Annotated in this window: 51 protein-coding genes, 2 tRNA genes and 1 rRNA gene; 1 reads left to right on the top strand and 53 read right to left on the bottom strand. The window is 40.1% G+C overall.

The features are described 5' to 3' along the window. The 45 genes from LD028_RS06775 to metG all read right to left on the bottom strand — a co-directional run. Window positions 1-66: ribosomal RNA gene (locus LD028_RS06775) — 16S ribosomal RNA — on the bottom strand; the annotation flags it as partial. 266 nt (window positions 67-332) lie between these two features. After that, the gene (gene lysS, locus LD028_RS06770; RefSeq protein WP_237811352.1) at window positions 333-1817 is read right to left on the bottom strand and encodes a lysine--tRNA ligase; all 1485 of its coding nucleotides are present in this window, start codon (window positions 1815-1817) and stop codon (window positions 333-335) included. Window positions 1818-1883: 66 nt separating this feature from the next. Further along, complete coding sequence (gene dusB, locus LD028_RS06765; protein WP_004888612.1) at window positions 1884-2885, bottom strand: tRNA dihydrouridine synthase DusB; 1002 nt, start codon at window positions 2883-2885, stop codon at window positions 1884-1886. Further along, complete coding sequence (gene folK, locus LD028_RS06760) at window positions 2885-3415, bottom strand: 2-amino-4-hydroxy-6-hydroxymethyldihydropteridine diphosphokinase (protein ID WP_237811351.1); 531 nt, start codon at window positions 3413-3415, stop codon at window positions 2885-2887. The genes dusB and folK overlap by 1 nt, the downstream gene beginning before the upstream one ends. Before the next feature lie 3 nt (window positions 3416-3418). Continuing rightward, complete coding sequence (folB, locus tag LD028_RS06755; RefSeq protein WP_006323680.1) at window positions 3419-3781, bottom strand: dihydroneopterin aldolase; 363 nt, start codon at window positions 3779-3781, stop codon at window positions 3419-3421. Continuing rightward, window positions 3771-4604 (bottom strand): dihydropteroate synthase, encoded by an 834-nt coding sequence (gene folP, locus LD028_RS06750; protein WP_237811355.1) that lies wholly within the window; start codon window positions 4602-4604, stop codon window positions 3771-3773. The genes folB and folP overlap by 11 nt, the downstream gene beginning before the upstream one ends. After that, on the bottom strand, window positions 4604-5473 hold the full coding sequence (gene pabC, locus LD028_RS06745; RefSeq protein ID WP_006323678.1) for an aminodeoxychorismate lyase: 870 nt from the start codon (window positions 5471-5473) through the stop codon (window positions 4604-4606). The genes folP and pabC overlap by 1 nt, the downstream gene beginning before the upstream one ends. Window positions 5474-5479: 6 nt before the next feature. Then, window positions 5480-6055, bottom strand: coding sequence for an aminodeoxychorismate/anthranilate synthase component II (pabA, locus tag LD028_RS06740; protein WP_006323677.1), 576 nt, complete (start codon window positions 6053-6055; stop codon window positions 5480-5482). Between the two features lie 5 nt (window positions 6056-6060). Then, entirely contained in the window at window positions 6061-7461 is a 1401-nt protein-coding gene (gene trpE, locus LD028_RS06735; protein ID WP_237811354.1) for an anthranilate synthase component I, read from the bottom strand. Window positions 7462-7581: 120 nt separating this feature from the next. Next, window positions 7582-8508, bottom strand: coding sequence for a cysteine synthase A (gene cysK, locus LD028_RS06730; protein ID WP_004888597.1), 927 nt, complete (start codon window positions 8506-8508; stop codon window positions 7582-7584). A gap of 69 nt (window positions 8509-8577) precedes the next feature. Beyond that, complete coding sequence (hslO, locus tag LD028_RS06725) at window positions 8578-9468, bottom strand: Hsp33 family molecular chaperone HslO (RefSeq protein WP_035021107.1); 891 nt, start codon at window positions 9466-9468, stop codon at window positions 8578-8580. Between the two features lie 5 nt (window positions 9469-9473). Then, window positions 9474-10247 (bottom strand): type III pantothenate kinase, encoded by a 774-nt coding sequence (locus tag LD028_RS06720; protein WP_006323673.1) that lies wholly within the window; start codon window positions 10245-10247, stop codon window positions 9474-9476. A 100-nt stretch (window positions 10248-10347) separates the two neighbouring features. Then, a complete protein-coding gene (gene ftsH / locus LD028_RS06715) occupies window positions 10348-12231 on the bottom strand; it encodes an ATP-dependent zinc metalloprotease FtsH (protein ID WP_237811350.1) in 1884 nt (627 codons plus the stop codon). A gap of 86 nt (window positions 12232-12317) precedes the next feature. Continuing rightward, a complete protein-coding gene (gene hpt / locus LD028_RS06710; RefSeq protein WP_006323671.1) occupies window positions 12318-12863 on the bottom strand; it encodes a hypoxanthine phosphoribosyltransferase in 546 nt (181 codons plus the stop codon). Window positions 12864-12884: 21 nt separating this feature from the next. Beyond that, window positions 12885-14267, bottom strand: a complete 1383-nt coding sequence (gene tilS / locus LD028_RS06705; protein WP_237811349.1) for a tRNA lysidine(34) synthetase TilS — start codon at window positions 14265-14267, stop codon at window positions 12885-12887. Window positions 14268-14348: 81 nt separating this feature from the next. Further along, window positions 14349-15302: a serine/threonine protein kinase gene (locus LD028_RS06700; RefSeq protein ID WP_237811353.1), complete on the bottom strand. Its 954-nt coding sequence runs from the start codon at window positions 15300-15302 to the stop codon at window positions 14349-14351. Further along, window positions 15265-16008 carry a vWA domain-containing protein gene (locus LD028_RS06695; RefSeq protein WP_237811348.1) on the bottom strand — a complete coding sequence of 248 codons (744 nt, stop codon included), beginning with the start codon at window positions 16006-16008 and terminating at the stop codon, window positions 15265-15267. Before LD028_RS06695 ends, LD028_RS06700 begins: the two co-directional genes overlap by 38 nt. A 67-nt stretch (window positions 16009-16075) precedes the next feature. After that, complete coding sequence (spoIIE, locus tag LD028_RS06690; RefSeq protein ID WP_237811347.1) at window positions 16076-18541, bottom strand: stage II sporulation protein E; 2466 nt, start codon at window positions 18539-18541, stop codon at window positions 16076-16078. 179 nt (window positions 18542-18720) lie between these two features. Next, a tRNA-Glu gene (locus tag LD028_RS06685) sits at window positions 18721-18792 on the bottom strand. Window positions 18793-18803: 11 nt separating this feature from the next. After that, window positions 18804-18880: transfer RNA gene (locus LD028_RS06680), tRNA-Met, on the bottom strand. Between the two features lie 134 nt (window positions 18881-19014). Next, window positions 19015-19407 (bottom strand): S1 domain-containing RNA-binding protein, encoded by a 393-nt coding sequence (locus LD028_RS06675; RefSeq protein ID WP_006323664.1) that lies wholly within the window; start codon window positions 19405-19407, stop codon window positions 19015-19017. A 94-nt stretch (window positions 19408-19501) separates the two neighbouring features. Beyond that, window positions 19502-19873: an FtsB family cell division protein gene (locus LD028_RS06670; protein ID WP_004888569.1), complete on the bottom strand. Its 372-nt coding sequence runs from the start codon at window positions 19871-19873 to the stop codon at window positions 19502-19504. A gap of 22 nt (window positions 19874-19895) precedes the next feature. Next, window positions 19896-20504 (bottom strand): spore cortex biosynthesis protein YabQ, encoded by a 609-nt coding sequence (gene yabQ, locus LD028_RS06665; RefSeq protein WP_237811346.1) that lies wholly within the window; start codon window positions 20502-20504, stop codon window positions 19896-19898. Then, window positions 20501-20794, bottom strand: a complete 294-nt coding sequence (gene yabP / locus LD028_RS06660; RefSeq protein WP_004888559.1) for a sporulation protein YabP — start codon at window positions 20792-20794, stop codon at window positions 20501-20503. The genes yabQ and yabP overlap by 4 nt, the downstream gene beginning before the upstream one ends. 66 nt (window positions 20795-20860) lie before the next feature. Beyond that, on the bottom strand, window positions 20861-21118 hold the full coding sequence (locus tag LD028_RS06655) for an RNA-binding S4 domain-containing protein (protein WP_021095778.1): 258 nt from the start codon (window positions 21116-21118) through the stop codon (window positions 20861-20863). Window position 21119: 1 nt separating this feature from the next. Then, a complete protein-coding gene (gene yabN, locus LD028_RS06650) occupies window positions 21120-22571 on the bottom strand; it encodes a bifunctional methyltransferase/pyrophosphohydrolase YabN (protein WP_237811345.1) in 1452 nt (483 codons plus the stop codon). 2 nt (window positions 22572-22573) lie between these two features. Beyond that, entirely contained in the window at window positions 22574-24130 is a 1557-nt protein-coding gene (locus LD028_RS06645; protein ID WP_237811344.1) for a putative polysaccharide biosynthesis protein, read from the bottom strand. Between the two features lie 56 nt (window positions 24131-24186). Continuing rightward, window positions 24187-24723, bottom strand: coding sequence for a stage V sporulation protein T (gene spoVT / locus LD028_RS06640; RefSeq protein WP_006323657.1), 537 nt, complete (start codon window positions 24721-24723; stop codon window positions 24187-24189). Window positions 24724-24917: 194 nt separating this feature from the next. Beyond that, window positions 24918-28430 (bottom strand): transcription-repair coupling factor, encoded by a 3513-nt coding sequence (gene mfd / locus LD028_RS06635; RefSeq protein WP_237811343.1) that lies wholly within the window; start codon window positions 28428-28430, stop codon window positions 24918-24920. A gap of 57 nt (window positions 28431-28487) precedes the next feature. Next, the gene (fin, locus tag LD028_RS06630) at window positions 28488-28718 is read right to left on the bottom strand and encodes an anti-sigma-F factor Fin (protein WP_237811342.1); all 231 of its coding nucleotides are present in this window, start codon (window positions 28716-28718) and stop codon (window positions 28488-28490) included. Between the two features lie 66 nt (window positions 28719-28784). Further along, entirely contained in the window at window positions 28785-29348 is a 564-nt protein-coding gene (pth, locus tag LD028_RS06625) for an aminoacyl-tRNA hydrolase (RefSeq protein ID WP_006323728.1), read from the bottom strand. Window positions 29349-29404: 56 nt separating this feature from the next. Next, window positions 29405-30031 carry a 50S ribosomal protein L25/general stress protein Ctc gene (locus LD028_RS06620; RefSeq protein WP_006323729.1) on the bottom strand — a complete coding sequence of 209 codons (627 nt, stop codon included), beginning with the start codon at window positions 30029-30031 and terminating at the stop codon, window positions 29405-29407. Between the two features lie 56 nt (window positions 30032-30087). Then, on the bottom strand, window positions 30088-31038 hold the full coding sequence (locus tag LD028_RS06615) for a ribose-phosphate diphosphokinase (protein WP_035021116.1): 951 nt from the start codon (window positions 31036-31038) through the stop codon (window positions 30088-30090). A 17-nt stretch (window positions 31039-31055) separates the two neighbouring features. Beyond that, entirely contained in the window at window positions 31056-32432 is a 1377-nt protein-coding gene (gene glmU / locus LD028_RS06610) for a bifunctional UDP-N-acetylglucosamine diphosphorylase/glucosamine-1-phosphate N-acetyltransferase GlmU (protein ID WP_004888534.1), read from the bottom strand. A 184-nt stretch (window positions 32433-32616) separates the two neighbouring features. Next, a complete protein-coding gene (gene spoVG, locus LD028_RS06605; RefSeq protein ID WP_003398210.1) occupies window positions 32617-32907 on the bottom strand; it encodes a septation regulator SpoVG in 291 nt (96 codons plus the stop codon). An 89-nt stretch (window positions 32908-32996) separates the two neighbouring features. Further along, window positions 32997-33377, bottom strand: a complete 381-nt coding sequence (locus LD028_RS06600) for a RidA family protein (protein WP_004888532.1) — start codon at window positions 33375-33377, stop codon at window positions 32997-32999. Window positions 33378-33410: 33 nt separating this feature from the next. Beyond that, complete coding sequence (gene purR, locus LD028_RS06595) at window positions 33411-34235, bottom strand: pur operon repressor (protein WP_004888529.1); 825 nt, start codon at window positions 34233-34235, stop codon at window positions 33411-33413. A gap of 15 nt (window positions 34236-34250) precedes the next feature. Next, a complete protein-coding gene (ispE, locus tag LD028_RS06590) occupies window positions 34251-35117 on the bottom strand; it encodes a 4-(cytidine 5'-diphospho)-2-C-methyl-D-erythritol kinase (protein ID WP_237811341.1) in 867 nt (288 codons plus the stop codon). Between the two features lie 127 nt (window positions 35118-35244). Continuing rightward, entirely contained in the window at window positions 35245-35514 is a 270-nt protein-coding gene (gene veg / locus LD028_RS06585) for a biofilm formation stimulator Veg (protein WP_004888526.1), read from the bottom strand. Window positions 35515-35720: 206 nt separating this feature from the next. Continuing rightward, window positions 35721-36599, bottom strand: a complete 879-nt coding sequence (gene yabG, locus LD028_RS06580; RefSeq protein WP_035019058.1) for a sporulation peptidase YabG — start codon at window positions 36597-36599, stop codon at window positions 35721-35723. Window positions 36600-36681: 82 nt separating this feature from the next. Further along, a complete protein-coding gene (gene rsmA, locus LD028_RS06575) occupies window positions 36682-37560 on the bottom strand; it encodes a 16S rRNA (adenine(1518)-N(6)/adenine(1519)-N(6))-dimethyltransferase RsmA (RefSeq protein WP_237811340.1) in 879 nt (292 codons plus the stop codon). Next, window positions 37553-38125: a ribonuclease M5 gene (rnmV, locus tag LD028_RS06570; RefSeq protein WP_077428171.1), complete on the bottom strand. Its 573-nt coding sequence runs from the start codon at window positions 38123-38125 to the stop codon at window positions 37553-37555. Before rnmV ends, rsmA begins: the two co-directional genes overlap by 8 nt. Before the next feature lie 60 nt (window positions 38126-38185). Next, window positions 38186-39379, bottom strand: coding sequence for a resuscitation-promoting factor (locus tag LD028_RS06565; protein ID WP_237811339.1), 1194 nt, complete (start codon window positions 39377-39379; stop codon window positions 38186-38188). A 204-nt stretch (window positions 39380-39583) separates the two neighbouring features. Then, on the bottom strand, window positions 39584-40351 hold the full coding sequence (locus LD028_RS06560; protein WP_237811338.1) for a TatD family hydrolase: 768 nt from the start codon (window positions 40349-40351) through the stop codon (window positions 39584-39586). 116 nt (window positions 40352-40467) lie between these two features. Beyond that, on the bottom strand, window positions 40468-42417 hold the full coding sequence (metG, locus tag LD028_RS06555) for a methionine--tRNA ligase (protein ID WP_237811337.1): 1950 nt from the start codon (window positions 42415-42417) through the stop codon (window positions 40468-40470). Window positions 42418-42910: 493 nt separating this feature from the next. Between metG and LD028_RS06550 the strand changes: the two genes are divergently transcribed. Next, window positions 42911-43195: a transition state genes transcriptional regulator AbrB gene (locus LD028_RS06550; RefSeq protein ID WP_003398198.1), complete on the top strand. Its 285-nt coding sequence runs from the start codon at window positions 42911-42913 to the stop codon at window positions 43193-43195. 36 nt (window positions 43196-43231) lie between these two features. On the opposite strand, the gene rsmI is transcribed toward LD028_RS06550, so the two are convergent. The 8 genes from rsmI to LD028_RS06510 form a co-directional block, all read right to left on the bottom strand. Next, a complete protein-coding gene (gene rsmI, locus LD028_RS06545) occupies window positions 43232-44098 on the bottom strand; it encodes a 16S rRNA (cytidine(1402)-2'-O)-methyltransferase (protein ID WP_237811336.1) in 867 nt (288 codons plus the stop codon). A 6-nt stretch (window positions 44099-44104) separates the two neighbouring features. Next, on the bottom strand, window positions 44105-44839 hold the full coding sequence (locus LD028_RS06540) for a tRNA1(Val) (adenine(37)-N6)-methyltransferase (protein ID WP_006323757.1): 735 nt from the start codon (window positions 44837-44839) through the stop codon (window positions 44105-44107). Between the two features lie 54 nt (window positions 44840-44893). Beyond that, window positions 44894-45241, bottom strand: coding sequence for a DNA replication initiation control protein YabA (gene yabA / locus LD028_RS06535; RefSeq protein ID WP_004888509.1), 348 nt, complete (start codon window positions 45239-45241; stop codon window positions 44894-44896). Window positions 45242-45256: 15 nt separating this feature from the next. Next, window positions 45257-46084 carry a PSP1 domain-containing protein gene (locus tag LD028_RS06530; protein ID WP_237811335.1) on the bottom strand — a complete coding sequence of 276 codons (828 nt, stop codon included), beginning with the start codon at window positions 46082-46084 and terminating at the stop codon, window positions 45257-45259. After that, entirely contained in the window at window positions 46077-47075 is a 999-nt protein-coding gene (holB, locus tag LD028_RS06525; RefSeq protein WP_237811334.1) for a DNA polymerase III subunit delta', read from the bottom strand. The genes LD028_RS06530 and holB overlap by 8 nt, the downstream gene beginning before the upstream one ends. Before the next feature lie 10 nt (window positions 47076-47085). After that, the gene (tmk, locus tag LD028_RS06520; protein ID WP_004888504.1) at window positions 47086-47715 is read right to left on the bottom strand and encodes a dTMP kinase; all 630 of its coding nucleotides are present in this window, start codon (window positions 47713-47715) and stop codon (window positions 47086-47088) included. 1 nt (window position 47716) lies between these two features. After that, a complete protein-coding gene (locus tag LD028_RS06515) occupies window positions 47717-49141 on the bottom strand; it encodes an aminotransferase class I/II-fold pyridoxal phosphate-dependent enzyme (protein ID WP_237811333.1) in 1425 nt (474 codons plus the stop codon). A gap of 81 nt (window positions 49142-49222) precedes the next feature. Further along, window positions 49223-49405 carry a sigma factor G inhibitor Gin gene (locus tag LD028_RS06510; protein WP_035021128.1) on the bottom strand — a complete coding sequence of 61 codons (183 nt, stop codon included), beginning with the start codon at window positions 49403-49405 and terminating at the stop codon, window positions 49223-49225. Window positions 49406-49585: the final 180 nt, after the last annotated feature.

The following is a 49585-nucleotide window of genomic DNA, read 5'->3' as shown; positions in this document are numbered from 1 at the left end:
CTCGACTTGCATGTATTAGGCACGCCGCCAGCGTTCGTCCTGAGCCAGGATCAAACTCTCCATAGAAAGTTTATATCTCTAGCTTCTTTACGCTTTTCGCTTCGTTCAGTTTTCAAGGAACATCTCTTTGTCGCTGTTTGAGCGACTTTTTTAATATATCATTTACTGTTTTCTTTGTCAACAACTTTTTATCTTTCTTTTTTACGTGTTACTTTCAACACGGACGTTTAGTAATATATCATATTCGCTCATCCTTAAGCAAGATGTTTTTTTGTTTTTTTAAGAAAAACTGAGTGAGGAAAAGTACCTCACCCAGTTAAGCTTCCCTGCAATTATTTATGACGCATTTGAGGGAATAACAATACATCGCGGATCGATGGAGAGTTCGTTAACAACATAACAAGACGATCAATGCCAATTCCTAACCCACCCGTTGGTGGCATCCCGTATTCTAATGCTTCGATAAAATCTTCGTCCATTTCATGCGCTTCGTCGTTTCCTTGTTCTTTTTCTCTTAACTGCGCTTCAAATCGTTCACGTTGATCGATTGGGTCATTTAATTCTGTGAATGCATTTGCATGCTCACGTGCAACGATAAATAGTTCAAATCGATCTGTGAAACGAGGATCTTCTGGATTTTTTTTCGCTAAAGGCGAAATCTCAACTGGGTGCCCATAAATAAATGTTGGCTGAATAAGATGTTGTTCTACTTTTTGTTCGAAAAATTCATTTACGATATGACCAAATGTCATATGTGGGGCTACTTCTACTCCGTGTTCTTTCGCCAATTGACGCGCTTCTTCGTCGCTCATGTGCTTCCAGAAGTCAACGCCCACATACTCTTTAATCGCATCAACCATATGAAGTCGTTTCCATGATGGCGTCAAATCTACTTCATGTTCTCCATATTGGATTTTTGTTGTTCCAAGCACTTCTTGAGCAATATGCGCAATCATATCTTCTGTTAATTTCATAATATCAGTGTAATCAGCATAAGCCTCGTAAAGTTCAAGCATCGTAAACTCTGGATTATGACGTGTTGAAATGCCTTCGTTTCGGAATACACGACCGATTTCATATACTTTCTCTAATCCACCTACAATTAAACGTTTTAAATGTAATTCGATCGCAATACGCATATACAATGTCATATCTAAAGCGTTATGGTGCGTAATAAATGGACGAGCAGCAGCTCCTCCGGCAATTGAGTGCATCATCGGCGTCTCTACTTCTAAATACCCTTTTTGATCTAAATAGCGACGCATTGATTGAATAATTAAACTGCGTGTAATAAACGTTTTTTTACTTTCTGGATTCATAATTAAATCGAGATAACGTTGGCGGTAGCGTTGCTCAATATCTTTGAGCCCGTGATATTTCTCAGGGAGCGGGCGCAACGATTTCGTCAACATTTCATACGAGTGTACCTTGATAGACAATTCTCCCACTTTTGTTTTGAATACTGTTCCTTTTACACCGACAATATCTCCTAAATCTGACGTATCGAAAATTTCATACTGCTCTTCACCAACATCGTCTTTGCGCACATAAATTTGAATTTGTCCCGTCAAATCTTGAATATGCGCAAATCCCGCTTTCCCTTTCCCGCGCTTCGTCATAATGCGACCAGCGATAGAAACATGAATTTGCTTTTCTTCCAATTCTTCTTTTGATAAATGACCGTATAATGTAAACAATTCTTCTGCTTGATGTGTACGCTCGAATCGTTTTCCAAATGGATCGATCCCTTTTTCACGCAACTTATGTAACTTTTCACGACGAACTAATAGCTGATCATTTAATTCTTCATGCGACATAACGAATTCACTCCAATAACTGTTTATTTTTTAAGAAATACTGCCAGCATGAGCTGACAGTATGTTTTATGATTCTATGACAACATGTTGTTCTTTTGCTTCAACTTCTTCTACAAAACTCATAAGCAACGTCACGAGTTCATCACGCGTCTGACATTCATTTATCGCATTGCGAACTTTGGCATTTCCACGAATACCTTTTAAATACCAGGCGGCATGTTTACGCATCTCTTTTACAGCGATATATTCATTTTTCAAAGCGATTAAACGATCCAAATGCAAAATACACACTTCGATTTTTTCACGTACAGACGGTTCCGGAATAAGTTCACCCGTTTCCAAATAACGAACGGTACGATAAATCATCCATGGATTACCGAGGGCAGCGCGCCCAATCATGACGCCATCGACGCCTGTTTGTTCTAACATTCGTTTAGCATCTTGAGGGGTCTGGACATCACCGTTACCGATAACGGGGATACGAACCGCTTCTTTCACTTGCTTAATGACGTTCCAATCCGCTTTTCCTTCATACATTTGTACGCGCGTTCGGCCATGAACAGCAACCGCTTGTCCACCTGCCCGTTCTACCGCCTGAGCGTTTTCGACAGCATAAATATGATTTTCATCCCAACCGATTCGCATTTTTACTGTGACAGGCTTCTCCACCGCATCGACGACTGCGGCTACCATGTCGTAAATTTTATTTGGATCTAACAACCACTTTGCTCCCGCGTCACACTTCGTAATTTTTGGAACAGGGCATCCCATGTTAATATCGATAATATCGGCGTTCGTATGTTGATCTACATATTTAGCGGCTTGTACAAGCGTCTCTTTTTCCCCGCCAAAAATTTGCAAGCTCAATGGTTTTTCACGCTCGTCAATATAAAGCATGCCCATTGTTTTTGGGTTATTAAATAAAATCGCTTTATCGCTAACCATCTCTGCACAAACAAGTCCTGCACCAAACTCCTTTACAGTTAGACGAAATGCTGAATTACATACCCCTGCCATCGGTGCAAGTACAACAGGGTTATTAATTTGTACATTTCCGATTTTAAACATCAAATCCCCTCCTTTCCTAATAATTGTTCTTCCACTACTTCGCGGCTTTTCCATATACGAACACCCTTGTCCGATAACTGCTCCACATACGAACGTAAAGGACGTTGAACAGATGGAATAATTAAAGATTCATCTATTTCAAACAACGGGATTAATACAAACGCCCGTTCAAACATACGCGGATGCGGAATAATAAGTTGTTCTGTCTCAATATTTTCATGATTATATAGCAAAATGTCAAGGTCTAACGTCCGCGGTCCCCAATGAACTTCCCGCTTGCGACCGAACTTTTTTTCAATGTCCATCGTAGCTGCTAACAAAGCAAATGGAGATAGCGATGTAGCGATCTTTACAACCATATTTAAAAAACAAGCTTGTTCGACATATCCAACTGGATCTGTTTCGTAAATCGAAGATGTCGCTAAAACAGAAATATGTGTATGATCACGTAATGCAATCACCGCTTTACACAAATATTCGAAACGGTCACCAATATTCGAACCTAATGCAATATAAGAAGTATTTTCCATTTATTAACGCCCTCTCGTAATTTCAACCGCCACATACGCATAGTGACCTTTAATCGGCGGATTTGGTTTCGTCACTTTGACAGTACACGATGACACCGTTGTATACGCACATAAAATTTGTTCAGCGATGCGTTCCGCTACTGCCTCAATCAACTTAAACGGCTTTCCTTCGACGATGCTTTGACATATGTCATATATATGTGCATAGTTAACCGTTTCACTTAAATCGTCGGTTACACCAGCTTTTCTTAAATTTGTTTCAATGATGACATCGACATAAAAACGTTGACCGAGCTTATTTTCTTCGGGAAATACCCCGTGATACCCATAAAACTCCATTTGTTGCACATAAATTTTATCGCGCATACTCTCCTCCCTTCCCAAGCATCGCATCCATCATTTTAGCCATTCTAGCCATCGGTAAAACATCGTGTACCCGAACGATATGTGCTCCTTTTACAATGCCGAGGCAAACCGTTGCTCCCGTTCCTTCTACTCGTTCATGAACGGGTAAATCAAGCACATGCCCGATAAATGATTTTCGCGATGTTCCTAACAAGATCGGATACCCGAGAACTGAAAATTCATCCAACCGACGCATCACTTCCAAATTATGCTCTACTGTTTTAGCAAACCCGATCCCCGGATCGATAATAATTTGTTCGTCTTTCACACCAGCTTGTTTGACTATATCAATACTTTCTTTTAAATCGTTCATCATATCCGAAATGAGATCTTTATAATGGCGATCGTAACGATTATGCATTAATACAATAGGTACACCATAGTAAGCGGCTACTTGAGCCATATTGGAATCTGCCTTTGCCCCCCAAACGTCGTTAATTATTGTCGCGCCCGCTTCAATGGCTTGCTTAGCTACTTCTGCTTTATACGTATCAATCGAAATGGGTACATTCACCGCTTTAGCAACCGCTTCTACAATCGGGATGACGCGACGCAACTCTTCTTCAAGTGATACTTTTTCAGCTCCAGGGCGGGTGGATTCTCCCCCAATATCAATGATATGTGCTCCTTCGGCGACAAGTTGCTTCGCACGCTCAACAGCCTGCTCTACATGATTATATTTTCCTCCATCAGAAAAGGAGTCAGGAGTGGCATTTAAAATGCCCATAATAACCGTATTCTTTCGCAAGTCTAACTTATATGTTCCACAATATATAACATCCATCAATGAACGTACCCGTCCTTTCTTTCATACCTTGTCCATAAATGTGTCGTAAAAAAGGCGTACGCACGTTGGAGACGGCTCGTCATTTCCCCACATTTCCCGGGATATACATCGTTATCTAGTCGACAAACCGGCACGATTTCTTGAATGGAATTTGTTAGAAATATTTCATCTGCTTCTTTGAGTTGTTGTAGAGAGTAAAATCCTTCTTTCACACGAACACCCCACGAGCGCAACAAATCGATCACAAACAATCGCGTTATACCGTTTAAAATACCGGTTTCTACTGAAGGAGTATACACGATGCCGTCTTTTACCCAAAAGACGTTAGAAACAATTCCTTCTGCGACAAATCCTTCTTTCGTAAGAAAAATGCCTTCTACATTTGGATGGTGACCAACTTCTTGTTTACCTAAAATATTGTTTAAATAGTGATGAGATTTTAAACGAACCGATCCTTCCGGTGTATTTCGCCTCACTTGTAATGTTTGACATACTTTTTCTTCTGAAAACGTCGGAATCGGCTTCATATACATAATAATGGTCGGATTTGTATACGGTTCTACTTGCAGTCCAACATCTCCGATTCCAGCAGATATATTTAAGCGTACATACGCATCTCGATAACCGTTTGCCTTTAACAATTGAGAAAGAATATGCAAAACATCATCTCGAGTGATAGAACATGAAATGTTGAGCATATCGAGTCCGTTATGAAGACGAGCTAAATGATCATCAAGCAAAAACGGATGTCCATCATATACGCGAAACGTTTCAAATAAACCGAGTCCATACATAAACCCGTGGTCAAACGCGGAAATGCGTGCCTCTTCCTTTTTTACGATTTGCCCATTGATATAAATAAACATGCAACATCACTTTCGTTTGTATAATGTAATAAAATTTTTAAGCATGTCTAAACCATATTCCGTCATGATCGACTCAGGATGAAATTGAACCCCCTCAATCGGCAGCGTTTTATGGCGAATGGCCATAATTTCTCCTTCATCTGTCCACGCAGAGATATCAAAACAATCGGGCAATGTTTCCCTTTTTACAATTAATGAGTGATAACGCGTGGCTGTAAAGGGATTGGGAATTTGAGTAAAAATCGTCTTGCCATCATGAAAAATCGACGATGTTTTGCCATGCATTAAACGTTCTGCCTGAACAACTTCCCCACCAAACACTTGGGCAATCGACTGATGACCAAGACATACACCAAAAATCGGGATTTTCCCTGCGAAATATTCAATGGCTGCCATGCTAATACCCGCTTCATTCGGACTGCAAGGACCAGGTGAAATCATTAAAAAGTGGGGGTGAAGTTGTTCAATTTGAGCAATCGTTACCTCATCGTTTCGTTTAACAATTAATTCTTCCCCTAATTGCCCTAAATATTGAACGAGGTTATACGTAAATGAATCATAGTTATCAATCATTAAAATCATTTGGCTCACCTCATGCTTAATTGTACATACTCTTCTTCACTCAGCTCTTTTGCTTTCCATAACGCAAATGCTTTCTTTAAACATTCTTTATACTCATGTTCCGGTTGTGAATCAATGACAATCCCTGCCCCTGCTTGCACATACGCAAGACCATCTTTTGCAATCATTGTCCGAATTGCAATGTTCAACTCCATATCGCCATCAAATCCGATCCACCCGATTGAACCTGTGTAAATGCCACGTCGAACAGGCTCTAGCTCTTCAATTATTTCCATCGTTCGTACTTTTGGTGCCCCTGTGATTGTTCCACCTGGAAAAACGGCTGATATAACATCGAACGCATCTTTTCCCGCCGCGAGCTGACCAGAAACATGGGAGACAAGATGCATGACATGAGAATATTTTTCAATGACCATAAACTCATCCACTTTTACCGTTCCATATGCACATACACGTCCAAGGTCATTCCGCTCTAGATCGACGAGCATTAAATGTTCGGCTCGTTCTTTTTCATTTGCTAATAATGATTGGGCAATTTGATCATCTTCTTGAATCGTTTTGCCACGTGAGCGTGTTCCTGCAATCGGACGCGTACTTACATACTTTCCTTTCTTTTTCACAAGTAGCTCCGGAGAACCGCTTACGATTTGAAATTCAGGGAAATGCATATACGCCATATACGGTGATGGATTTAATGTGCGCAATTTTTCATAAATCGTAAACGGGTGTGTAAGTAGCCGTTTCGATTGTCGTACAGACAAGTTCACTTGAAAGACATCGCCTTGCGCAATATACGTGCGAACCTTTTCGACAGCTTCCATAAACTGTTCTTCACTCATTGACACCGCTTCTTCTTTTTCGTAGTTCGGAATAAACGGGCGGGAAACGTCGGAAAAATCAGTTGTCCATAGTTGTTCGTATCGCTCGAGACGTTCGTTCGCTTGTTGCTCTTCTCCTTCTACATAATGAGTAATGAGATAAAGAAAAGATGCATGATGATCATATACGAACACATCATCAAATACTAAAAAATATAAATCAGGCATATTTAAGTCATCACATGCAACCGAAGGAAGCTTTTCAATATAGCGAACACAATCGTAACTGATATAGCCGATTGCTCCACCTTGAAAATCTGGCCCTTCTTCTAATTTTTCTATTTCCCACTGACGGAACCATTTCTTTAGTGATTGCAATATATTCCCTTCAAACGTTTCTGTACGATGCTTCTGCCAAACTGTCAATTTATCATCTTTACCAATAACGACTGCAAATGGTTGTAAACCGATTATGCTATATCGGCCGTCTCGCCCACTTTCAAGCAAAACATGGTGCAACTGTTTTCGCGATAATGCTTTATATTGCGAAAACCAATCACGTTGTGCGTATGTGATCTTTTTGATCATTGTTCGTCGCCTTTGTTTGTTCAAAGATGTCCCCCCTCTTCATCAATCCATACGCTTATTGTACAACGAACATGTAGAAACAATCACGAAAAAAAATTCGGCAAGAATGTTCTTGCCGAATTATTCCTCAAACTGATATAATGGCGTGCTTAAATAACGTTCACCGTTACTCGGGATAATAGCTAATACTTTTTTTCCTTTTCCTAATTTTTTCGCTACTTGCAACGCGACATGAATGGCTGCACCTGACGAAATTCCTCCTAAAATCCCTTCTTGACGAGCAGCTAGACGAGCAGCTGCAAACGCTTCTTCTGTCTTTACAGTAACGACTTCATCATAAATGGATGTATTTAAAATATCAGGAACGAAGCCGGCTCCAATTCCTTGAATTTTATGTGGACCTGGTTTTCCGCCGGAAAGCACTGGAGAGTCTGCTGGTTCAACAGCATAAATTTTAATGTTTGGATACGCTTGACGCAACACTTCTCCTGCTCCTGTAATCGTTCCACCTGTTCCAATTCCGGCCACAAATGCATCGAGTTGATCGCCCATTTGCTCAACAATTTCTTTTCCTGTTGTTAAACGATGTACTTCTGGGTTCGCTTCGTTTTTAAATTGCTGTGGCATAAAATAGCCGTGCTCTTGTGCGAGCTGCTCTGCTTTTTGAATCGCGCCTCGCATTCCTTCACTTCCTGGCGTTAAAACAAGCTCTGCGCCGTAAGCACGAAGTAAGTTGCGGCGCTCTAAACTCATCGTTTCAGGCATAACGAAAATGGCTTTATATCCTTTTGCAGCAGCAACCATCGCTAAACCAATTCCCGTATTTCCGCTTGTCGGTTCAATGATCGTGTCACCAGGCTGAATTTTCCCTGCTTTCTCGGCAGCTTCAATCATCGCTAGCGCAATACGATCTTTCACGCTGCTTCCTGGGTTCATAAACTCTAGCTTTAAATATACATCTGCGCTATCGTGATCAACAATGCGGTTTAATTTAACTACCGGTGTTTGACCAATTAACTCTGTAATAGATTGTACTACACGTGCCATTTCATCCACCTCTAATCCCGAGTATTTTTATCGAATTTGTAACCAATTTATCAGTTATTTTCGAAATTGTCAATCATTTTGTTTTGCTAATTTTTTTAATTCCTCAAGATCTTCGGCTGAAAATATATACGTTTCATTACAAAAATGACAAGATGCTTCCGCTTTTCCTTCTTCATCAATCATTTGCTGAATTTCTTCCACCCCTAAGCTAATAATCGCATCTGCTACCCGCTCACGTGAACAACGACAAACGAATGATACAGGCATCGTTTCAAGAATTTTTACATTTTGTTCTCCGCCGAGCAGCGCATGTAAAATTTGTTCTGGTGTTAAACCACTTTCAATCATTTTTGAAATCGGTGGAATGGTAGTTAAATTTTTTTCAATGTCTGCAATGGTTTGTTCTTCTGTACCCGGCATCAGTTGCAAAATAAAACCACCAGCCGCCAATATCGTATAATCCGGATTGACTAGCACACCAACTCCAACGGATGATGGCGTCTGTTCAGAGGAAACGAAATAGTATGTAAAATCCTCACCAAGCTCCCCAGATACGAGCGGAACTTGTCCTGTAAAATAATCGCGTAATCCTAAGTCTTTCACAACAGTTAATGTTCCATTCGTTCCAACAGCTCTAGCAACATCGAGCTTTCCGTTTGCATTCAGTTCAAAGTGAACATGCGGATTGGATACATAACCACGTACATGTCCTTTGGCGTTACTATCAACGAGAATATGACCAATAGGGCCACCGCCTTCAATTTTAATTGTAATTTGACTATCTCCTTTTAACATCGCTCCCATCATCACGCCCGCTGTCATCGCACGACCTAGTGCTGCGGATGCTGTTGGCCACGTTTGATGTCTTCGCTGCGCCTCCCGTACTGTTTCTGTTGTGCGCACCGCATACGCTCGCACTTGACCATCGTATGCTAGCGCTTTTACTAAATAATCTGCCATCGTTGTCACTCGCCTTTCTTGTTTCGTTCATATAACAATTGTAATCCTTTTAATGTTAAAAACGGATCAACAATATCAATGATATTCGATTCATGGGCAATTAAAGATGCTAACCCACCTGTTGCAATGACTTTTGGAGGAACGGCACTTTTTTCTTTCATTCGTGACACAATGCCCTCCACTTGTCCGACATATCCGTATAAAATTCCTGCTTGCATCGCACTTACCGTATTTTTTCCAATAATGTCATCCGGACGAGCAATTTCAATACGCGGAAGTTTAGCTGCTCGAGAGTAAAGCGCTTCCGTGGAAATTGTAATCCCTGGGGCAATAGCCCCTCCCATATATTGCTTATGCTCATTAATATAGCAGTATGTTGTCGCTGTACCGAAATCGACAATAATAAGCGGTGCGCCGTACAAGTGGATGCCTGCCACAGCGTTGACAATCCGGTCCGCTCCGACTTCTTTTGGGTTGTCATACTTAATATTCAGCCCCGTTTTAATGCCCGGACCTACAATGAGCGGTTTAATATGAAAATATTTTGTACACATGCGCTCTAATGCAAACATAATTGGTGGAACAACGGAAGAAATAATAATGCCGTCAATGTCAGAAAAACGCAATCCGACATCTTGTAATAACATTTTTACGATCATTCCGTATTCATCTTCTGTTTTGCTTCGGCTCGTTTCAATGCGCCAATGGAACTTGAGCTCATCCCCATCATACACACCTAATACCGTATTCGTGTTTCCGACGTCTAATACAAAAATCATCACTCATCCCCGCTTTTTTCACAATTTGTTCCTTCTTCATCATATCATAATCGTTTAACCCGACGGTAAAAAAAGATGCCTCTTATAAAAAGAGACACCTTTATTCTTCTTTTTTCGTTTGAATATTTACTTTTACTTCTTCTTGTTTATTGTCATTGCGGTTTGGTAACGTACCATGTTCGAACAAATGTTTAATTTGCTCTGCATCAAGTGTTTCCACTTCAAGCAACGTATTGGCAATCAGATCCAACTTGTCGCGGTTTTCCGTTAGTAAGCGTTTCGCTTTTTCGTAACATTCTTTAATAATGCGTTGCATCTCAAGGTCAATTTCATATGCGATTTGGTCGCTATAATTTTGCTCATTATGCAAATCACGACCTAAGAACACTTGACCATGAGACTGACCAAACTGCATTGGTCCGAGCTTATCGCTCATTCCAAACTCCGTAACCATGCGACGAGCAATGCTTGTTGCGCGCTGGAAGTCATTATGCGCTCCTGTACTTACTTCGCCAAATACGATTTCCTCAGCCACACGTCCGCCAAGAAGCCCTGTAATTTTATCAAGCAACTCTGGTTTCGTCATAAAATAACGGTCTTCTTTCGGTAACATGACTGCATATCCACCAGCTTGGCCACGTGGCACAATCGTTACTTTGTGCACCATTTCCGCATCCGCAAGCACCATGCCAATGACTGTATGACCTGCTTCGTGATAAGCAACAATTTTTCGCTCTTTTTCAGAAATGACGCGACTTTTCTTAGCAGGACCAGCAATGACACGATCCGTTGCTTCATCAATATCGCTCATATCAATTTTTTTCTTGTTCTGTCGAGCAGCAACAAGGGCAGCCTCATTTAATAAGTTTTCTAAATCAGCACCAGAAAAACCAGGCGTACGCATCGCAATCGCCTTTAAATCAACTGACTCATCGAGCGGTTTGTTGCGTGCATGCACACGAAGAACAGCTTCACGTCCTTTCACATCTGGACGGTCAACCGTAATTTGACGATCGAAACGACCAGGACGTAAAAGGGCAGGGTCTAAAATGTCCGGACGGTTTGTCGCAGCGATAATAATAATTCCTTCATTTCCGCTGAATCCATCCATTTCAACGAGCAATTGGTTTAATGTTTGCTCCCGTTCATCGTGACCTCCACCTAAACCAGCACCACGTTGACGTCCCACTGCATCAATTTCATCAATAAAAATAATACAAGGGGCGTTTTTCTTCGCTGTTTCAAACAAATCGCGTACACGCGAAGCACCAACACCGACAAACATTTCAACGAAATCTGAACCACTAATAGAGAAAAACGGTACACCAGCTTCTCCAGCAACCGCTCTCGCTAATAACGTTTTTCCTGTTCCAGGTGGTCCGACGAGAAGAACACCTTTTGGAATGCGAGCTCCGAGTTCCACAAACTTACGAGGATCTTTTAAAAACTCGACAATTTCAACAAGTTCTTGCTTTTCTTCATCCGCACCGGCAACGTCTTTAAAACGAACACGCTTCTTATCTTCGTTATACAGTTTCGCACGGCTTTTGCCAAAATTCATAACTCGGCTGCCGCCGCCTTGCGCTTGATTTAGTAAAAAGAAGAACAAAATAAAAATGATGATAAACGGAATAATGGACGTAAAAAACGTCACCCATCCGCTCGTTTCATCCGCAGGCAACACTTCTACTTTCGCCTGTTGTGCGGCTTCGTCAATACGTTGAAGGATTTGCGGACTGTTCGCTACGTACGTCGTAAAAAATTGTCCTTCAGCATACGTTTTTAATTGTCCACGAATTTCATAAACGCCCCGCTCTGGCTTCAACGAGACATACTTTACATCACCATTTTCTAAATGGGTAACGAACGCATCGTACGTCATTCGCTCCGCCCGTTGATTGCCGCCATTTAAAAAGCTTACAACACCAATGACGACGAGAAAAATAAGTAAGTAAAAGATTGTATTACGGAAAATGCGGTTCATCTCCTACCTCCTCCCACACTTAAAACACGCTATAGTCAATAGTATCATAGAAAAACGTTCCAAAACAAACGATGTGCATGAAAAAATTATTTACTGTATACTTCTGGTTTTAACACACCGATGTACGGAAGATTTCGGTATTTCTCACAATAGTCTAACCCATAGCCGACAACGAATTCATCTGGAACGATGAAACCGACATAATCAGCTTCAATATTTGCTTTTCGACCAGACGGTTTATCAAGCAAAGTCACGATTTTAATCGATTTTGCTTTGCGATAACGGAATAAATCTGCTAAATAGCTTAACGTTAAACCGCTATCAATAATATCTTCGATGATAAGCACATCGCGGCCTTCAACTGATGTGTTCAAGTCTTTCAAAATTTTCACTTCTCCAGATGATACGGTCGCATTTCCATAGCTCGATACATCCATAAAATCGATTTCCAAATATGTATCAATATGCTTAATTAAATCTGCCATAAACGGCATCGCGCCTTTTAGTACACCAACCAAAAGCGGAAAGCGTCCTTCATATTCTTTCGTCAATAATGCACCTAACTCTTTTACTTTTTGTTGAATTTGTTCTTCCGTAATTAAAATTTTTTCCATATCTTGATGCATGCCCATATTCTTTCCTCCTACTATCATTCATTGCTTTTTATAGTGTAATACAATATAGCGATTTTTTGTAATATTTGTTGCTGTGTAAACAGATTTTTTTACACCAGGAATCCATATGATGTTCCCGCTCGCATCTTCGACGACTGGCCATTGCGCCCGTTCGTTCGCTGGAATTTTTTCATCAATAAAAATACGAGATATTTTTTTCGCATGTTCCATTCCTTTGACTTTCATGCGATCTCCACACTTTCTTGTTCGCACACGAAGAGGCAACATTAATTGATCAGCCTCAATGACTATATGATCATCGTCTTCAATGAAAGGATAGCGATCAACAAACTGACTGATAAGTTGACATCCGTTTGGTAATACGAGTGTATCGGGAACATGGAAAAGAAACTCATATTCGCTCGTCTGTCTCTGCTGAAACGTAAATATACATACCTCGTATTGACGAATAACTTTTAATCCGTTCGGAAAATGAAGCATACCTGAAGGATGTTGCCGTTTTAAAAATTGTAACGCTTGGTTGATATGTATAGAAGACAATGACGATGGGACGTTCCCATAAAGATAGTTTAATATTAGTTGAATCCCTCGTCTTTGTAAAGGTTTTGGCATGCGTATGAACGGAGGAATATCGACACGAATCCCTTCTTCTTGTTGATGAACAACGCGTTTCAACTCCTCTTTTGTCAGTTGCTCTAAAAATGCTTCATCTTCGCTCATCATCTCACTAAACTGTTGAATATGCTCATGAACGCGAATATTTTCCCGCTTGAAAAAAGGCAAAACGAAATGACGGAAACGGTTGCGCGTGTAATCATCCTTTTCGTTGCTCGGATCGTGCCGAGCATGCAATCCATTTTGTCGACAATACTGTTCAATTTGCCTTCGATCGATGCATAAAAACGGTCGAACGATATAGCCACTGCCAAACGGGCGCTTTACGGGTATCCCTGCGTATCCTCTTGTCGTACTTCCGCGTACTAATCGCATAAGCACCGTTTCAATTTGGTCATCGCCGTGGTGAGCTAAAGCGACACAATGTGCGTGATGTTTGTACATAACTTGCTCAAAAAAGGTGTATCGACAATCACGGGCTGCTTCTTGCACACCTTTTCCTGTTCGTTCCATATATGCAGGAACGTCTAATTGTGTCGCCTCACATATAATACTATGTTGTTCGCAAAAATGTTTCACAAAATGCATATCTTCTTCTGATTGTTTTCCCCGCAACATATGATCGACATGTGCAGCAACAAGTTGAATATCGTAACGCTCTCTTTCACTCCATAAGAAATGAAGCAACGCTAACGAGTCCGGACCGCCTGACACGCCAACAACAACAGTTGTACCACGCTCAAGCAATTGATGCTTTTCGATAAACTCATGCACAACTTCTAGCATATTCTCCCTCTCGGTTAGTAGTGTCGTTTTTTACAATCGTATCACATTTTATTGCCCGTACTCAAAACGAATGCGGAAAAATTAAAGAATTTGAACATACAAATAAACAACATACATAAATAAAAGGCACACAAACAAAAGCATCGTCTCTAATACATGAAATTTTTTCTTCCTTTTTACACGCACCGTTCTCTCTTCGCGCTTTTCTTTCTTTACAGACGGTTGTTGCATACATTGTAGCAAATCTTTCCTCATTTCATGAGCGCTAGTGTACTTTCCATCCAGTGCACACCATAATATTTTCGCATATTTTTTCAAATAGGGATGAGAGGAGATCATAAGACGTAGCTGCTCTCGGCCATTTTCCTTTCTTTCAAATCGTTTTGGATAGCACATATTAATCATAATCATCGCCACCGCAAATAAATCATACGACGGCTCGGCTTTTCTTGTTCCCATACCCCAATAGCCACGATCAAAAAACTCTGTAAACTCTTTAATGGCTCGCCCACGAATCGTTGTTCCACCTACATCAATTAATCGTACTTTCGGGATCGTCCCAGAAACAATTAAATTGTCTGGTTTTAAATCACCAAACACCCACCCTTTTTCGTGCAACTTATGCAAATCACCTAACAACTGCAATATAATGACGATGATCCAATCTTTCCCCCGTTTCTGGATAAAAGTTAACAAATCATCCCCTTCAATATATTCCATCACATAAAATGAATAAATTCTTTTTTCTTGCGGATGAAACCAATCATCTACGTCTAATAAACAAGGTCCGAGAGCAACTCCCTGGACCTCTGAAAATCGTTTCAATACATTTACTTCTGACATCATCGCTGTTGCTTGATTGCTTATTTTTAGCGCCACAAACGTCCGTCCTTCTCTAGCCAAATAAACAACCCCATTTGCCCCCTTACCGAGTTGCTTTATCATTTCATAACGACGTTTATGCCACTTCCCTTGTATAACTGTTCCCGTTGGAATGTTACATAGATTGTTCGATGTATACATCGTCATCACCATCATGCGTAAACAAACTTTTTAATGAGCGTCTTTTTTGGAATTGTTGTAGCGCCTCGCGAATAGCTGGACCGGTCGGTGTAATTCCCCCGGATGTTAGTTTTGGAAACACACTTGAAATGGACTCCATTTTCGGCGTCCAATCTAGAATGCGATCTACCTCTCCTTTTTTCCCGGGAAATACAAAAACAGAAAACTCATTATTTCCCAAACGAGCATTCAAACTGATCGATAAGTCTAATAACGCTTCTTTTACCGTTTGCAACTTTGTCTTCATACTTCCACTCGTGTCTACTAATATTAAAACTTGCAAGTTAACAGTTTCCCCTAACTCCTCAACAACTTCCATCACTTCCCCCCTTTTTTCTGGCGGAAGCTGTTCAATGGAAGCCTGGGATCCTAAAATTTGTTTTAACTCCCGATTAATGACGCCTTGCAACGTCTGTGTCATCGCTTTTCTTGTGACCATTTGTACCGTTTGTGATAACTGTTTAGCGTATACGACTTGACTAATTCCTCCACCCGATTGTGCGATTCCTTCAATTTCCCGTAATCCTTGCTCATCAATGATGTCTTGATCAAGAACACCAATTACATTAACCGTAACCCCTTGTTCTTTCGCTAATGCCGCCATAGCAATTGGATCTTCACCATGATTAGAACAACCGTCTGTGATCAATAAAATTTGACGCAACGTTCCTTTTCGCATACGTTTTATCCCCTCCGAAAAAAGTAGTATACTCCCATCATCGACGTTCAGAGGGGATTTTATACCTTTATTTCATATATTGATATGCCGGGATGACCGCCCATTTCGGTGTATTATGTTTAATTCGTGCCACGACAATTGTCATATCATCTTCAATTTCCCCACCGTTGACACGAATGACTTCTTCTAAAAGCAATTCAGATACTTCTTGCGGATCATTCGTTTTTAATTCTTTAATTTTTCGTTTCATCCATACATCATGATTTTCAACGTGCGAAACCCCGTCAAAAATGCCGTCACTCATCATAATGAGTAAATCTCCTGCCTTTAATTGCTCTTCAATCATTTCAAACTCTACCCCAGTAATAATTCCTATCGGCAAATTGCTCGATTCGATTTTCATCACGTTGTTTCCACGTTTAATAAAGCTTGGAGATGAACCAACTTTTAAAAATTTTGTTGTTGCATTTTGCAAATCAACAATGGCTAAATCGAGCGTTGAAAAAATTTCTTCTGTCGTTCGCAATGCCAAAATAGAGTTGATCGATTTAATCGCAATTCGTTCCTCAATTCCCGATTGTAAAATTTTTTGTAATAGTTTGAGTGTTTCTTTACTTTCATAATGCGCCCGTTCCCCATTTCCCATCCCATCACTAATAGCTAACGCATATTTTCCACCACCAATTTCCATCATCGCATAGCTGTCACCTGAAATAAATCCGCCCCCCTTTGCAACGTACGCAACGCCTGTATCAATAACAAACGCTTTTGAAGAACTGAAAGCAACCCGACAGTCCCCGCTCGGATAGACAGAGCAATCTTCTTTTTTCACAATAATCGTCTCACCTAAAATATCAGACAGCATTGGTGCAATCAGTTTTTCACATTCGCCCCTTCCGTCGCAATATGGAACAACCATCTCAATATCAACACTTCCTTTGTCTAAACTATAAATTTCAACATCGTTCACATCGACACCGAACTGTTGAAGGGCGTGCAAAATTTGTTCTTCTTGCACATAATAATTTTCACGCTCTTTTTGAATTTCTTTCGCAAAATCTTCCATCACTTGTGATACACCTAATAACTGTTCTGCCACAAGCCTTCTACTTTCTTTCATTTGCTGCTTTAATTTTTTATTCGCTTTATAAAACGACACATCTTTCTCGATGATTTGAACAACTTTATTTGCTTTCACACAATGTTTATTCCATTCTCGCAACAATTTTGCATTCGTTATTTGATCATTTTCGCTTGCCTCTTGCATAATTTTTTTCATGTAGTCATATGTTTTATCGAAGTGGTTAATCCAACATTGGTCTTTCTTAAAACACGTTTGGCACGTTTTAGCAGCTACATCACTTAAAAAGTAATCAATTTCACGTTCTTCCTCCTCTTCGTGCGTAAGTACACCATAGGAAGAGAAGCTTTTTGATAACGCTTGAAACACATGAGAAAATTGTTCCACTCGCTGAGCGGTAACATCGCGGATTTTTCGCACATATTGTTGTTGCTCATTCGTATGTTCAATCGTCCCTGGCACATATTTCGCCATTTTACTCGTCAACGATTGTGGAGTCATCAAAAAAAGCAAAACCGCTAATAGCGACTCCACGATATTCGGGACAATGTCTGCGATCCCTTGACTATAAAGGGCAATTAACAATGTTGCGACAACAAGACCAAGAGAAACACCTAGCTTTTTCCCTTCCTTCAAAAGCCCTCCAAGCAACCCAGCAAAAGCAAGCAAGCTCATTTGATATAAATTTGAGACGCTCGCTAAGCTTAAAATAAGTCCTGTAACAACGCCGACTGTTGAACCAACGGTAGCGCCGGCTACAAAAGCAAACAACAACAATAAATAGCGCGATGCAACATGTTCTAACGAAAGATCATAAATTGACCAACCAACCATTCCCGTCAGCATAGAAGAAATAAGAATGACGAAAGAAATGACTTCTTCTGGTTTTAACGTTTGCTTATATTTTTGATGATCAAACAATGGCACGCTTTGTAAAAAAATGAGCGTTAAAATTGAGCCAAGTCCCGCTTCAATAAGCATCGTCATTCCCTCGTATATCGTCCATTCATGCTCCCACGTATAAATCATGCCTGTTTTCGCAAAAATGGAGGCAAAAAACACGACAACGGGCAATCTTTTCGGCAGAGCATCAATCCAGAAAAATAGACGATAAAAGATGAGAAACATCACGATCGAAGCAACGATAAATAAAGAAGTGTAAAAAGAGACGGTCAACGATCCTGCGAATAAAGCAATAAATACAAAACCTAACTTATCGCGTCGAAGTAAATAAATTGCTGCAAAAAAAGGCAAAGCAAACGGTGTCATCTTTGTTAAAATGAGAGCTCGTCCAAGCAAAAAACCGATAACTAGAAATAAAAACCCTTGTTGAAATAATAAATGACTGAATCGAACTGTAAACCGCTGAAGCCATTGTGACGCCGTCGTTTTCGTCCCACTTAAAGGTACTTCCGCCATTTGATTGATTAACTTCCGTTCCACTCGCTCCATGTTCATCCTCTCCCCTTCTCCATATATCAGTCTATTACTTCGTATTATACAGACTGAATTATCAAAATTTTGTCAAAAAAAGAAGATGAATCACATAAATTTTTCGACGGAATATCACAAAAAACGGCTTATATAAACAAAAAGACACCAATTTCGTGACGAAATTGGTGTCTTTTTGATGACCCGTACGGGATTCGAACCCGTGTTACCGCCGTGAAAGGGCGGTGTCTTAACCACTTGACCAACGGGCCATTATGCAATTTGGTAGCGGCGGAGGGAATCGAACCCCCGACCTCACGGGTATGAACCGTACGCTCTAGCCAGCTGAGCTACGCCGCCATGCAACGACATTTGTAATTCTACTATGTTCCTCCGATAAAGTCAATAGTTTTTTCATAAAATCCAAACGAAAAAGCATCCACTTACGAAATGGATGCTTATATAAACTGCCTCATGTCCCATTCGGCAGCAAGTTAACCACGTCGAGCACCACGACCTCCTCGTTTCGATTCGGTATGGCGTTTAAGGGATGCTAAACGATCTTCACTTTCTTTTAAGAAACGGCTAATTTTCTGCTCAAAGCTTTCTTTTGAAGCGCGATCGTTTCCTTTGTTGCGCGGACGTGAAGCTTGTTCCTTTGCCTTTTTGATCGATAAGCCAATTTTCCCATCCTTCTCAACATTAATAACACGAACTTCGACAACATCGCCTACTTTGAGATGTTCATTAATGTCCTTTACATAGCTGTCAGCTACTTCACTAATGTGCACTAAGCCTGTCGCGCCTTCTGGTAACTCAACAAACGCTCCGAATTTTGTAATGCCCGTTACTTTTCCCTGTAACTTGCTGCCTACTTCAATTGACATAAAAAAAGTGCTCCTCCTTAAAATCTGAAAAATCGTTTCTTTCATTATACATAATGAAAAAAACAAGTGTCAATAAGCCTTCTGCCTATCCTACTTACTCATCCGGAGTGATAAAAATAATTTCTCCCTCTTTCGACAAAAAATATTGCTTTCGAGCCAATTCGGCAATATATTGATCATCGTTTAATTTTTTGATTTCCTCTTTCAATCTTTGTTCGTCTTGTTGCAACGTGCGTAACTTTTCTTCTAACTGTTCTTTCGTTTTTAGTTGCTCATCAATCGCAGAAGATTGTGCCGTCATCGTATATAAAAATAGCGAAGAAGCAGCTAACGCCATCGTTGCCACAATGCTAAAACGAATCACCTTCTTTTTACGACGTCGCGCCTTCTTATGTTCTTGTTTTTCTTGTTGAATGACATACGATGTTTGTATTTTTTTCACTTTACTTCTCTGTGGGGCGCCCATGTTTTTCACCGCTCCTTCTTCACTACCCTTTTTTTCTAAACATATTCGCTATTTTTGCAAGAAACCCTTTCCCGATATGAAAAATGCGACCAACCGTTGCTTGAAAACGAAGTGGAGTTTTTCGCCAAACAAAGCGTCCGATCCATGCAACTGGTTGCAATAAAAATCGTATACATCCATACATTACTTTATATAAAATTTTACCAACTGAGAAAACGAAATGACAAGTAGTGATGAATAAAAAAACAAAAAAACGGTAAAGAAGTCGGAGCGGAAGTATGACAGCATAATGAAACATTCGGATGATTAGACGATATAACATTACAAAAGCGCGAATAATTTTTTGCAACAAACGAACGTACATACGTTGAAATAAAGCTTGATAGGCAGCATATCCGCATAATATGGCCAAAAAAATATACAAACGAACTTGCCCGTTGTTAATAACCAATAATGTGTAAAAGACATATAGCGCTTGCGTGACCCAAAAAAGAATGTCTGCAACCCATACGATAAGTCGATGACGCTTGGAACGATTGAATATGTGTGCATATGTGTCAAACGATGCCCCAATGATCATTCCGATTCCGATCATCGCAAGCAAAGTCGTAAATTGCACGTGCAAACTCATTTAAACAACTTGCTAAAGAACCCTTTAGCTTTCTCCGTGTGATGCTCGTCTAAATAAATGATTTCGAAAATTTTACCTTTAATCGAGACAATTCCTTTATCTACATCTAAGTTTTTCATTTGTAAATTTTGTCCTTTCACAGACAAAAAACCCATAACCGTTTCCAGTAGAAATTCTTCATTATCAAAACTTTCTACTTGTTTTACACCGGTAATTTCTAACGTGCGCCGACTGCGCATAACAATGTCATGTTCTTGAATTGGACCTTTATTTCCAATGTTTTGTGTCATCAACGTCTCCCCCTCACAACGATCGTTTGTACAAGTGTATGAGGGGGGAAAATAGTTTAGAACAAGCTATTCCACTCGCTCTTCTTTCACAATTTCATATAACGCACTCGCATCTTCTTTTTTCGCATGTTCTTGTAATTCGACTACTTTCACTGTCACATGTTTTTGACCAAATTGAATCATAATTTCATCGCCTATTTTTACGGTTGAACTCGCTTTCGCTTGTTGGCCATTAATCGATACACGTCCTTGATCAGCCACTTCTTTTGCTAACGTTCTTCTTTTAATGAGCCGTGAAACTTTTAAAAACTTATCGAGTCGCATATTATAGCCCCTCCCTTTTCGCTTCTTCCCATATTTCATCTAATTGCTCTAAAGAATACGCACGCCAATCTTTCCCTTGTTGTTTTACTTTTTGTTCAATGTATTGAAAACGATGGTAAAATTTTTCGTTCGCCATGGCTAACGCCTCTTCAGGATTGACTTTATAATATCGACATACGTTAATAAGCGCAAATAGTAAATCTCCAAACTCTTCTTTTAGTTTTTGTTCATCCATACGACCGGCTTCTTGCTGCACCTCATTCATTTCTTCGTCAACTTTACGCCACATCGGCTCTACGTCTGACCAGTCAAATCCAACTTTTGCTGCTCTTTTTTGATATTCATATGCGCGCAGCGTACTCGGTAACGCTTTGGCAACATCGTCAAGTAATGAATGAAGTACGTTTTCTTTTTCCGCCTGCTTGATTGCTTCCCAGTTGCGTACAACCTGTTCCACATGATCAACATGAACGTCTCCGAATACATGCGGATGGCGCCGAATCATTTTTTCTGTAATGGCCCGAATGACATCATCAATCGAAAACATTCCTTCATCTTCACCAATTTGAGCATGAAGCATAACTTGCAATAATACATCGCCAAGCTCTTCAATTATATTTTCATCATCTTGCCGATCAATCGCATCAAGAAGCTCATACGTCTCTTCAAGCAAATACTTCTTCAGCGACTCGTGCGTCTGTTTCCGATCCCATGGGCAACCGTTAGGCCCACGCAACGTCGCAATCACACGGCGTAAAGTAGTAAAATCGTGATATAATAGCTCGTCATTTTCTACTTTTGGTACGTAAACGCTCGTTAAATTGCTCACCGTTATGACCCGATCTAGCTCATATAGCGGAACTTTTTCGATGCGTTGTTGTTTACTTCCTGCTGCATAAACGATAAAAATAGGATAATCATGTGGTAATTTTTCCAATAAAGCTAGTTTCACATCGGATGCAATGAACGAGTCATATACTTGACAAAAAATAATATGATTCCGCAACTGAATTTCGTCCGGTTGAAATGAGGTAGCATCAATCAATTGAAAACCTTCGATTGGATCGAGCTCAACGGCAGTAAATAACGCATCAAGAAAACTTTGTCCCCCTTCTACACGAACAGAAATGTGATCTTTTTTTTCGAGCAATAGCTTTACTGTACGCTCAGCAACAAGTGGATGGCCTGGAACAGCGTATACAACGTCCCCTTTTTTCACTTCTTCACATAAATGTTCAACAATATGTTCGTATACTTGTTCAAACTGATCATATTTTTCGTATATGTCGTCAAACGATTGAATGTGTATCCCTTCTGCTTCCAACTGTGCGACAACAGGATGATCTTTCGTTCGTAAAAAGAGGCGATTCGCCTGTTTTAACGTACGGTACACACCGAAAGACAACTGATCGATGTCTCCTGCCCCAAGACCGACAATTGTAATTGTCCCCATAACTATCCAGCCTTTCTTTGCTTTATTTTTATTAAATAACGTCCAAACGGAAAAGCTAACAAGTCTTTTTCCGCCAAGACCTCTTTTTTAACGATCATTATAATATAAACAAACGCCCCAATAAAAACACCAATGATCGCTTGAAGCGATGAAAACAGACGTCCATGATGAATTGGTAACTCGTTTATCAATATGATATATCCAACTAAAATGATCGCCATCATCGCTGCGGCTTTTATCGTTTGAATGATTATAGAGAGAGAAAGTAAAGGACGAGACATTCGTTTTTGCACATAAAAAAAGGCGATGACGCACATGACGACATAGGCAATGAGTGTCGCTACAGCTGCCCCTACTGTATGCCATAAAGGAACGAGCAACACATTCAACCCCCATTTTGCTATCATGCCGACACAAACGAGGAAAATTGGGCGAAATACATCTCCAAGCCCCTGCAAAATAGCAATAGACGTTAATGTTAAAGAAGTAAAAAGAATAGAAACAGCTAAAATCGTCAACTCCATCGCACCAACATGATCTTTAAACAGCATGATATTCGCTTGTTTTAATATGCAAACTAAACCAACAACTGCCCCCATTCCAATGATAAACGCTACGCGAACAGCTGTATATATTTCGTTGCGTTCTGTTTGTTCATGCGATAACATCGGCACAAGCGCTAATGAAAAAGAAGTAGCTACTACTGTCCCAAGCTGAATAAACGGTTGACCACGGTCATAAATTCCCTTTGCTGTTTTAGCTAGTTCATGCAATCCTGCTTGTTGTAATAAAGGGAGAAGGGTAAATGAATCAACAAGCTGTATTAAAACAAGGAGCATGTTAGCTAAACAAATCGTTACGCCATGAACAGCTAAAAATAAAAGCACTTTTCTTTTTTCTTTTGTTGGAATCGATGGCTCGGTATGAACATTCGTCTGCTTTCGCAACATATATGCGACGAGTACTGCAACGGCTGCAAAACTTCCCATAAGTGAACCAATCATCGCACCAGCTCCTGCCTCATAAACGGTAAATCCGCGATGAAACAAAAAAGAAGAAAGAAATAAAATCGCTCCGACACGTACAAGTTGTTCAACTACTTGCGAAACAGCGGTCGGATTCATCTCTCCTCCCCCTTGAAAATATCCGCGAGAAACGGAAGTAAACGGAAGAAGCAAAAAAGCAAACGAAACGGCGCGAATCAACAGAGCTAGTTGATGATCTCCCATGAGCGCCGCGAGTGACGAAGCGCCAAAATAAAGAACGGAAAACATGACGATACTAAGGCATGATAAAAAATAAAAAGAAAGCCGAACAACAGCAAACTTATATGTTGATTGTTTATTTTCAGCAATAAGTTTTGAAATCGCAACCGGATAGCCATACGTTGACAAAGCGAGAAAAATACCGTAAAAAGGATAAACTTGTTGATAAATATAAAATCCGACATCACCTACAATATTTTGATACGGAATTCGGTAAAAAGCGCTTAATATTTTTGTAAATAAGGCGGCAACCGTCAACACAAACGCACCGCGCAACCAGTCTTTTTTTTCCATACACTTCACCTTTTTTACTATTACATACATCAAAAAAAGGTAGCGAGATGCTACCTTTATTGTTCCATTTGCCGAGCAAGGAAGCTCGCCGCAGTTTCCGCTGCTTTATGTTCCACTTCGCCAAGCGTTTTATCTTTCGAGAAAATAATGACTGCCCCGATTGGATCGCCTCCAGCAATAATCGGTGCAATCACGTATGATTGCATATGTTCTTCATGACCTTGCGTGAATGATACATTTTTTTCTTCCGTATGCAAAATCGATTGACGATCTTCCATCACCTTTTCAACAAGTTCGCTTACGCTCTTGTTTAAATACTCCTTTTTCGATCCGCCTGCTACTGCAATAAATACATCGCGATCACAAATGAGCACAGGTTGTCCTAAACTGTCGAAAAGAGCTTCAGCGTACTCTTTTGCAAAGTCACCTAATTCACTAATTGGTGAATACTTTTTTAAAATGACCTCACCATCGCGGTCAACAAATATTTCAAGTGGGTCTCCTTCGCGAATACGAAGTGTTCTGCGAATTTCTTTTGGAATTACTACTCGTCCTAAATCATCGATTCGTCGAACAATACCTGTTGCTTTCATCTATCGATGCCTCGCTTTCATCTAGTGATTAAAAATGGCACTGGTGAAACAGTTGAATAATTCACCATTGTTGTGATTAGTATCCGTCACAAACAAAGTTATATACACAAAGGAGGGGGATTTTTTTTAAAAAGTGAAAATCCCCCATCTTCATCATTGCCATTTACTTATAAACAATAAACATGAACAATCAATTATTTTTTAGCATATTTTAACCCTTTTAGCAACTCATAAATGATCATTAACCACTGTTGCGGCTTCATTCCTTTTACATGAACGACAATTTTAAAGCGATCTCCATCCATGCCGAAACCAACATCCCTGCCATACGGTTCACCGAGCTTAAACAATTTGCTAACATCAATTTGCTTTGTCGTTTCTTGTGAGAATAAAATGGTGACTTCTTGCTTCGTTTGCTTAATGGATTCAATGAGATGCTGTTTCGCATATATTTTCATTTCGGCAATTTGGAATAAATAAGCCACTTCGTCTGGATAATCACCGAAGCGATCCAACATTTCTTCTCGTAATTGCTCGAGTTCTTCTAACGAATCAAGTCCGCGGAATCGCTTATACATCTCAATTTTTTGTTGTTCATTGGCAATATAATGTTCAGGGATGTACGCATCGACTTCTAAATCAATTTCTACTTCAAACGGTTTTTCTTGTTTCGTTCCTCGTTTTTCTTCAATCGCTTCTTTTAACATTTGAGAATAAAGCTCAAAGCCGACGGAATCAATAAAACCGTGTTGTTGTGCCCCTAATAAGTTGCCAGCTCCTCGGATAGATAAATCACGCATCGCAATTTTGAAGCCAGATCCAAGCTCAGTAAACTCTTTAATGGCTTGCAATCGTTTTTCTGCTATTTCATTTAGCACCTTATCTTTTCGGTACGTAAAATACGCATATGCAATGCGATTGGAACGTCCTACGCGCCCGCGCAATTGATATAGTTGTGAAAGACCCATCTTATCCGCATCATAAACGATTAACGTATTCACATTTGGAATGTCAACACCTGTTTCGATGATCGTCGTACTCACTAGTACATCATATTGACCTTCTAAAAACGCAAGCATGACCGCTTCAAGTTCATGTTCGGACATTCTTCCGTGTGCATATGTCACGCGAGCATCAGGTACGAGCGCCGAAATTTCTTCTGCCTTTCGATCAATATCTTCAACGCGATTATAAAGAAAAAACACTTGTCCTCCGCGCGCCATTTCGCGTTCAATCGCCTCTCGCACAATGATTGGGCTGTATTCCATCACATACGTTTGTACAGGGAAACGATTTTCCGGAGGTGTTTCGATGACGGACAAATCGCGGACACCGATAAGCGACATATGTAACGTGCGCGGGATCGGTGTAGCGGTTAACGTTAATACATCGATATTTGTTTTTAGTTGTTTAATTTTTTCTTTATGAGCAACACCGAACCGTTGCTCCTCGTCAATAATTAATAAACCTAGATCTTTAAACGATACGTCTTTTGATAAAAGCCGATGTGTTCCAATAACCATATCAATCGTACCGTCTTTTAAGCCTTGGATTGTTTCGGTTTGTTGCTTTTTCGTGCGAAAACGACTCAATAAACCGACGTTAATCGGATACCCTTGGAAACGTTCACGAACTGTTTCGTAATGTTGTTGCGCTAAAATCGTCGTCGGTACGAGAAAGGCAACTTGTTTTCCGTCCATGATCGCTTTAAAAGCGGCCCGCAACGCTACTTCTGTCTTTCCGTAACCAACATCCCCACATAGCAATCGATCCATCGGCCGTTCGCTTTCCATATCGCGTTTAATTTCACGAATGGAACGAAGCTGATCTTCCGTTTCTTGATATGGGAACGCCGCTTCAAATTCCCTTTGCATCTCGTTATCCGGTGAAAAAGCGTACCCTTTGCTCGCTTCGCGCTCTGCATATAATTTCATCAAGTCCTCGGCAATATCTTGAACAGAAGACTCTACTTTTTTCTTTACTTTCTTCCACTCTGTTCCACCTAATTTATAAATTTTCGGCTCTTTTCCTTCTGAACCGACATATTTTTGGACGAGATCCATTTGATCAACAGGAACGTATAACGTATCATTCCCTTGATATTGAATATGAATGTAATCTTTATGAACACCGTTAATTTCTAACGTTTCGATCCCTAAATATTTTCCGATTCCATGATTGACGTGGACGACATAGTCGCCGACTTTTAAATCTGTATAACTTTTAATCCGTTCCGCGTTCGACAATTTTTGGCGTCGCACAGGACGTTTCATTCGCTTTTTAAATAGCTCTTCTTCTGTAATGACGGCGAGTTTTTGCATCGGCAATTCAAAACCTGCAACTAACCCAGACGGGACAATTTGACATTTCCCATGCAATAATGCATCATCTTTCCCGATTTGGACAGCATCAATCTCATAATCTTCTAACGTTTGTTTCAGTTTTTTCGCTCGCTCTTCATTTCCTGCTAACAAAACGACGGCATAATTTCCCTTTTGCCACCGCTCAACTTCTCCCTTTAACAACTGCATTTGACTATAAAAAACTTGCATTTGCTTACAAGATACATTAACAATGTTTTGAGGATGCGTGTATGGAATATGACGTAAAAATAAAGACAAGTAAATCGTTGATCTCATCCGTTTTTGCAATACTTCTGGAAACGAATGAGAAATCGAGACACTTTGCACAATCTTTCCTTCTTCTAATAAGTTTGTGTACCATTCTGCTTCTTCCTGCTCCAGTTTTTCTGCTACTTCTTGAATACGACTCATTTCATCGATGATGACGACACCGTGCTCCGGAATGTAATCTAGCAAACTTGCAGCAGAAGGATAGAAAAGCGAGAAATATTTGTACATTTCTTCGATTGATTTTCCGTTTTTCAACTGCTCCAATTCAAATGATACATGTTCATATAAACGATTTTTCGTTTTTTCATCATGAATATGTTGCAACGTATCATGAAGTTGTGCTTCTAGCCGTTGAATCGCTTCGTTTATATGTTGTTGTTCAACGATCAATTCCGTTGCCGGTCCAATTAACACCTCATCTATCTCAGCCACCGAACGTTGATCATCGACTGAAAACGTCCGAATTGACTCGATCTCCACATCGAATAGCTCAATACGATAAGGAAGTTCAGCTGTAAGCGGATAAATATCAATAATACCTCCTCGGACGCTAAATTCCCCCGGAGTTGAAACAACAGACACACGTTCATATCCCATCGCAACAAATTGTTTTAAACAATATTCTACATCCATTTGCCCACCGACACAAAAATGAAGTTGATAACGTTGCCATACATCTTTCGGTGGCAATAGTCGTCGAAGCGCAGCAATAGGAGCGATAACAATTCCTTTTTTTCGCTCACACCAATAGTTTAGCACTTCTAAGCGTTGCGCTCGCAATTCCGGACTAGCTACAGCTAGTTCAGCGGCAATCAGTTCATTAACGGGATAAAGAAACACTTCTTCCTCATCAATTAATTGAATGAGATCATCATATATTTTTTGCGCTTGAAATAAATTGTGCGTCACAATGCATAAAGGTCGCTCAGTATCCTCATATAAAGAAGAAATGAAAACAGAACGGGCAGAGCCAGACAAACCGGTCACAAGCTGTTCCTTTAAGCCATTGCGAACCCCTTCTGCAACCGATTGCATGTCCGCGTGATGAATAAAATATTGTCGTAATCCGCGCAAAAAAACCCCTCCTCTCCAAACATAAATACAAAAACGCTTTGGGTAACCCAAAGCCAATCATTGAATAAATTTTTCATATTGGTGAAGATCAGGATTTCGATCTAACGCCTCCTGGCAATCTTCGCAAATCGCCTTGACACGGATTTCCCCTGTCGGAAGATATTGAATCATATCTAACCTTTCTTCTTCTGTTAATCGATGAAACCCCAATTGCTCACTCTCTAACTCAAGTGCATCAATCGTCCCGATTTTTACGCCACAATGGCGACAATAGTAATGCAATGCCATATGTGTCCCTCCCAAATGGTTGTTTTAATCGAATACATTTTGAACCATTTAGTCGGGAATTATTCATTACTTATTAAATTCGTTCATCACTTGCGCAAATGAAATTTTCAACGATCGTTCACATGCATCCGCCGCCTTTTGAATGGCTTGCTCGATTTGTATTTTCTCTTCCGCTGTCCACCGACCTAATACGTAGTCACTCACTCTCATTCCGTTTTTCGGCCGATCAATGCCGATGCGGATGCGTTTAAATTGCTCTGTTTTCAAATGATGAATAAGCGATTTCATTCCGTTATGACCGCCAGCGCTTCCCTTTGGACGCAAGCGGACCGTTCCGGTTGACAAATCTAGGTCGTCGTAAATGACAATGAGATCGTCGACATCAATATTATAATAGTCCATCAATGGCCGAACGCATTCACCCGATAAGTTCATATATGTAAGCGGTTTGCATAATATGACTTTTTCACCTGAAATGATGCCACTTGCAAATATACCTTGGAACTTCGTTTGATTGAACGTAAATCCCCAGCGACGAGCAAGCTCGTCAATTACCATAAACCCTACATTATGCCTCGTTTGTTCATATTCTTTTCCAGGATTCCCTAAACCAACAAACAGCTTTACCATTTCCCTGCTCCTTCTCTCCATACCGCAAAAGACGTAACCAATGATGGCTACGTCCGTCACGGTGTTGTTTCGCGTCCTTCTTCCGATTCTGGTCTCCCCGGTTCTTGTTCTTCACCGCTATGAATTTCTTCTTCTTGTTTTGGTGGCAAAATCGAAGCGATCACTTCTGTTGGATCGTGATTGATTTCATAAGCACCGTTTGTTTGAATATGTGAAACTGTAATAACATCGCCTACTTGCAAATTCGTTATGTCGACATCAATGGATGGAGGGATGTTTGACGGCAACGCCCGAATGGACAATTGATGCATTGCTTGTTGCAATACGCCCCCATCTTTCACGCCAGCTGCTTCACCAACGAGATGAATCGGAACGTGAACATCGATTTCTGTTTTTGCATCAACAGCTAAAAAGTCAATATGAATAATATCATGGCGAATCGGGTGTTTTTGCATATCGCGAGCGATGATACGAATATGATTGTCGTTCATCTTTGCGTCTAAAAGACCTGTACCACCTGTAGCCCGCAACTGCTTTAAAAACTCAGCCGCATCAACAAAAACTGATTGGCTATTCATCGTTTTCCCGTACAACACAGCCGGGATGTGACCTTGTTTCCGCATTTGTTTGACGTAAGAACGTCGATGATCTGTACGCAATTGAAGTTGTAACAATGAAATCACCTTCCTATTTTAGCATCGCTCATAGCTTCCCCTAAAATAGGAAGGTCTAAACGTCATTAGTCAAACAACGCGCTAATCGACTGCTCTTCGTGTACGCGAATAATTGCTTCACCAATCAGAGGAGCAACAGATAGCTCGACAATTTTATTCGTTTTCTTTTCTTCAGGAATCGCAATTGTATTCGTAACAACAAGCTCTTTAATTTTCGAATTTTGAATTCGTTCAATCGCTGGACCTGATAAAACTGGGTGCGTACAACATGCATACACTTCTTTTGCCCCATGCTCAGCTAACGCATTTGCCGCTAAAGTAATCGTTCCAGCTGTATCAATAATATCGTCCACTAAAATCGTCGTTTTTCCTTGTACATTACCAATAATGTTCATCACTTCTGCTACATTTGGTTTCGGACGACGCTTGTCAATGATCGCAATTGGTGCTTTTAAACGATCTGCCATTTTCCGCGCACGCGTCACGCCACCGTGGTCCGGAGAAACGATGACAATATCATCAAGTTGCTTTTCTTTAAAGTAATCCGCTAAAATCGGAACCCCCATGAGATGATCGATTGGAATATCAAAAAATCCTTGAATTTGCGGCGCATGCAAATCAAGTGTAATAACGCGGGAAGCACCGGCAGTTTCCAATAAATTCGCAACTAATTTCGCTGTAATCGGCTCACGAGAACGTGCTTTGCGATCTTGACGAGCATATCCGTAGTACGGCATAACAATGTTAATTGTTTTTGCAGACGCTCGCTTTAATGCGTCAATCATAATAAGTAACTCCATTAAATGTTCATTCACGGGCGCGCTCGTTGATTGAATAACATAAACGTCGCATCCACGAATACTTTCTTCAATGTTAATTTGAATTTCTCCATCGCTAAAACGAGAAACAGAACACTTTCCTAATTCAACACCAATCACTTTTGCGATTTCCTGGGCTAAGATCGGATTAGAGTTTAACGAAAATAACTTTAAATTAGAATTTAAATACTGAGACATGGGTCAATGAACCTCCATTAGGATTTTTTCTTCGCTTGTAGACGTTCAACATAATTTTCTTTATTTGTTTGCCGAGCACGTGCGATAGCTAAAGCTTCACTAGGCACATCATCGGTAATCGTTGAGCCAGCCGCTACATACGCCCCGCTTCCAACCGTAACAGGAGCAATTAAGTTCGAATTACAACCAATAAACGCACCATCTTCAATTTTTGTCACGTATTTATTGGCACCGTCATAATTTACTGTAATGGTTCCGCAACCAATATTGACATGTGCGCCTACTTCAGCGTCCCCAATATAACTTAAGTGCGATGCTTTACTGCCGTCTCCAAACGTCGCTTTTTTGATTTCAACGAAGTTTCCGATTCTCACATCATCACCAATTTTACATAGCGGACGAATATGTGCAAATGGACCAATGGTTACGTCTGATCCTATTTCACTATCATGTACAACCGAATGACGAATCGATGTGTCGTTGCCAATACGGCTATTTTTCACTTCACTATTCGGTCCGATGATACAGTTTTCACCGATCACCGTATGTCCCTCAATCCATGTCCCGGGATAGATGACGGTATCCTGTCCAATGTGCACATCTGGTCCTATATACGTATGCTCAGGATCGATGATTGTCACACCATTTGCCATATGTTTACGATGAATGCGTGCACGCATAATTTTTTCTGCTTGTGCAAGCGCAATGCGGTCATTTACACCTAACGTTTCTTCAAACACCGGTGTTTCATATGCTGAAATGATTTCGCCTTGTTTTTTCAAAATTTCGATGACATCTGGTAAATAATATTCACCTTGTGCATTGTCGTTTGACACTTTCGTAAGCGCTTCAAATAATGCACGATTATCGAAACAATACGTCCCTGTATTAATTTCTCGAATGTTCCGTTCTTCTTCGGTTGCGTCTTTATGTTCTACAATTTTTTCGACATGTCCATCTTTATTTCGGACAATGCGACCGTATCCTGTTGGATCTTCTGCAAGGGCGGTTAAAATCGTTGCTTTCGCTTTTGTTTGTAAATGATGTTGTAAAAGCGCTTCCATCGTTTCTGAGGTGATCAATGGCGTATCTCCACAAACAACGAGAGTCACACCATCTTTATCAGCTAAATGAGGTGCTGCTTGCAAAACAGCATGTGCCGTCCCAAGCTGTTGTTCTTGAATGACGTACTCACTTTGACTGCCGAGTTGTTCTTTTACTCGTTCTGCTCCAAAACCAACAACTGTAATTAGTCGATCTACATGTAACATAGAAATTGCATCCACTACATGTTGTACCATCGGCTTTCCACAGACAGGGTGCAACACTTTATACAGCTTTGAACGCATGCGCGTCCCCTGTCCAGCCGCTAAAATGATCGCATATCGTCTCATCGTAAGGCCTCCATACCTCTCTTTATCCATATTGAATATATATCAATTATGTATGTATTTCAAGGAAACATTGTCATCTACCAAAAAAATTCATCATTTTCACTATATGTTCTTTACTAATAGGATGAACATTATTTTCATATGAAAAGGACCCTTTTTTAACGAAAGGGTCCTCTGTTATGATTTACGAAGCACCTGCTTCTTCAAGCTCTTTTTCCAACTCACCAGCACGGTGATATTCAGCTAAAACAGCCTCCTGGATTTTCCCGCGGGTTGTTGAGTTAATTGGATGAGCAATATCACGGAATTCCCCGTCAGGAGTACGCTTGCTTGGCATAGCGACAAACAAGCCGTTATTGCCTTCAATGACACGAATATCATGAACAACAAATTCATGATCCAACGTGATCGAGGCAATCGCTCTCATACGTCCTTCGGTATTCACGCGGCGTAATCTCACGTCAGTTACTTCCATTCTGTTCACCACCTTTTCCCTATATAAGAACTTAATTGAATTTATTCCACGTCGTTTTTTATTTTCCTGCTAACATAAAAAAATTTTTTTTACGATTGTTTAACAAGGGCAACGACTTCAATTTCAATTAACGCATCTTTTGGTAAACGAGCCACTTCAACAGCGGAACGCGCTGGTTTATGATCGCGGAAATATTGGCCATATACTTCATTCATCGCCGCAAAATCGTTCATGTCTTTTAAAAACACCGTTGTTTTTACAACAGTTTCTAAAGACGCTCCTGCTGCTTCAAGCACCGCTTGCAAATTTTTGAATACTTGATGCGTTTGTGCTTGAATATCCCCTTGCACCATTTCTCCTTCAGGAGTTAAAGCAATTTGTCCAGAACTGTAAAACATGTTGTTGACGATAATGCCTTGTGAATATGGTCCAATGGCTTGTGGAGCTTGGTTTGTGTGTACAACTTTCATGTCTCTTCCTCCTGTATGTAAAAATCATTTTATTTATTTGACAAAATGAAAGTAATTTCCTTCTTCTACTGTAATTTGTTTTTCTTTTACATTGACAGATGTTAGTTTCACGAGTGAAACATATTCATCAACGAGTCGTTCTTCTGCTTCTTCCGACTCGACAAGCACACCAATCCCAACAACGTTTGCGCGGAATTCTGCAAGCAAACTAATCATGCCGTTGATTGTTCCGCCCGCTTTCATAAAATCATCGATAATTAAGACATTTGCTCCTTCTGTTAAACTTCGCTTCGATAGCACCATCGTTTGAATACGTTTTGAAGAGCCTGATACGTAATTGATGCTGACCATCGAACCTTCTGTCACTTTGCTGTCGCGACGAATAATGACGACAGGTACATTTAAAAAGCTTGCAACAGCGTAGGCTAAAGGGATTCCTTTTGTTGCAACTGTCACAACAAAATCAATATGTTCATGGGCAAACGCAGAAGCATATAAGCGACCAATTTGGTTGACGATACGTGTATCGCCAAGCAAATCTGTCATATACAAATAGCCCCCTGGCAATAGCCGATCGGGATCCGCCAAGCTTGTACATAGTTGCTGAATAAATTGTTTCGCTTCCGTTTCTGACATTTTCGGTACGTATTGCACCCCACCGGCCGCCCCAGGAAGCGTACGCAACAAACCGATTCCTTGCTGTTCAAACGTTTGCTTAATAATAGCCAAATCTTCGCTAATCGACGATTTCGCTGATCCGTATCGTTCCGCAAAAAAAGTAAGCGGGACAAGCTGGTGTGGATGATAAAGCAAATAGTGTGTCATATCGACAAGCCGACTACTTCGCCTTAATTTCATACAATAACTCCTCCTTTATTGTTCATGTCTTTCTCCAATTAATCGAACAGCATATACGTGTTCGCAAAAACCTCGCAAACCATTATATACACGTTGTAACCGCGAATCATGTTGAACAAGACCAAACACGGTCGGTCCACTTCCACTCATTAATGATACATCTGCACCAAAACGTCTCATTTGTTCCTTAATTTGCGCGACTTCAGGATACATGTTTAGCGTGACACTTTCTAATACGTTTCCAGCGAGCGCACAAATTTTTTCATAATCTTTTTCTCTAATCGCAGCAACCATTCCGTCTACATCCGGATGACTCACAGATTGTAGTTGTAAATTTCGGTACACATCTGCCGTCGATACACCGATTGTTGGTTTTGCTAAAATGACCCAACTCGGTGGAGGAGCAGGAATATGCTCAATTTTCTCTCCCCGTCCCGTTGCGATCGCTGTTCCTCCATATACGCAAAACGGAACGTCCGAGCCAATCTCCGCTCCAATTTCAGCAAGTTCGTCTAAACTCAACCCTAACCCCCACAGCTTATTTAATCCTCGCAACGTTGCAGCGGCATCGCTGCTTCCACCTGCAAGACCCGCCGCAACGGGAATATACTTCGTAATAGAAATCGCTACCCCTCGACGAACACCCACTTTCTCCTTCAACAATTTAGCAGCTTGATATGCTAAATTGCGTTCATCATCCGGCACGAAGCGATTGTGCGAAATAATTTGGATCGTATCGCTATACAAATCCATTAACTCGACACGATCAGCTAAATCAATCGTCGTCATCACCATTTTTACTTCATGGTAGCCGTCTGGGCGCTTATGTAATACGTCGAGGGATAAATTAATTTTCGCTGGTGCTTTCACTAACAACCTCAAACTGTTCACCTACTTTTCCGACTTCAAACTCCTATCGACATTTTACCACAAAAAATAGTGAACAAATACGTACCTTTTCAATGGCCACAAAAAAAGAGACCACCGATATTGGTCGCCTCCTTAGCCGTCATGAATGTGAGCTGCTCATCGCTACTTGTTCGTCATCTAAAAATGTAAGTTGTACTGTTTCCGTCAACACGTCTGCATAACTATATGATACACGTTCAAAAGCGTTTTCTTCTTGATCGAGTTCAACAACAAATACGGACGGATATGTTTGGGCTAACACGCCACAACGCTCGATTGTCTTTCGACGCCCACCGTTCGCTTTTAACGTCAATCTTTTACCGAGATTCGAATCCAACACTTTTTTAATTTCCGACAATGTTTTTCCCATCGTACCCACCTCACTATTACATAGTATAACAAACGAAAATGAATAAGTCAAAAAATAAGAATTATATCAACAAAAAATATTTTATGTCAATACTTTTATTTTTATTATGGACAATAATAGAAAAAATTATGTACAAAAAGTGTTAAAAAACAAAATGATATTCTTGTCTTTTTACCACAACGGCAAAAAGACAAGAGATTTTTTGTTTATGTTTGCTCATCCATCGTCCGAAAAGGCATCCCTGTCCGCAAAACACCGCGCGTCTCAACACCGCCAAGCCCCTTTTCCCCTGTCAATGTATTTCTTAATACGTCCCATACGTTAATGCGGTCCATAAAAGGAGTGAAACTAACGCGCGAGACAATATATACAGGATCGAGAGCATGAATATTGACGCGTGCAGGAGAGCTTGCGAAGTTCGCACCCGCTCGAATAAGCGATTCAAAATGAGATTGACACGCCCCAGCAAAAATGACAAGTTGATCGAGATTCGGAATTTTTTTGCGTGCCTGCTTCACCGTTTGGACAAAATATTTCGAATGACGATACGCCCTTAAATCATCTACCGATCCTTTCGATTTCGAATATGCATCATGCCCCGTTACAACTAAAATATCTGGACGCACTTGTTCAAGTAGTGGAATAATACGATCGGGCATATCTGTTTCATGACAATGAACACCATATACCGGGACTCCGATTCGTTCATACAGTTGCATGCATTTACGTAAATAAAGCGGGTCGCCATCTATATGAAGCACACGTCCCGGTAATTGGAAAAAATCCATTTTCACTTCATATCCGCCTGTCGCATCATATTCACTTTTTTCCCGTAGTGCCCGATAATCTTGACGCAACAATTTATAGCACTGCTCAATATGCCGCTTTTCTTCTTCTTTTCTTCTCTTTTTTTCCCGCTCGTCAATAACAACTAAATCAGAAAACGGAGCATCGGCTATAAGGCGAACATCCTCCCCATATAAAATGGCTTCTTTTTCCCCTTCTTTTTCTTTTATATCAATAACCCGAAACAAAATATCACATTCATACGATTTTCGTGCAACAATATCTCCCACTTGAATCATACACACCCGCCCTTTCGTTTGTTTTGTTTGTAACATATGCGACGAAAGGATAGAACGTGTAAAAAAAGAGGCATTAAGCCTCTTAATAAAAAATGTGATATAGCTGTTCGCTTAATGTAGCGAACTCAGCAATGGTGAGCGTCTCTCCTCTACGTTTCGGATCAATGCCAGCATTCGCGAGCGCATTTTCAATCTGTTCTTTTTTCTCCTTGCCGTTTGGCAATTGGTTCAGTAAATTATTTAAAATCGTTTTCCGCCGCTGTCCAAAACTCGCACGAACGACAGCAAAGAAAAAATCTTCATTCGAGACAGAAACGGCAGGTTGCTCTCGTTTCAATAAGCGAATAACGGCAGAATCGACATTTGGCTTTGGCACAAATACCGTTCTCGGCACATGCATCACCGTTTCGGCATGCGTATAATATTGCACAGCAATCGTCAAGGAACCGTAATCTTTTGTCCCTGGTTTCGCAGCCATACGATCAGCTACCTCTTTCTGTAACATAACGACCATACCGCGAATAGGTAAACGATCAGTCAACAACTTCATAATAATTGGTGTCGTGACGTAATACGGCAAGTTGGCAACAACCATAATATCATCAACATCTGTGAACTGTTCCGCTATCACTTGTTGTACGTCTGCTTTTAATATATCTTCGTGAATGATTGATACATTCGTATATGGGGAAAGTGTATCTGCTAAAATAGGAAGAAGCCGTTGATCAATTTCAAATGCGACCACTTTTTTTGCTCGCCGCGCTAGTTGTTCTGTAAGCGCCCCGATTCCCGGTCCAATTTCAATAACACCTGTTCGTTCAGAAAGTTGGGCGAAATCAACAATGCGGTGTAAAACATTCGGCTCAATTAAAAAATTTTGACCTAAACTTTTTTTGAACGAAAAGCCATACTTCTCTAAAATTTCTTTTGTACGGGTCGGTGTAGCAATATCTTTATACATGTTCTTCCTCCTGTATAACTTGCTTCATCGCTTCTATAAATTGTTCTTTTGAAATTTGAAACATTTGTAACCGTTTATGCAGCTGTTTTCCGTTTGTATAACCAATTTTTAATAATTGACCTAACCGCTCACGGCGAGCTCGTGCGAATGGACCACCGATTAATCCGGCATCGACAAGCTGTTGAAATGAAATTTCTTCTTTTGGATCAATCATTTCTTCGTACACACTTAATAGCGCTGTGCGAATCGCTTCAATCGAAGCGTGCTCAACACCGAGACCTTTTCCGTGCTTTCCTCGCGCTTCTTCACGCGTTAAAAAGGCATGTTTGCATCCCGGCACACGTTCAGCAATTGTTTTACGAATTTTTTCACCCGGATAATCCGGATCGGTAAAAATAATGACTCCGCGCTGTTGTTGAGCTAAACGAATGCGTTCGATTGTTTCATCATTAATGGCTGCACCGTTCGTTTCAATCGTATCAGCATCTACCGCACGACGAATCGCTACGGTATCATCGCGCCCTTCAACCACGATAATTTCCTTAATTTTCATAAAATCCTCCATCTCTCATGTGTTCTTCACCCATTATAACGAAAAAAACAGAGGATCGTGAAATCCTCTGTGTTATTTTATAATTTTTATTTTCACACGTTTCGTGCCCCAGCGATATGCCGTTGATTTATTGGGAAAAAAGACGTCAATTTTATATCCCTTTACATTTTTCCCTGTGTCGGCCGCAACTGCATATCCGTACCCCTCTACGTATACTTTCGTTCCGAGCGGAATAACGCGCGGATCAACAGCAATTACTTTTGCGTTTGGATTAGCACGCAAATTAATTCCCGTTGCTGTTGTTCCAGAACATCCTGTGCAATATGCTGTATACGCTGTAGCGATCACGTAAAGTTCTTCGGACACTTCACCACTTCCACGTGAGGCTAATATTTTGGCAACTGGCTTTGTTCCAATCGCAACAATACGATTTTTGCTCGGTTTAATTGTCTCTGTTTTAATTAATTTACGCGATACTTCTTTTCCGTTTTCCAAGATGACTTCGTACTGCTTAGCGACAAGCCCTTTTTCGCCTTCGCTAATTACCTTTTGCTTGCCTTTTTCCAATTGTGCGTCTTTCTTTTTCACAACTGTATAATTTACTGGTTCTTCCACTACATCGGTGACTTTTTCAACTCGAACAATGTTTATTTTTGTGTTTGGTTGAATCATTTCATTCAATTTTGGTTGAACGCGATCCAGCTCCCGCAATGTAATGTGTTGTTTAGCTAAAAAGTCAGCGACCGTAGTCGAAGTAGACCAAACTTGTTGCTGTTTGCCGCCGTCATTTAATGTGATTGGAAATGCTTTACTTATCACAATTTTCATATTTTCTTTCACTACTTCGTCAACGTTTGGCGATACTTGATCGTGCTCACGAAGCTCGATTTGTTGAATATGCAATACATCCTTGACAGTTTTAGCCGTCGTTCTTAACTTCTTTTCTACCCCATCAACAATAAGTACAATCGGCTTACTCGCTTCCCACTTAACAGTTAAATCATTAACAATTTTTGTTTGCAGTGAAGGAGAAATAAAATCTTCTTCTTTTAGCTTAATGTTTTGTTCTTTCAATAACTCAGCAACTGTATTGGCATGGGTACGTACTTTTTGCTCTTTTCCGTTCGTATATAACGTAACCGTTTCTTTTGTCCATTCATAGCTAGCATATCCTGTCATTCCGGATAATACCAGAAATCCTCCTGTAGCTAGCGCAATTTTTTTCTTTGATGTTGATTGCAATAATTTTTTTACATACGTAATCAAAATAAAAACGCCTCCTTTTCCGATAGATGACCGTGACGACCCTCCTTCTCTATGAAACTTATTATCTATTATTCAAAATATTCTTTCATAAAGGAAGAAAGACTTGTCGACAAGCTTATTGTATGCTTGTGAAAAAAGATGTAGAACGATCACGTTTTATCTTTTCTTTAGACAAGTCTTCCAATCAATCGACACGTTTCTCTATCAAATGATGCCGAATAATCGCTTGGCGTTGTCGGACGTTTTTTGAGCAACTTCTTCAAAAGATAACCCTTTTAATTCAGCGATCGCTTCGGCAACATACTTTACATAGCTTGGTTCGTTTCGTTTTCCGCGAAACGGATGCGGCGTTAAATACGGACAGTCCGTTTCAATAAGTAGCCGATCAAGCGGAATTTCTTTTGCTACTTCTTTCGGTTTTTTTGCATTTTTAAACGTAACAGGACCACCAAACGAAATATAAAAATTCATATCCATACATTGCCGAGCTACTTCTATACTTCCGCTAAAACAATGCATTACGCCCCCGACTTCTCCTGCATTCTCTTCTCGTAAAATATCAACAATGTCCGCTGTTGCATCGCGATTGTGTATAATAATCGGCAACTTCACCTTTTTTGCTAAACGAATTTGTTTACGAAACACTTCTTTTTGTACGTCTTTCGGTGATTGATCCCAATAATAGTCAAGCCCCATTTCACCGAGCGCAACAACTTTCGGATGTGCTGCTAAACGTTCAATCATGCTGAGGTCCTCATCAGTCATATGAATCGCATCAACAGGATGCCACCCGACAGCTGCATAAATAAACGAATATTGCTCAGCTAACTCCATGGCGCGTTCAATTGTCGGGCGATCAAAACCGACAACTACAATATGTGACACACCTTCTGCACGTGCTCGCTCAATGACTTGCTCTACATCTTCGTTAAATTGTGTTGCATTTAAATGTGCATGTGTATCAAATAACATATAACCCCTCTTTTCTTCCGGTGTTCAGTTTACCACACAAAACTGTTACATAAATCACAGCTATATAACAATTACGTTACAAAATAGAAACAAAGAGGTGTTTTCGCAACACCTCTTTACTTCACTTTTGCACCATTTGGAAGCGACTCGTCTACTGTCGCCAACGATAATACACCATCTTTTTCTCCTGCTAAAATCATACCCTGTGATAATTCTCCACGCAGTTTGACAGGTTTTAAATTCGTCACACAAATCACTTTTTTCCCAATTAAGTCCTCTGGTTTGTAATATTTCGCAATACCTGATACAACTTGACGTTTTTCATATCCTAAATCAAGTTGCAGTTTAAGTAAGCGATCGGCTTTTGGAATTGGTTCAGCGTGAATCACTTGTGCGACACGCAAATCAACTTTCATAAAATCGTCAATTGTAATTTCTTCGCTTGTTTCCTCGTTTTGTTCTTGTTTTTCTTCTGTATTTGCTACTGTCCCCTTCATCTGTGATTGAATGTATTGCACTTCCTCTTGAACGTCTAAACGAGGAAACAGCGGTGCTCCTTTTTCAACCATTCGCTCATGTTGTGAAGCACCAAACGTTTGTAAGCTGTCCCAGCTCATCAGCTTTTCATCTTGAATGCCTAGTTGAGCAAACATCCGTTTTGGCGTTGCGGTCAAAAACGGCTGCAATAAAACAGCTACATAACGAAGCGACTCCGCTAAATGTGACATGACAGAAGCTAACTGTTCACGCGCTGTTTCGTCTTTCGCTAGTACCCATGGTTGTGTTTCATCAATATATTTGTTCGTGCGACTAATGAGCTGCCAAACGGCAGTTAGAGCTTGCGAAAATTGCATTTGCTCCATCGCCTCTTCATATTGTGTCACCGTATCATATGCCATTTGCACAAGCTGTTCATCAAACGATGTGTGCGTTCCGCTATATACAGGAACACGACCAGCAAAATATTTTTCGATCATCGCTACCGTCCGATTTAACAAGTTCCCTAAATCATTCGCTAAATCGTAGTTAATGCGTTCAACAAAACCTTCTGGTGTAAACACACCATCTGAGCCAAACGGCACTTCACGAAGCAAATAGTAACGTAACGCATCCAACCCATATCGGTCAATTAACGTAACGGGATCGACAACATTTCCTTTCGATTTCGACATTTTTCCGTCTTTCATAAGCAACCAGCCATGTGCAAACACTTTTTTCGGAAGCGGAAGATCTAGCGCCATCAACATAATTGGCCAATAAATCGTATGGAAACGAACAATTTCCTTTCCAACAAGATGGACATCGGCCGGCCAATACGTTTTGTATTTTTCGTCATTTTCCGTTCCATATCCTAGCGCAGTAATGTAGTTGGACAACGCATCAATCCATACATAAATGACATGTTTCGGATCTTCAGGAACAGGAATACCCCAGTCAAACGTCGTCCGTGATACGGCTAAGTCTTCTAATCCTGGCTTGATGAAATTGTTGATCATTTCGTTTTTACGCGATTCTGGCTGAATAAATTGCGGATTTTCTTCATAAAACGCCAATAAACGATCAACATATTTGCTCATACGGAAAAAGTACGATTGTTCTTTTACTTTTTCTACAGGACGCCCGCAGTCTGGACAATTTCCTTCAACTAGCTGTCGCTCCGTGTAAAACGATTCACAAGGGGTGCAATACCATCCTTCATATTCATCCAAATAAATATCCCCCTGTTCTAAAAGGCGAGCAAAAATTTTTTCAACCACTTGTTTATGACGCTGCTCCGTCGTACGAATAAAATCGTCATAAGAGATATCAAGCTTCTTCCATAATTCTTTAATGCCTGCAACAATTTCGTCGACATACTGTTGTGGAGTAACCCCTTTTTCTTCCGCTTTTCGCTGAATTTTTTGGCCATGTTCATCCGTTCCTGTTAAATACATGACGTCGTAGCCACGCATCCGTTTATATCTCGCCATTGCATCGCCAGCTACCGTCGTATACGCATGACCGATATGTAATTTATCACTCGGATAATAAATAGGTGTAGTAATATAAAACGTCTTTTTCGTCACTTGTACCCCTCCTTGTCGCACGTGTAGTAGAAACGCTCTCGCCCAAAGGACGAGAGCGATTGCATACTTGTATTCTCGATTAATACATCTATTCCTCTTATCTCAACAAAATATACATAAAAATAGAGAGCGCTGTCAACTATTCGACATCGTCTTGTCGACAACCAATACACATTTGTCGAATTTTGTCGAAAAAATAGCGATATTTTTGTCGAATTTATGTTGAATTTTGTCGAATAATATTTATAATAATGTTTGTATCGTCTTGAAAAGTAGTTAAAAACTGTTATGCATCGATTGTAAAATGATTTGGTTTTTGTCATTTCAACTATCATTTTGTCGAATTTTATATGCATCGATATGTAAAGCATACATTTTTTTTTATTGTTGCATATAAAAGGATTGACGCTTAATGGAAAAGTTGTTATGATAAATCCATAGAGATTTTGTCGAATATTGACGAAAAAAGATGAAAGAAGGAGAGGAGAACAGTATGAAATCAACAGGTATTGTTCGTAAAGTAGATGAATTAGGTCGTGTAGTTATTCCAATTGAATTGCGTCGTACATTAGGTATCGCGGAAAAAGATGCGTTAGAAATTTATGTAGACGATGAGCGCATCATTTTGAAAAAATACAAGCCAAATATGACTTGCGTAGTAACTGGGGAAGTATCTGACGACAACTTCAAACTTGCAGACGGAAAAATCATTTTAAGCAAAGAAGGCGCAGAAGCATTATTACAAGAAATTCAAAACCTTCTTCAACAATCAAAATAAAAAGTTTCTCTAGTTTTTTCTAGAGAAACTTTTTTCTTACTTATGGTAAGCGTCGTACACATCCCGTTTCGGCAATTGTCGATCTTTTGCTACTTGTTTAATCGCTTCTTTCGAAGTATATTGCTTCGCCTCTATGTAATAGTTGACATGTTCCACAATCGTTAAATCATCCCACCATACTGATTGTTCATCTGGCATATGATTCCCTTCCACAAGAAGGCAAAACTCTCCGCGCACTTCATGATGTTCTGCCCAATGCATCACTTCTTCAATCGTTCCACGAATAAACTGTTCGAATTTTTTTGTTAATTCACGTGCTAGAGCCATTTTTCGATTTCCGAATATATGATGCATGATCGTTAACGTTTCTTGGAGACGATGCGGTGCCTCATAAAAAATAAGCGTATCTTTTATATGTTTTAATCGTTCGAGTTCTTTCTTCTTTTCTTTTTTATGTCGCGATAAAAATCCGTAAAAATAAAAATGATTCGTCGGTAGTCCAGAAGCTGTTAACGCCGTAACCGCTGCATTTGCACCAGGAAGAGGGACAACTTTACATTGTGCATGTAGCGCTTCAACAACGAGCTCGTGGCCAGGATCGGAAATCGTTGGCGTCCCTGCATCACTCACTAAAGCAACATGCTTACCTTCCAGTAGAGAAGCAATAATATGCTCCCCTCGTGCTTGTTTATTATGCTCATGGTAACTCACAAGCGGCGTATGAATGTCGAAATGATTCAGTAACTTTTTCGTTTGGCGTGTATCTTCAGCCGCGATGAAATCGACCGTTCGTAACGTTTCAATCGCACGCAACGTCATATCTTCTAAATTTCCAATTGGTGTTGGAACAATGTACAAAATCCCTTTTCCATCTTCTCCAATAAAACTTTTTTGCTCGTTCATCTCATCTCATTCCCCGTATAAAATATGTTTTAACTCGCTCGTATACTCGCCATTTTGTTCATATACAAAGAGCGGCGGTAATATTTTTAATCCTTTATTTCCGTCTTTCATTCCTTCAATTAAAATGGTATTCGCTTCTTTCCCTTCCTTCGGATAAACAAAACGTAAACGCTTCGGCTCTAAACGGTATTGTCTCATTAATGTCACGATATCTAATAACCGCTCCGGTCGATGAACAAAAGCAGCTTTTCCACCTTGTTTGAGCAATTGACTGCTAACGCGGATAACATCCTCTAGCGTGCAATAAATTTCGTGACGCGCAATCGCAAAATGTTCATTTTTATTGATTTCTTCTTCGTTTGGCGTTGGAAAATAAGGAGGGTTGCACGTCACAACGTCAAATTTACTATGTCCAAGATAAGCAGGCATATGTTTAATATCCCCATGAATGATTTCAATTTGCTTTTCTAATTCGTTATATTGCACGCTTCGTTTCGCCATATCATAAATCTTCTCTTGAATTTCCACGCCAACAATTTTTCCTTTTGTTCGTTTACTTAATAACAACGGGATGACACCATTTCCCGTACATAAGTCAACTAAATTCCCTTTTTGAATCGGGACATATACAAAATTTGCTAACAACACCGCGTCTAGTGAAAATGCAAATACAGATGGACTCTGGATAATTTTCATATCTTCTGCTAACAAATAGTCAAGCCGTTCATCTTCACGCAACATGTTTCATCCCTCTTTCTACAACAAAATAGCCTTCCAGACCATTTGTCAGAAAGGCTATTTTTTATTTAAAAATGACAAACAAAACAAACAATCACCATCGGTTCGCAAACTACCGTAATGTACATTACAAATGTGAAATCCCTCTTGATACAAACGAGCTAAGTTGTCATATCCTTCCCCAATATCAACTAATTTCGCTTTCGTCTGTTTTTTGCCTTGTTCAACTTTTCGCTCAGACAGCTGCTCGAGCCGTCTACGCAAATGGTCATTTTCAACTTGGAGGCGATGATTTTCTTCGATTAACTCTCCAAGATAACTTTTTAACTCACCGAGCTGCTTGTATAAATGAGCAATTTGCTCCTCGATACTCGTTACAGATTGGAAAATCTCTTTTTTATTCACGCGCCATCCACCCCATCACTCTGTGGCTTGAGTAGGAAGAACTTTTTCTTTTATTAACTCATCAATCGTATACTCAACTACCCGATCTTTTTCCACTAACTCCACTTGTAACACTCGTTCTAAAATGTTCAAACCAACAACTTTCCCTAGTCCAAGAGGCGTTTCGATCATTTCCCCTAAATCCGGCAACTGTTCTTTCGCTGTTTCGTATTCGTCGTTTTCATATTTTAAACAACACATTAATCGACCACATAATCCTGATATTTTTGTCGGATTTAATGATAAATTTTGATCTTTTGCCATTTTTATAGAAACAGGATCAAAGTCACCTAAAAACGTCGAACAACAAAGCATACGTCCACATGGACCGATTCCACCTAACATTTTCGCTTCATCTCGTACGCCGATTTGTCTTAACTCAATTCTAGTGCGGAAAATAGCAGCTAAATCTTTAACAAGTTCACGGAAATCAACTCGTCCATCAGCAGTAAAATAAAAAATGATTTTATTACGATCAAATGTATACTCCACATCGACGAGCTTCATTTCTAATCCATGCTCTTCTACTTTTTTCAAGCAAATGTCGTATGCTTCTTCCGCTGCCTTTTTATTTTCTTCTACAACAAGCTTATCTTTTTGATCAGCTAGGCGAATCACTTTTTTCAACGGCAAAACAATGTCTTTTTCGTCGACTTGCTTTTTAGCTACAACAACCTTCCCAAATTCAATGCCGCGAACAGTTTCAACAATAACATAATCACCATTTGAAATGGGTAAATCCCCCGGGTCGAAATAATAAATCTTTCCCGCTTTTTTAAAACGAACACCTACAACTTCATACAAACGCAGATCCCTCCCGCAACTGCAATACTAACTGTTCCATTAAAAGCTGCGGATTCATATTCGTATGCAACCGCGCTTTTGCTTGTAAAATTGCTTTCATATGTTGAGCAATTTGCTTTTCAGAATAGAGAAAACGCGACCGCTGGAATTCGCTTATGCAATCATCGTATGCAATTTGTTGTTTTTCACCGAGTATCACATATAGTAAGTCTTTATATAAATATAATAACAAGTCCAATCCTATATTCATTTGCTCTTTATTCGTAAAATGAGTCAGCCAATGTTGCTGAATAACGAGCAATGCTTGGACATATTGCTTGTTTAATGCTTCATATAATTGTATCACTATTTTTCGTGCTTGTGCAAACCAATCATCTTGACTTAATTGATATGCTTCTTCCACATTGTTCGTTACTCTTGCAGCTAATATCGCTAACTCCCGCGCTACACCTTTTTGTTGTAAATAAGCATATATTCGCTCCGTTGACAACGGATGGAATGAAACAACTTGGCAACGCGAAACAATGGTCGGAAGTATGCGATGAAATTGCTCCGTTAACAAAATTGCCACTGTTTTTGCTGATGGTTCCTCTAAAAATTTCAGCAAACTGTTGGCTGCTTGAACAGTCATTTGATCAGCATGTTCAATAATATACAATTTACGACTCGATTCGACAGCTGTTTTTGTAAACTCCTCTTGCAATTGCTCAATTTGTTGCTTTTTAATGGAGTTTCCATCTGGGATAACGAGATGAACATCCGGATGATTACCAGATTCAATTCGTCGACAGTTGACACATATTTCACAAGGTTCATCGTGCACATGTGTCAAACAAAACAGACGCTTCGCAAATAAAAGAGCTGCTTCCTTCTTCCCCGTCCCTTTTTGTCCTTTAAATAAATAGGCATGGGCCACTCTTCCTTTTCTTATGCTACTGGCGATCGTTTTCGCTACATGCGGTTGATTCATTTCAAGCGTTTTCCAAGACATAAAAATCCTCTCACTTTCTTATTAAAGGCTCAATTAGTGCCCATACGTCCTCAAACACTTTTGTTATCGGTTGAGTAGCGTCCACTTTTTTTATCCGATTTGGAAAACGGTCTAATAGCACCATATACCCTTTGCGCACTTGTTCATGAAACGATAACTCCTCTAAATCAAGTCGATTCACTTCCCGCAATCCATTTTCGCGAATGCGCGCTAATCCAAGCGATGGATCAATATCAAAATAAATTGTTAATGTAGGCATCCAATTCTCAATAGCGAACGCATTAATAGCTAATATCTCATCTATCCCTAAACCGCGCGCTACACCTTGATAAGCTAAAGAACTGTCAATAAAGCGATCACAAAGAACGACTTTCCCATCTTTCAACGCAGGAATCACTTTTTCAACTAAATGTTGTCGCCTTGCCGCAGCATAAAGCAAAGCTTCTGTCCGCGCATCCATTCGTTCGTTATTAGGATGCAAAATAACTGCACGAATTTGCTCGGCAATGTCGATTCCACCTGGCTCACGTGTCGCTACAACATCAACATGTTGTTCGCTCAAATAATCCTTTAACATGCGGACGATCGTTGTTTTCCCTGCCCCCTCTGGACCTTCAAATGAAAAAAATAAATAGCTCATCTCATACCTCCTGAAACACTTCGATGTAATCTCCGTCTATATCTGTTTGAAAATAGGCATCCGTTTTCTTCAAATACTGAATGATCTCAATATGTTGCCTTGTCACAATTTCTCCGATAAGTAAAATAGGAATCCCAGGTGGATAAGGGACAACCATTTGAGCACAAACACATCCGATTGCATCGTGAAGCAAAATTTTTTTTGTTTGGCGACCTTTCGTCCATTCATAACTTACTGCTTGACAATGTTTCGGTAACTGAATTTGTACTCGTTCATTTTGCGGCTCACGACGAATGGATTGCAACGCGCGTTTTATACGCTCCGTAACGTCTGGGAGTTGTTTCATTTTCGCAAGCGGATAGACAAGTAATACGTTATACGGATCAGCCATTTCCGTGAATATCCCATTCATTTCTAATAACTGTTGTAACTCATATCCTGAATGTGCGCTACGTGTTTGCAACGTAATTTTTAATAAGTCTGTTCGGATAAGCGGATGTCGTGATTCCACAACATGAATCGCCTCAATTGTTCGCAATTCTTGTTTAAATAATTGAATTTGAGCAATTATTTCATCAATCGTTTCACGCGTTTGTCGTGCTACATAAGCGCGTGCCAAATCAAGTGAAGCCATGATCGGATAAGACGGGCTACTTGTTTGGAAAACTTGCAAAAAGTATTTTAACGCACGTTCATCGACCAGTTCGCTATTAAAATGTAGAAAAGACCCCATAGTCATAGCTGGGAGCGTTTTATGGGCTGATTGTACAACAACGTCCGCCCCACACTCAACCGCCGATTTTGGAAAAGGTTCTCCGAGCACAAAATGAGCACCATGTGCCTCATCAACTAAAACAGGGATTCGATAAGAATGTGCCAACTGAATGATTGGTGTTAAATCAATAGCCATGCCGTAATAGTTTGGATTTGTTAAAATAAGTGCAGCCGCATCTGGATGCTTGCGCAACATATGAGAAATTGTTTCAAAAGACACGAAAGACATGACTTGAACATCTTCATCAAATTCTGGAGAGATAAAAATCGGTGTTGCCCCAACAAGATGTAGCGCATGTAAAATGGATTTATGACAATTACGTTGTACGATGACTTTCTTATTTTTTTCACACACGGCTACAATCATAGCTAAATTACCAGCCGTAGAACCATTGACTAAAAAATATGTGCGCTTTACTCCATACAAATTTGCTGCTAACTGTTGTGCTTGTTCAATTGCCCCTGCTGGATGATGTAAATCGTCTAAATGTGAAAGCTCAGTTACGTCTAAATGCAATAATGGCGCAAAAGAAAAAAGAGCTTCTTCATAAAAAACAGCTCCATATTTATGCCCTGGTACGTGAAATGAAATCGGTTGTGTCGAAGCATGTTCACGCAAAAGTGTATATAGAGGTGTTTTCGTTTGATCCATCTTTATTCGCTTCCTCGCTCAAGTTGTTTTATATATTTTATATTAAAATAAAACAGGCCCTAATCATAGTAGGGGCCTCAGTTATGAATATATTTTATTCTCTCCTATTCTTTTCAACCGATCAACGTAAAATTTGTATTTTTCATCATTTGTTTCGGTTTGAATCAAGTCGTTGTGACAATCCATACATATGAAATGATGAAAAACATGAATCCCTTTTTTATTTTGCTCATCACATACAATACAAGTTTCTTTATAACACATTCGTTCTCCACCTCCCGCCAATAGTTTTCCCAGTTTCATATAACAATATACTTCAGAAATAATCATTTGGTGCGGGGGTGCAAAAAGACAAAAAGACCAAGACTAATTTGTCTTGGTCTTTTTCTTGCCCGGCAACGTCCTACTCTCGCAGGCGGTGTCCCGCCAACTACCATCGGCGCT

The organism is Anoxybacillus sp. LAT27, assembly GCF_022030075.1.
Classification (GTDB): domain Bacteria; phylum Bacillota; class Bacilli; order Bacillales; family Anoxybacillaceae; genus Anoxybacillus; species Anoxybacillus kestanbolensis.
Note: the sequence above shows the minus strand (reverse complement) of the source record. Positions and strands in the feature narration are given on the sequence as shown.

Excerpts from the sequence above, each read along its gene's own strand:
- lysS (WP_237811352.1), bottom strand. The coding sequence starts at position 1,817 with ATGTCGCATGAAGAATTAAATGATCAGCTATTAGTTCGTCGTGAAAAG.
- dusB (WP_004888612.1), bottom strand. The coding sequence starts at position 2,885 with ATGTTTAAAATCGGAAATGTACAAATTAATAACCCTGTTGTACTTGCA.
- folK (WP_237811351.1), bottom strand. The coding sequence starts at position 3,415 with ATGGAAAATACTTCTTATATTGCATTAGGTTCGAATATTGGTGACCGT.
- folB (WP_006323680.1), bottom strand. The coding sequence starts at position 3,781 with ATGCGCGATAAAATTTATGTGCAACAAATGGAGTTTTATGGGTATCAC.
- folP (WP_237811355.1), bottom strand. The coding sequence starts at position 4,604 with ATGGATGTTATATATTGTGGAACATATAAGTTAGACTTGCGAAAGAAT.
- pabC (WP_006323678.1), bottom strand. The coding sequence starts at position 5,473 with ATGTTTATTTATATCAATGGGCAAATCGTAAAAAAGGAAGAGGCACGC.
- pabA (WP_006323677.1), bottom strand. The coding sequence starts at position 6,055 with ATGATTTTAATGATTGATAACTATGATTCATTTACGTATAACCTCGTT.
- trpE (WP_237811354.1), bottom strand. The coding sequence starts at position 7,461 with ATGATCAAAAAGATCACATACGCACAACGTGATTGGTTTTCGCAATAT.
- cysK (WP_004888597.1), bottom strand. The coding sequence starts at position 8,508 with ATGGCACGTGTAGTACAATCTATTACAGAGTTAATTGGTCAAACACCG.
- hslO (WP_035021107.1), bottom strand. The coding sequence starts at position 9,468 with ATGGCAGATTATTTAGTAAAAGCGCTAGCATACGATGGTCAAGTGCGA.
- LD028_RS06720 (WP_006323673.1), bottom strand. The coding sequence starts at position 10,247 with ATGATTTTTGTATTAGACGTCGGAAACACGAATACGGTATTAGGTGTG.
- ftsH (WP_237811350.1), bottom strand. The coding sequence starts at position 12,231 with ATGAACCGCATTTTCCGTAATACAATCTTTTACTTACTTATTTTTCTC.
- hpt (WP_006323671.1), bottom strand. The coding sequence starts at position 12,863 with ATGGGCATGCATCAAGATATGGAAAAAATTTTAATTACGGAAGAACAA.
- tilS (WP_237811349.1), bottom strand. The coding sequence starts at position 14,267 with ATGCTAGAAGTTGTGCATGAGTTTATCGAAAAGCATCAATTGCTTGAG.
- LD028_RS06700 (WP_237811353.1), bottom strand. The coding sequence starts at position 15,302 with ATGGTGATGACGATGTATACATCGAACAATCTATGTAACATTCCAACG.
- LD028_RS06695 (WP_237811348.1), bottom strand. The coding sequence starts at position 16,008 with ATGCGAAAAGGAACGTTGCGTCAAATTTTATTGATCACAGACGGTTGT.
- spoIIE (WP_237811347.1), bottom strand. The coding sequence starts at position 18,541 with ATGGAGCGAGTGGAACGGAAGTTAATCAATCAAATGGCGGAAGTACCT.
- LD028_RS06675 (WP_006323664.1), bottom strand. The coding sequence starts at position 19,407 with ATGTCAATTGAAGTAGGCAGCAAGTTACAGGGAAAAGTAACGGGCATT.
- LD028_RS06670 (WP_004888569.1), bottom strand. The coding sequence starts at position 19,873 with ATGGGCGCCCCACAGAGAAGTAAAGTGAAAAAAATACAAACATCGTAT.
- yabQ (WP_237811346.1), bottom strand. The coding sequence starts at position 20,504 with ATGAGTTTGCACGTGCAATTTACGACTTTGCTTGCGATGATCGGAATC.
- yabP (WP_004888559.1), bottom strand. The coding sequence starts at position 20,794 with ATGACACAAAACATTGGAAATAAAGGTCCAATTCAAGAACATGACATT.
- LD028_RS06655 (WP_021095778.1), bottom strand. The coding sequence starts at position 21,118 with ATGCGACTCGATAAGTTTTTAAAAGTTTCACGGCTCATTAAAAGAAGA.
- yabN (WP_237811345.1), bottom strand. The coding sequence starts at position 22,571 with ATGGGGACAATTACAATTGTCGGTCTTGGGGCAGGAGACATCGATCAG.
- LD028_RS06645 (WP_237811344.1), bottom strand. The coding sequence starts at position 24,130 with ATGGAAAAAAAAGACTGGTTGCGCGGTGCGTTTGTGTTGACGGTTGCC.
- spoVT (WP_006323657.1), bottom strand. The coding sequence starts at position 24,723 with ATGAAAGCAACAGGTATTGTTCGACGAATCGATGATTTAGGACGAGTA.
- fin (WP_237811342.1), bottom strand. The coding sequence starts at position 28,718 with ATGGCATTGCATTACTATTGTCGCCATTGTGGCGTAAAAATCGGGACG.
- pth (WP_006323728.1), bottom strand. The coding sequence starts at position 29,348 with ATGGTAAAGCTGTTTGTTGGTTTAGGGAATCCTGGAAAAGAATATGAA.
- LD028_RS06615 (WP_035021116.1), bottom strand. The coding sequence starts at position 31,038 with ATGTCTCAGTATTTAAATTCTAATTTAAAGTTATTTTCGTTAAACTCT.
- glmU (WP_004888534.1), bottom strand. The coding sequence starts at position 32,432 with ATGAGACGATATGCGATCATTTTAGCGGCTGGACAGGGGACGCGCATG.
- spoVG (WP_003398210.1), bottom strand. The coding sequence starts at position 32,907 with ATGGAAGTAACTGACGTGAGATTACGCCGCGTGAATACCGAAGGACGT.
- LD028_RS06600 (WP_004888532.1), bottom strand. The coding sequence starts at position 33,377 with ATGAAAGTTGTACACACAAACCAAGCTCCACAAGCCATTGGACCATAT.
- purR (WP_004888529.1), bottom strand. The coding sequence starts at position 34,235 with ATGAAATTAAGGCGAAGTAGTCGGCTTGTCGATATGACACACTATTTG.
- veg (WP_004888526.1), bottom strand. The coding sequence starts at position 35,514 with ATGGGAAAAACATTGTCGGAAATTAAAAAAGTGTTGGATTCGAATCTC.
- yabG (WP_035019058.1), bottom strand. The coding sequence starts at position 36,599 with ATGATTCAAGTGGGAGATATTGTTGCACGAAAATCGTATGAATGTGAT.
- rsmA (WP_237811340.1), bottom strand. The coding sequence starts at position 37,560 with ATGTATAAAGATATTGCTACACCGACCCGTACAAAAGAAATTTTAGAG.
- rnmV (WP_077428171.1), bottom strand. The coding sequence starts at position 38,125 with ATGGAGGATTTTATGAAAATTAAGGAAATTATCGTGGTTGAAGGGCGC.
- LD028_RS06560 (WP_237811338.1), bottom strand. The coding sequence starts at position 40,351 with ATGTTATTTGATACACATGCACATTTAAATGCAACACAATTTAACGAA.
- LD028_RS06550 (WP_003398198.1), top strand. The coding sequence starts at position 42,911 with ATGAAATCAACAGGTATTGTTCGTAAAGTAGATGAATTAGGTCGTGTA.
- rsmI (WP_237811336.1), bottom strand. The coding sequence starts at position 44,098 with ATGAACGAGCAAAAAAGTTTTATTGGAGAAGATGGAAAAGGGATTTTG.
- LD028_RS06540 (WP_006323757.1), bottom strand. The coding sequence starts at position 44,839 with ATGTTGCGTGAAGATGAACGGCTTGACTATTTGTTAGCAGAAGATATG.
- holB (WP_237811334.1), bottom strand. The coding sequence starts at position 47,075 with ATGTCTTGGAAAACGCTTGAAATGAATCAACCGCATGTAGCGAAAACG.
- tmk (WP_004888504.1), bottom strand. The coding sequence starts at position 47,715 with ATGAGCTATTTATTTTTTTCATTTGAAGGTCCAGAGGGGGCAGGGAAA.
- LD028_RS06515 (WP_237811333.1), bottom strand. The coding sequence starts at position 49,141 with ATGGATCAAACGAAAACACCTCTATATACACTTTTGCGTGAACATGCT.
- LD028_RS06510 (WP_035021128.1), bottom strand. The coding sequence starts at position 49,405 with ATGTGTTATAAAGAAACTTGTATTGTATGTGATGAGCAAAATAAAAAA.